The organism is Staphylococcus borealis (assembly GCF_001224225.1).
Taxonomy (GTDB): Bacteria; Bacillota; Bacilli; order Staphylococcales; family Staphylococcaceae; genus Staphylococcus; species Staphylococcus borealis.
Genome location: NZ_CUEE01000007.1, coordinates 57,672 through 107,984, shown reverse-complemented (window position 1 = coordinate 107,984; position 50,313 = coordinate 57,672). Strand labels below are relative to the sequence as shown.

Below are 50,313 nucleotides of genomic sequence, written 5' to 3'. Positions count from 1 at the left end.
GTTAAGCTCCTTAGCGCCGATGGTAGTTGGATTTACGTTCCGCTAGAGTAGGACGTTGTCAGGCAAAGTAATGAGACCGTAAGGTCTCTTTTTTTATGCTAAAAAAATCAAACCGAAGGTTTAATGATATAAATGTATATCGGCTTTACGAAGAGAAAGCGTTTGAAGCTGATGAGTTGAGAAAATTGAGAAGCGAGTTTAGTAGAGCTAAAAGAGCAAACAATTTTAGAAAAAGAAGAAAGATGCGAACGCTTGCCTCGAAGTAAAGTAAGGTTCTTAGCGCCGATGGTAGCTGATTTACGTTCCGCTAGAGTAGGACGTTGCCAGGCAAAGTAATGAGACCGTAAGGTCTCTTTTTTTATGCTTAAAAAATCAAACCGAAGGTTTAATGATATAAATGTATACGGCTTTACGAAGAGAAAGCGTTTGAAGCTGATGAGTTGAGAAAATTGAGAAGCGAGTTTAGTAGAGCTAAAAGAGCAAGCAATTTTAGAAAAGGAAGAAAGATGCGAACGCTTGTGTTGAACTAAATGTACACAAATAACACTCCCATACAGATCAATGGGAGTGTTATATCATTAAATTAAAAGTGAATACAGCATCTTGTTTTCATTAATATAAATATTTGATGGATCAAAATTATGAACATTAGATTTGAGTTGATTAAGGTCATCATGATTTTTAAGCTGAATGCCAATAATAACAGTACCCGTATTTTGAGAAGTTTTCTTTAAGTATTCAAACTTAGTAATATCATCTTGTGGTCCTAAAACATCATTTACAAATTCTTTGAGTGCACCAGGACGTTGAGGAAAGTTAAGTATAAAGTAATGTTTCATTTCCTCATAAAGTAATGAACGCTCTTCGATTTCTTTCATACGATTAATATCGTTATTACCACCACTAATGACGCATACTACGGTCTTACCTCGAATTTCTTTTTTATAATTCTCTAATGCTGCTACACTTAATGCACCTGCTGGTTCTGCAACGATGGCTTGTTTTGAGTACATATCTAAGATAGTTGAACAGACTGCTCCTTCATCTACTTGAATAAAGTCGTCAACATATTGCTTAGCAATATTAAACGTGATATCACCTACACGTGCTACAGAAGCACCATCTACAAATTTATCAATATGGTCGAGTGTAACAACTTTATTTTGTACAACTACTGATTCATACATGCTGCTAGCGCCAGTAGGTTCAACACCAATTATTTTAGTTTGTGGGCTATATTGATTTAAATACGTACTTATACCTGAAATCAAACCGCCACCACCAATTGCAGCGAATAAATAGTCAAAAGTGATAGCATCATGATTTGACTGATTCAAAATTTCTTTTGCAAGGGTGCCTTGACCAGCGATTGTGTTGACGTTATTAAAAGGATCAATGAAGGTCATATGATTTTGTTTAGTATATGCTAAAGCTTCTTTTAAACAATCATCAAAGGTGTCTCCAGTTAGCACGATTTTAACATTTTTTGAACCAAAAAATTTAACTTGATTAACTTTTTGAAGAGGTGTAGTCACTGGCATAAATATGACTGCTTGTAAATTTAGTGCCTTAGCAGTATATGCCACACCTTGAGCATGATTTCCGGCACTGGCACATGTAATACCTTTTTCTTTAGCCTCATCAGTTAATACCGAAATGGCATTATATGCACCTCTAAGTTTAAATGAACGTACCCACTGTAAATCTTCTCTTTTTAAATAGACGTTACAATCATATTTTTGCGAAAGATAGAGATCATATTGTAGAGGTGTCTCTTTAACAACATCTTTAATTCGTAAATATGCATTATCTACATCTTTAGCATTTACTGTTGTCTTTACAGTCATAGTATCTCAACCTTTATTTTTATTTTCATATTGTTCTATTAAATCTTCATACGCCAATGTAATGGCGATATCATCTAGACCATTTACTAATTTATGTTTCCATGTTTCATCGATTTTAAATTTGAATGATTTATTATTTGCTGAAACTGTCTGTTGTGGTAAATCCACTGTAATTTCTTTCTGAGATGCTAAATATTTTCTTTCATCTTCATTCAAAGTTATCGGTAGCATGCCATTTTTTGTACAATTCATATAAAAGATGTCACTAAAACTTCCAGCTATAATAATATTAAATCCATAATCTTTTAAAGCCCATGCAGCATGTTCTCGACTTGAGCCACAACCAAAATTATCTCCAGTTATTAAAATAGAAGCACCTGCATATTCAGGTTTGTTTGGATTAAAATCTGGATTATCTGAACCGTCTGGTAGATATCGCCATTCATCAAACGCAAATGGTCCAAATCCACTTTTAGTAATGCGTTTAAGATGAGCTTTAGGAATAATTTGATCGGTATCTATATTGTCGTTAAATAATGGTACAACTTTACCTGTGTAGGTTGTAATAGGTTGAATATCCATTGTTAAACAACCACCTTTCTAACATCTACAAATTTTCCTTTGATAGCGGCAGCAGCTGCCATAGCAGGGGACACAAGATGCGTTCTCGCACCTTTACCTTGTCTTCCTTCAAAGTTACGATTACTTGTAGAAGCACAATGAATGCCCTCTGGTACTTGGTCAGGATTCATACCTAAACACATTGAGCAACCAGGTTCTCTCCATTGGAATCCAGCCTCTTTGAAGATTTTATCTAAACCTAACGCTTCAGCTTCTTTTTTAACAGATCGAGAGCCTGGTACAACGATTGCAGTAATCTTAGGGTGAACTTGATTACCTTTAACGATGTGACTAGCTTCTATTAAATCCGATAGTCTTGCATTTGTACAAGAACCTAAGAAGACATAACCTAAATCAATATCTTCTGCTTTTTGGCCTGGTTTAAGCCCCATATATTGGTAGGCACGCTCATCATTAATATTTTTAATTTGTGGAAAAGGTGTATTAAAACTAACACCCATTTCTGGATTTGTGCCCCATGTCACTTGAGGTTCGAGATGTGTGACATCAAGTTGAATAACTTTATCAAATTGAGCGTCCTCATCAGTATATAATTTACGCCAATCTTGAATAGAACGTTCAAAATTTTGAGCATACTTTCTACCTTTGACGTAATCGAATGTTGTTTCATCTGGTTGCATTAACCCATATTTAGCGCCAGCTTCTATAGCCATATTGCAAATCGTCATTCTAGCTTCCATGGATAACGCTTTGATTGTTTCACCCGTAAACTCTATAGCATAGCCTGTGCCAAAATCCACCCCATATTTACTAATAAGATACAAAATAATATCTTTGGCGTAGACACCTTTTGGTAGTTGACCTGTGACATCTATTTTTAAGTTTTTAGGTTTCGTTTGCCAAAGCGTTTGAGTAGCAAATACATGTTCTACTTCACTTGTTCCTATGCCAAAGGCGATTGCACCAAAAGCACCATGTGTAGCAGTATGTGAATCACCACAGACAATTGTTTTTCCTGGTTGAGTAAGACCAGTTTCTGGACCAACCATATGAACAATACCTTGTTCGTCTGAACCCATGTCAAAGAGATGAACGCCAAATGCTTTTGCATTTTTTTGAAGAGTTGTGATTTGTTTATTTGCAATTTCATCTTTAATATTAAAAATATCAATGGTAGGAACATTGTGATCTAACGTTGCGAATGTTAAATCAGGACGTCTTAATTTACGGTTCTGTAGTCTCAATCCTTCGAAAGCTTGAGGAGAAGTCACTTCATGAATTAAGTGCAAATCTATATATAATAATTGAGGTTCACCTTCATTACCGGTTAAAACATGTTTATTCCAAACTTTATCGAATAACGTTTGTCCCATAAAAGTACTCCTCCTTATTCATAATTCTTTTTCAGTTCGTTAAAAATATCTGACGTAGTATATTGACCATTTAAATCTGGTGTTGTTTTTCCGTCTTTAATTAACTGATATACCAATTGTTCTAGTTCTGATGCGGCATCTTCAAAGTTAAAGCTTTCACGCAAACACATTGCTAAAGAAAGAACCATACCAAATGGATTAGCTATATTTTGATTTGCAATATCAGGTGCTGAACCATGAATAGGCTCATATAATCTTGGCCCTTCTAAACTAAAACTAGCAGAAGGGGATAAACCTAGAGAACCAGGTATAGTAGAAGCTTCATCACTTAAAATATCTCCAAATAAATTTTCGGTTACAATTACGTCGAAATCGGTAGGTCGCGTAATTAAGTGCATACTACACGCATCAACTAATAAATGGTTTACTTCTACTTCTGGATAATCCAAGCTAACTTCATCGATTGTTTGACGCCAAAGCTTACTCGAAGCTAGTACATTTTCTTTATCAACTGATGTTAATTTTTTCTTTCGATTTAATGCTAATTCAAATGCAACCTTCGCAATACGTTGAATTTCATCTTTAGTGTATGTTAATGAATCTAATGCACTAAGGTCATCAAGATGCCGAGGTTGACCGAAATATAATCCGCTAGTTAACTCTCTTACTATAATAAGATCAGTTCCTTTGACACGTTCTTCTTTAATTGGAGAGAAGTGGCTTGTACCGTCTGTAACTTTAGTAGGACGTATGTTAGCAAATAATCCTAATGATTTCCGTAATGCCAATAAGCCTTGTTCAGGTCTATTATTAGGGTTTATCCATTGTGGACCACCTACAGCTCCCAGTAAAATTGCATCTGCATTTTTACACGCTTCTAAAGTATCATCTGGAAGGGGAACACCCTGCGAATCTATGGCTGCACCACCAAAGTCATACGACTTCAACTGATACTCAAATTGATATTTTTTACTTATTTGTTCTAATAGTTCTAACGTTCCACTTAATATTTCTGGACCTATGCCATCACCGGGTAAAGCTACTATATTAAAAGGCATGATGATTACGCTCCTTATTTTGAATTTCATTCGCATATTTTGCATGCGCTTCTACATATGCTTTGCAAGAGGCATATAATACATCATGGTCAATACCGATACCATTAACGGGATGACCCTCTATATTTAATGACACATGAACTTCAGCTTGAGCATCAGTACCTTCAGTGACTGAATCAATTCGATATTCAATGAGTTCACTCTTATGCTTGAAAATTCGATCGACTGCATTATATATAGCCACAATTGACCCCGTACCAATACTTGAATCTTGATATAACTTACCATGTTTATCTTTGATAACGACGACAGCACTTTGTAAACCGTTTGACACAAATTGTAATTGCAGTGTTTCGACTTGATATATTGCATTTTGTTCATGTTCAGAACCTTGAATCAGTGCGTGTATATCACGATCTGTAACACTTTTCTTTTTATCAGCTATAGCTTTAAATTGTTTAAATAAGTCAACTTGATTTTGAGGTTCAATATCATATCCTAATGATTTTAATTTTTCAGCAAAAGCGTGTTTACCTGATAATTTGCCAAGCGGTAAATCATTTTTACGTATACCAACAAGTTGTGGTGTCATAATTTCATATGTTTCTGGATTTTTTAGAACGCCATCTTGATGAATACCAGATTCATGACTGAAAGCATTTTGACCCACAATGGCTTTATTTCTTGGTACACGTATACCAGCATAGCGTGATATAATGTCGGATGTATTTTTGGTTTCTGATAGATTTAATCGCGTTTCATTACCATAATGGTCTTTTCGTACATATAGCGCTAACGATAATTCTTCTAGCGCAGTATTGCCTGCGCGTTCACCAATGCCGTTAACTGTTCCTTCTATTCGAGTAGCACCATTTTCAATTGCAGCTAAGCTATTTGCAACTGCCATTCCTAAATCGTCATGACAATGTGCACTATAAATAATGTCTTGGTTCGTCTTGATGTGCTCAAATAAGGTTTTAAAAATTTGACCATATTCATTTGGATAACTGTAACCAACAGTGTCTGGAATATTAATTATCGTTGCACCAGAGTCAACTGCCATTTGTACACATTTGATTAAGAAATCTGATTCTGTTCTAGTCGCATCCTCTGGTGAAAATTGAACGACATCGAAGTATTGTTTAGCATACGTGACATGTTCTTTAATTGATTCCAATACTTGTTCTTGAGTCAATTTGAGTTTATGCGTTAAATGAATAGGTGAGGTAGCTATAAACACATGAATAACTGGTTTTACAGCATCTTTCGTAGCCTCATAAACAGCATCAATATCTGATTTCTTACAACGCGCTAATCCACATACAGCTGTTTGAGTTAATGTATTTGAAATTGCTTGAACAGACTTAAAACTACCAGTACTAGAAGCGGGAAACCCAGCTTCTAGTATATCTACACCCCATGTCTCTAACTGTTTAGCTATCTTTAATCTTTCATCAAAAGAGAAATTAACGCCTGGTGTTTGTTCACCATCTCTTAAAGTCGTATCGAAAATTTGAATATGGCTTTCCATCTTTAACAACCCCTTAGCTATTATTTTTGAATGCTTTTAGATTTAATGAATGGCATCATTTTTCTTAATTCACGACCAACAGCTTCAATTTCATGACCGTGTTGTTGTTCGCGTAATTTATAAAATTCTTTAAAGCCATTTTCATTATCTTTAACAAAACTATTTGCAAAATTACCATTTTGAATATCTTTTAATACAGCTTTCATATTATCTTTGACATCCGGTGTAATGATTCTAGGCCCTGAAACATAGTCTCCATATTCTGCAGTGTTTGAGATTGAATAACGTACGTTTTCCATGCCGCCTTCATACATTAAATCAACAATTAATTTCATTTCGTGTAATACTTCGAAATAAGCTAATTCTTTTTGATAACCCGCTTCAACAAGTGTTTCAAAACCACTTTGGATTAATTTATGGATACCACCACAAAGTACAGCTTGCTCACCGAATAAATCAGTTTCTGTTTCTTCTTTAAATGTTGTTTCAATGACACCCGCACGCGTAGCACCAATACCTTTTGCGTAACTTAAAGAAATATCGCGTGCTTGACCAGTAGCATCTTGTTGTACACCGAATAATGCCGGCACTGCAGTTCCTTCAACGAACGTACGTCTTACTAAGTGACCAGGTCCTTTAGGTGCTACTAGGAAGACATCGACATCTTTCGGTGGTTTGATAACTTCAAAGTGAATGTTAAATCCATGTGCAAATGCTAAGGCATTTCCTGCTTCTAAATTAGGTTCAATTTCGTTTTTATATACATTGCCTTGAATTTCATCTGGTAATAACACCATGATGACATCAGCTTGTTTAACGGCTTCTGCGACTGGATACACATCAAATCCGTCTTCTTTAGCTTTGTCAAAAGAATGACCAGGGCGGATACCTACAATAACGTCGTAGCCATTGTCTTTAAGATTTTGTGCATGTGCATGTCCTTGTGAACCGTAACCTACAATTGCGATTTTTTTACCTTGTAATGCATCTTTCTCAACTGATTGATCATAATAAACTTTAGTCATAATACATTCCTCCAAAAATTTAAAATTTCAATATTTTGAATATTCTTAAAATTATAGATATACTAATATCTATAAAATGTGATGTTAGTCATGTTTTGTTTATTTGTACTAGCGCATCAATCTAGAATTTACTTTATTGCTGGTTGATAACTTGAACTTCTAATACACTGACTTGTTTTTGTAATTTGGCTACTAATATTTTAAAAATTGCTTCATCTTCAATATCAGCAATAATTTGCATATCAGAAATGCCGTTTTCTTCTGATGGCTTAACTGTCAGTTCGTTTATATTATATTGTAGTCGAACAAAGGCGCTAGTGATTCTATTTAACGTACTTACTTGGTCTGTGACTTTTAACTGTAAAACGCGTTTCATTCTAATCCCTCCATTTCATGGTTCGCTTTGCCACTTGGAATCATAGGATTAACTGGTTCGGTAGGTGAGATTCTAACTTCAATTAATGCAGGCCCTTGATAATTAAATGCTTCATCAAGTGTCGCTGTTAATTTATCGGGATGATCAATTAAGTAACCTTTGACACCATAAGCTTCCGCCATTTTCATGAAGTCAGGTTGATCATTAAATACGGAATGAGAGAATCGGTGGTTAAAGAATTTGTCTTGCCACTGTTTGACCATACCTAAGGTTCCGTTATTAATAAGAACGATCTTTACATTAAGTCCGTATTCAGGAAGTAATGCCATTTCCTGATTCGTCATTTGGAACCCACCATCACCAACGAAACAGATAACGGTTTTGTCGGGTTCAGCTAATTGAGCACCAATCGCAGAGGGAATACCGAAGCCCATCGTACCTAATCCGCCACTTGTAACCCATTGACCATGATGTTTGAAAGGATAGAATTGAGCCGCCCACATTTGATGTTGTCCAACATCAGTAGTAACGATGGCTTCACCGTGTGTAATTTGCCCAATATATTCAATCGCCTCTTGGGGCTTACAAAATGTGTCATCAGCCACTGTATATTTAAAAGGATGTTTGCTTTTATTTTCAAGGCAATGTTGAACCCATTCATCATGAGAAGTTTCATTTTTAAACTTATGAGACAAAGATTCCAATACCTGTTTACAATCAGCCACAATTCCTAAATCAGTGGCAATCACTTTATTGATTTCCGATTCATCAATATCCACATGAACAACAATAGCATTGGGTGCAAATTCATCCGGTTTGCTTGCAAGTCTATCATCGAATCGACTACCCAAATTAATTAATAAATCACATTCAGTTAAAGCCATATTGCTAGCGTAAGATCCATGCATACCACCCATACCTAGAAATAATGGATTATCGTATGGAATCGCACCTAAGCCTAATAGTGTAGTCACTACTGGAATTTGATGTTTCGTTACAAACTGTGTTAATAAATCGTTGGATTGCGAATGATTTATCCCTGCACCCGCTAAGACTACTGGTTGTTTGGCCTTAGATAAATAATGAACTAATTGATCAATGTCTTCATTTTGTGGTTCTTCAGTAACTTTATAGGCTGGTAAATTCACGTCACTTACCAGTGGTGCAGTTGTTTTTAATACACCCATATCTTTAGGAAAATCTATAACGACTGGGCCTTTACGACCTGAATTAGCTAAGTAAAATGCTTCATGAATAATTCTAGGAATATCGTTTACATTTTTAACTTGGAAATTCGCCTTCGTGATTGGTGTTGTCATAGAAAGTAAATCTGCCTCTTGAAAGGCATCTTTACCAATACCTGGCGTTGCTACTTGTCCTGTGAACACCACCAAGGGGAGGGAATCACAATAAGCATCTGTAATACCGGTAATTGCATTTGTAGCGCCAGGACCACTTGTAACTACGACTACACCAGTTTTGCCAGATACTCTAGCATAGCCTTCAGCAGCATGTGTCGCACCTTGCTCATGTCTTGCCAAAATGTGTTTAATTTTACCATCATAAAACGTGTCGTATAAAGGTAAAACTGCACCACCAGGGTAGCCGAAAATAAAGTCAACATCTTCATGTAATAGTGCTTCAACTAAAAGTTCTGAGCCAGCTCTTAGTGTTTGATTCTCGTTACTATTGACGTCTGCTTTCAGATTAGATTGATTTGAATGTGTCGTAGTTGATGAACTAACGACGTTACTTTCCATTTTATTTGCCATGATGAACAACTCCTCTAGTTAGATAAGATTTTCGGGAACTTGCATTATGCCACCAGTGTTCGCACTCGTAACCAAAGCGGTATATCTCGCTAGATAACCTGATTTTACTTTAGCTTTAAAAGGTTGGAGTGCTTTTTTGCGTTGATCAAGTTCTTCTGCAGTTTGATTAACATCTAAAGTGCGATTGATTAAATCAATCGTGATTTCATCACCGTCTATAATGAGGCCAATAGGACCACCTGATGCGGCTTCTGGTGAAATATGTCCAGCAGCAATACCTCTTGTTGCTCCAGAAAATCTACCATCAGTAATTAATGCAACGTCTTTACCTAATCCTCTACCTACAATTGAAGAGGTAGGTGCTAACATTTCAGGCATTCCTGGTCCTCCTTTAGGTCCTTCGTAACGTATAACAACGACGTGACCTTCACGAACGATTTTGTTATCAATGGCCTCGACTGCTTCATCATGTGAGTTGAAACATATCGCTTTACCAGTGAATGTTTTGATAGAAGGGTCAACACCACCAACTTTAATTACCGCACCTTTAGGCGCAATATTTCCAAATAAGATAGAGAGCCCACCTTGTTTATCATATGGATTGTCGAGTGAGTGAATGACCTCAAAGTTTTTAATCTCTTTACCTTCATTATTTTCACGGAGCGTTTGTCCAGTCACTGTAAGTCTATCTGGGTGTAGAGTGCCTTCTTTTTTCATTAATTCATTTATGATAGCTGGACAACCACCAGCTTCGTGTACATCGTGCATTGAATATGATGAACTTGGTGCAATCTTAGATAAATAAGGCGTTCTCTTAGCAATTTCATTGATACGCTCTAAGTCATAATCAATGCCAGCTTCATTTGCTATCGCTAAAGTATGTAATACCGTGTTAGTGGAACCACCCATTGCCATGTCTAGTGCGAATGCATCGTCAATTGCTTCTCTAGTCACAATATCAAGTGGCTTAATATCCTTTTTAATATTATCAACTAATTTAAAGGCCGCTTCACGAATCATTTCTCTTCTTTGCTCACTAACTGCTAAAGCTGTACCGTTATAAGGTAGTGCTAAACCTAACACTTCCATTAGGCAATTCATTGAATTTGCTGTAAACATGCCTGCGCATGAGCCACAAGTAGGGCAAGCATTTTGTTCCATATCTAGAAATGCTTCTTTCGAAAGTTTCCCTTCTTTAAAAGCACCAACTGCTTCAAACATGGATGATAATGTTAATGCTTTCCCTTGAGCAGATAATCCAGCTTTCATAGGGCCACCTGAACAGAATATTGCTGGTACATTGGTTCTTACGGCAGCTAATATCATACCAGGTGTGATTTTGTCGCAATTAGGAATGTAAAATACACCATCGAACCAGTGCGCATTAATAACAGTTTCAGCAGCATCTGCAATAAGTTCTCGAGAAGGGAGTGAGTATCGCATTCCGATATGTCCCATAGCGATACCGTCATCGACACCAATCGTATTAAATTCAAAAGGAATAGCGCCTGCCTCACGTATTGCTTCTTTCGCGATGTCAGCCAGTTCTCTTAAATGGACATGTCCAGGTACAATATCGATATAAGAATTACAAATCGCTACGAAAGGTTTATTCATATCTGTTGGATTTTTCAGTGCGCCCGTGGCGTGTAAAAGACTTCGAGCAGGTGCTTGTTGATCACCTTTTTTTATCATGTCACTTCTCATAAATAATTCCCCCATAAAACACATTAAGTTTGTTACACATAAAAAGACGTCCCAATTTGTGATTGGGACGTCTACAAGTCCCATTCAATGAGAAATAGGACTTAAACATTTAGTAATTGAAAGATACTAAAGTTCCAGCCCTTGAGAGTATAATAAAATAATTAAATTGTCAGTTGGATTATATGCTTGATGTGTCATTGTAGTCATTTTAATATACTCCTTCCTTGAATGGTTATATTTAAATAGTTAGAATTGTTTAAAAATTCGATAAACTTAATTTACTACACAGTGTTTATTAAGTCAATATAATTTTTAAGAATTTTCTAACATCAATCCTTTTTCAAATTTATGTTCCTTATAGGGAAATTGCTAGTGGAATTTGTTATACTTATTAAGTTAAATTGTTATGGCTTAATTCAATTGTGTTAGGAAAATTAAGCCATTTAAAATCAAAAATATAGCAATAGAAATTAGTTAATAAAATAAGTAGAGAGAGTGGGACTAATGATAACGATTAATAACTTGGATGAATTAGATCAATTCGCTAATGTGTTAGTTCGACACTTAAAGCCTGGTGATGTCATTTTATTAAATGGTGATCTTGGTGCAGGTAAAACAACGCTAACTCAATTTATAGGTAAACATTTAGGTGTTAAACGTAATATTAATTCTCCGACATTTAATATTATAAAATCTTATAGAGGTAGTCATTTAAAGCTACATCATATGGACTGCTATCGTTTGGAAGATTCAGATGAGGACTTAGGTTTTGAAGAATATTTTCAAGATGAAGGCATCACTGTTATTGAGTGGAGTCAATTTATTTATGATTTATTACCTGAAGAACGATTAATCATTAATATAGATACTGTTAACGAAACACAAAGAACGATTGAATTAAATGGCATAGGGACACATTATTTGAACGTTAAGGAGGAAGTTGAAAGTGAATTTATTACTGATTGATACATCAAATCAACCGATGTCAATCGCAATCATGCAAGATCATGCCGTATTGTCTGAAATGACTACCGAAAATAAGAAAGATCATTCTAGTCAACTTATGCCTGGTATTCAACATTTATTTGAAGAAGCGAAAATTGATAAAAGCGAGATTGATGGTATTGTAGTTGCTAAGGGGCCAGGTTCATATACAGGTGTAAGAATTGGTGTTACAACTGCTAAAACGTTAGCATATGCATTAAATGCAAAATTATATGGCGTATCGTCTTTATTAGCATTAGCTGCCACAATGGATGAAAGCGACCAAAGATTATTGGTTCCTATTATTGATGCACGTCGAGAAGCGGTTTATACAGGTGTTTATCAATATGAAGAAGGAAAATTAAAGACAATTTTAGAAGATCAATATTTACCAATTCAAGAATTAAAACAACACTTGACTGATTTCAAACAGCCATTTGTCTATATTGGTAAAGATGCTGATAAATTATCAAACTACCTTGATGGAGAAATACAAAGTCACTTACCACATGCACCTGCAATGAAACCACTTTTAACTGAAAGTGAAGATATTCATACATTTGTTCCAAATTATATTAAATTATCAGAGGCAGAAAGAAATTGGCTAAACCAACAGAATCAGAATTAACAATTAGAGCGATGCAAGTCGATGATGTTCCTAATGTATTTGATATAGAACGTGACAGTTTTAATGATAGTTCATGGACGATAGATGCATTTTATCATGAATTAAATGAAAATAACTTTGCTAAATATTTTGTAATTCTTTTTGAAAATGAAATTATCGGATATCTAGGGCTATGGATTGTTATTGATCAGGCTCAAATAACAACGATAGCTATTCGTAAAGATTACAGAGGATATGGGCTGGGACAATTATTGTTAAAATATGTCATGGATTATGCTAAGCATACATGTGAAGTAATGAGTTTAGAAGTTAGAGTTGATAATGTCATAGCACAACACGTTTATACTAATTTGGGATTTCAATTTGGTGGTAAACGTAAAAATTATTATGGAGAAGGCGAGGATGCAATGGTTATGTGGGTGAACTTAAATGAATAAAGAAACATTAATATTAGCAATTGAAACAAGTTGTGATGAAACAAGTGTAAGTGTCATTAAGGATGGCAACACAATTTTATCCAATATTGTACTTAGTCAAATTGAGAGTCATAAGCGTTTTGGAGGTGTTGTGCCAGAGGTTGCCAGTCGCCATCATGTGGAAGGTATTACAACAACTATTGATGAAGCGCTAATATCTGCAAACAAAACGATGCATGATATAGATGCAATAGCTGTAACTCAAGGGCCAGGTTTAATTGGGGCATTGCTGATTGGTATTAATGCAGCAAAAGCACTAGCCTTTGCTTATGATAAACCGCTTATTCCTGTACACCATATTGCTGGTCATATTTACGCTAATCATTTAGAAGAACCATTAACATTTCCTTTAATCGCGTTAATCGTATCTGGAGGTCACACTGAACTCGTGTATATGAAATCTCATATGCATTTTGAAGTAATTGGGGAGACAAGAGACGATGCAGTGGGTGAAGCCTATGATAAAGTGGCACGAACAATTGATTTACCATATCCGGGTGGACCACAAATTGACAAATTAGCACAACAAGGTCAAGATACGTATGATTTTCCAAGAGTATGGTTAGAAAAAGATAGTTATGATTTCAGTTTTAGTGGTTTGAAAAGTGCTGTAATCAACAAACTGCATAATTTAAGACAAAAAAATGAAACGATTGTTAAAGAAAATGTGGCAACTAGTTTTCAAAATAGTGTCGTAGACGTATTAAGCACTAAAGCGATGAATGCATGTAAGGCATATAATGTGAATAGACTTATCGTTGCTGGAGGCGTTGCAAGTAACAAAGGACTTCGTCAACGTTTACAACATTTATGTGAAGCAAATAATATCCATTTATCTATTCCAAGTCCTAAATTATGTACGGATAATGCAGCAATGATCGGCGCAGCGGCATACTACTATTATCAAGCAGGCGTTACAGCTCATTTAGATTTAAATGGTGAAAATAACATGGACATAGAAGAAGCAACAATAGATGCTTAAATGATTTTAAAATTTATTTTACGATAAGAATCCTCTTATGAACGTTAGCATTGTAATGCTTATGTTATAAGAGGTTTTATTTTTGATGAAACATCATTTGATAAAGGTCAATAGGGAACATTTGTACTTATCAACATTAAGTGCATAAGTTGTGGATAAAAGGTTCTTAACAATGTGGATAGCAGATTAATTTTGTGTAAAAAAATGGTAAATGAATCAAAAATACCTTGTGGATAAGTAGGATAACTTTGTGGATAGTTGGTATTATCGCATTTTAACTGTTTATAACTTTTTATTAAAATTGATTCAAAAAAATAGCTAAAAAGTTATAAAATACTTTCTAGCTATTTTAAGATTAATGCGTTTTAAATATTTTCTTGTAAATTTTCCCATTCGGTCATAACTTGTTCTAATTTCTGTTCGGTTTCTTGTTTTTGATTCGCTAATGATGAAGCTTTTTCAGGATTATTAAATACATCAGGTTGCGTCAGTTGTTCATCAATTTGAGTGATTTCATTTTCATAGGATTCAATTTTAGATTCACATTCTTCAATGAGTCGTTCTAATTTACGTTGCTCACGGCGTTGTTGTTTTTGTGAATCATACGTATTGATGGTGTTATTGTTTACGTTTTGATTGGAAACATCATTCTTGCTATCATCATTACGTTCATTTTCAAATGCCTCTAATGCAGCTGCTTCTTCTGTTTTCTCAATATAATATTGATAATCTCCAAGATACATCTGACCGCCATCTATATTTAAATCAAAGACTTTATTAGCTAATTGATTAATAAAGTATCGATCATGTGAAACGAATAGAATCGTTCCTTCAAAATCTTTTAATGCTTGTTCAAGCATTTCTTTAGAATCAATATCTAAATGGTTTGTAGGTTCATCAAGGATTAAGACGTTATCTCGTTGTAACATTAGGAGTGCTAATTGTAATCGTGCTTTTTCGCCACCAGATAAATCGTTAATAATTTTTTTAACATCATCTTGTACAAATAAGAAACGTCCTAATACAGCGCGTATGTCTTTTTCATTCATAGTTGGATATTGATCCCAAACATAGTCGAGAATTGTTTTGTTGGATTTAAATTCTGCTTGCTTTTGATCATAGTAACCAATTTGTAGATTAGCACCAAAGGTAATATTGCCGTCTAATTGATCTTGTCGTTGTGCGATTGTTTTAATTAGCGTCGTTTTACCTACACCATTAGGACCTATGATTGCGATATGATCGCCTTTCGTGACTTCTATGTTAATTGGAGATGTTATAGGCGCATCATAACCAATTTCAAGATTGCGAATGTGCATCACGTCATTTCCTGTATTTCGATCGAAACCAAATTGAATATTGGCACTTCTTGCGTCTAACATTGGTTTGTCGATACGTTCCATTTTTTCTAATGTTTTGCGACGACTTTTCGCCATACCACTTGTTGAGGCGCGTGTAATATTCTTTTCTACAAAGGTTTCCAATCGCTTAATTTCATCTTGTTGACGTTCATATTCTTGCATGCGACTTTCATAATACTTATCACGTTGCTCGATAAATTGCTCGTAATTGCCTACATATCGTTTAACATCACCAAGTGATACATCATAGATTTGCGTGACAATCTTGTCTAAGAAGTATCTATCGTGACTGATGATGACGATGGCACCTTTGAAGTATTTTAAATAATCTTCTAACCACTTTGTTGTTTCTAAATCTAAATGGTTTGTAGGTTCGTCTAATAGTAATAAATCTGGCTCATTCAATAACATTTGCGCTAATGATAATCGTGTTTTTTGACCACCACTAAAATCGTTAATAGGTTTATCAAAATCATCTTCGTTAAAATTTAGACCATGTAGAACTGTTTTGATTTTACTTTCATATTGATAACCATCGAGTTGTTCAAATTGATTGGTTAATGATTCATAACGTTCCATATGTTGTTGATAGGCATCAGAATCATAGTCAGATGCATGATCAGCGAGCCAGTTCGTTTCTTCTTTAATTAAGCGTTCCATCTTTTTGAGATGTTCAAATGGTTTAGACATTTCTTCAAACACTGAAGCGGATGAATTAAGCGTCATTTGTTGGGTCAGGTAACCCATTCGTAAATTTTTAATTTTAGAAATATGGCCGCTGTCGTAATCTTCAACACCGGCAATAATTTTCATTAAGGTTGATTTTCCAGCACCGTTACGACCTACGACTCCGATTCGTTCGCCTGTCTTTACTTCGAAATTCACACGTGTGAAAATATCATCACCATCAAATGATTTCGAAATGTCATTTAATTGCAAGAGTATCATTCAGGTTTCACCTTTCTATTTGTAAGTTTATTACTCGAAATTAAGTTGTATATTACTCTATATTTTACCGTATTACTTAGTTTCTTGAAACTAAGTTATTTATTTTTAAAATGCGTTAAGGTATAATATTCCAGTATTCATAATAGGACATAAGAAAATTTAAAAAAATTTAAAACGTATAGCACTCAAAATAGTTTGGATACATAGATTATAAAATTCAAACGAAAGGGGGGCATTTTAAATGGCTCAAAATAAATCTAAAATTCCACGGGCAACTTTGAAACGATTACCTTTATATTACAGATTCGTTAACACGTTAAAATCAAAAGGCATAGACAGAGTGAATTCAAAAGCGATTAGCGAGGCATTAAATATTGAATCAGCAACCATTCGTAGAGATTTCTCATATTTTGGAGAATTAGGGAAAAAAGGTTACGGTTACAATATAGATAGTTTATTAGAATTCTTTAAAACGACACTTAGTGATAGCGATAATATACACATTGCATTGGTAGGTGTTGGTAATTTAGGTAGAGCACTTTTAACGTATAACTTTTCAATTCACGATGAAATGACCATTACAGAGGCTTTTGATGTTGATGAGCACATTGTCGGAAATAAGATTGGTGATGTGACTGTTCATCATATGAACGACTTAAAACAAGTTCTTGCTGACAAAGATATTAATGTTGTTATTTTAACGACGCCAGAAAGTGTAGCGCAACGTGTGGCAAATGAGTTAATTGAAGCAAATATTAATGGTATTTTAAATTTCACACCAAGTAGAATAGAAGTACCTAATACTGTACAAGTTCATCATATTGACTTAGGTATAGAATTGCAATCATTGCTATTCTTCATGAAAAATTATTCCAATTAAATAATGTCACTTTTATTACAGCACTCTGGGACATAAATAATATAATAATGCTATTTAGCAAATTCACAGTAGCTGACTGAACTGATAAGGCGCTTAAATCAAGCTATTCTCAGTTCTAGTCAGGGGCCCCAACAAAGAGAATTTCACTTAGAAATTCTACAAGCAAAGCAAGTTGGGAGTCGGGGCCCCAACAAAGAGAATTTCACTTAGAAATTCTACAAGCAAAGCAAGCTGGGAGTGGACCACGAATTCAAAAGAATTCTGTTCCACTCCCGTTTTTATTTTGCCAACATTGAGTGAATCAAATGCAATAATTTATAGGTCATGTGAAAAATCGCTAGAAGCATTTTATTTTAAGAAGTTGCCAAATTTAGTACAATTGATTATAATACCTTAGTAAAAAAATCGGGAAAGGATGAATTAATAGTGATATGGATGATTATTAGTGGTCTTATCGTTGGAATATTATTAGGGTTTGTTATGCAACGTACACGTTTTTGCCTAGCTGGTGGCTTTAGAGACATGTATGTTCAAAAAAATAACAAAATGTTTTATGCTTTATTAGTAGCTATTACAGTCCAAAGTATAGGACTACTGATCTTAACTGGGTTAAATCTTATTTCAATACCTGATAGTACATTTCCAATTATTGGTACCATCATTGGTGCGTTTATATTTGGAATAGGTATTGTATTAGCAGGAGGCTGTGCTACAGGTACATGGTATCGTGCTGGAGAAGGTTTAATTGGAAGTTGGGTAGCACTCGTGTTATATGCAGTAACTGCGGCAATTACTAAAACAGGTGTGCTACTTCCAGTGATGACGTGGATAAATCAACCTACAAATATCAATGCCAATATGTCTCAGACAACGGGTATTCCAATGTGGGTATTTACTTTAATATTAACGATCATCACGATTATTTTTGTAACTAAAACGTTACGCAAACCTAAACCCAAATTTGCGGTTCCAAAGCTTAAGCAAAAATATAGTGGCTTGAGACATTATTTATTTGAAAAACGATACCACCCATTTGTAGCTGGTATAGCAGTTGGTTTGATAGCATTAATTGCTTGGCCGATGAGTATGTCAACTGGTAGAGATTATGGTTTAGGCATCACAACACCATCAGCAAACTTAATTACGTTTTTAATTACAGGAGATACTCAGTTAATAGATTGGGGTGTACTATTAATATTAGGTATCTTTTTAGGGTCATATATCGCTGCTAGAGGATCACGTGAATTCAAATGGCGATTACCTGATAAGAAGACGATTCGTAATAGTGCTATTGGTGGTATTTGCATGGGATTCGGTGCCTCAGTAGCAGGTGGTTGTTCAATTGGTAATGGCTTAGTAGAAACAGCTATTATGTCTTGGAAAGGCTGGATTGCACTAGGTTCTATGATTTTAGGTGTATGGTTTATGAGTTACTTTATTTTCATTAGACCAATGAAAAAGTTAGAAAAACAAACATCACAATCTCAAACTACTGCAGTTCCAAAACAAACACAAACAACATAATTAATTGGAGGAATAACAATGTTATATGAATTAGGTACAGTAGGTATGGTATGTCCATTTCCACTTATTGAAGCACAAAAGAAAATGCAAACATTAGATAATGGTGATGAACTTAAAATAGATTTCGATTGTACGCAAGCAACAGAAGCTATTCCAAATTGGGCGGCTGAACAAGGTTATCCAGTTACGAATTATGAACAATTAGATGATGCATCTTGGACAATTACAATTCAAAAAGCTTAAAATTAAATAAGTGATTAAAACACTGTTATATTATGTAACATATTGTGTCATTTTATCTTACGTATTTTTGCTATTTCTTTGAAGTATCATTATGATATTTTCAAAGGAAGTGGTAATTATGAAGATGGATGACACAATTTTTTTATTTCTTTGCACTTTACTTGTTTGGGTTATGACCCCTGGGCTTAGCTTGTTTTATGGTGGGCTAGTTCAATCAAAGAATGTCCTAAACACAGTTATGCAAAGTATGGCAGCAATGATTATCGTGACGTTTACATGGGTTACATTAGGTTTTTCATCAAGTTTTGGAACAGGCAATGCTTTTATAGGTAATTTCGATTTGATCGGGTTACAACATGTTGGTTTTGCAGTCAATGACCAATTAAGTCCACACATCCCGTTTGCATTATTTATGTTGTTCCAAATGATGTTTTGCACAATAGCAGTTTCAATACTTTCAGGTTCAATTGCTGAACGTATGAAATTCTTTCCGTTTATTATTTTTATATTCTTATGGGTGATTTTGATATATAGCCCAGTTGCGCATTGGGTATGGGGCGGAGGATGGATACAACAACTTGGTGCTTTAGATTACGCTGGTGGTACAGTTGTACATATCACATCTGGTCTCTCAGGCCTTATTTTAGCGATTATGATAGGTAATGGTAAAAAAATTGAAAAAATACAGCCACATAATCTTTTAATCACTTTAATTGGTGGTATTTTAGTTTGGATTGGTTGGTATGGTTTTAACACAGGAAGTGCATATACGTTAAATGATGTTGCACTTACATCATTTGTAAATACAATTATCGCGGCAAGTGGTGGTGCGTTTAGTTGGTTAATCATTGAGTACCTTATGACTAAGAAAATTAGCCTACTAGGCTTATTATCAGGTGTCTTAGCTGGCTTAGTCGCTATTACACCTGCAGCAGGCTATGTGAATTATTTCAATGCATTTGTTATTGCATTTGCGGGGGGCATCGTTTGTTATTTCGTTATTAATGTGATTAAAGTGAAGTATAAATATAACGATACACTTGATGCTTTTGGTATTCATGGTGCAGGAGGTATCGTTGGTGCTATTCTAACTGGCGTGTTTCAATCACAACATGTTAATCATGATATATCAAACGGATTTATCTATAACGGAGATATTCACTCAGTGTTGATTCAAGTTATAGCTGTGCTCGTGGTTTTATGTTACACGGTGGTTTTAACTTGGATTATAGGTAAGATTTTACAAAGTATCATGCCTATTGCAACCACTGAAGAAGAAGATAAGACAGGATTAGATCAACTTGTTCATGGTGAGAAAGCGTATTTTTATGGCGAATTAAACAAACTGAATAAAAGATATTGATAGTTTTATTAGTGATTCATATACTAAACAGTATTTTATAAGAATAGTTATGTGATAAAATAATGCTTAAATGACAGTTAATTTAGGTGATTAATCTAATGAAAAATATATCAGATATCGCAAAATTAGCGGGAGTATCTAAAAGCACGGTCTCCCGCTTTTTAAATGACGGCTCAGTTAGCCCGCATACGAAGGAAAAGTTAAGTCGTATCATAGCTGAGCATGATTACCAACCAAATCAATTTGCGCAAAGTTTAAGAGCCAAGCATACACATATGATTGGTGCTATTATACCAAGAATGAATTCACATGCAGTGGATGAAACAGTTAAAGGCATTGTATCGGTATGCCATCAACATCAATATCAATTATTACTTAATTATACTGGTTTAGATGTTCATGCTGAGATTGAAGCACTTGAGACCTTTTCAAGAAGTAAAGTAGATGGCATCATATTAATGGCTACTACTTTAACAAATAAACATTTAGAAGTGATTCAGAAATTAGATGTACCAGTTATTCTAGTCGGTCAGTCGCATCCTGAGTTACATAGTATTATCCATGATGATTATCAAGCAGGATACATCGTAGGTGAACAAATAGGGCATCAACAATTTCGAAATGTCGTATTCTTTGGAGTTAGTGAAGAAGATGTTGCTGTGGGTATACAACGAAAGCAAGGTATTATTGATGCTTTAAAAAAATATGATATTCATCCCCAAATTTATGTAACTTCTTTTAAATATGAAGAGGCTAAAAATGATGTTGCTGAAAAGTTAAATCATACATGTAATATTGACGTATTAATTGGGGCAACAGATCCTATAGCATTAGCAATTCATAAGTTTTATTCTCAACAACCCAATACATCTGAGAACTATCAAATTTATGGTTTTGGAGGAGACCCAATGACGCAACTCGTCACGCCTGCGATTACGACTGTTAAATTTAATTATTATAAAGCTGGGACGCATGCTATGAAACAATTAAATGAATTAATTTTTTCTAAAAATGTCGTGTTAAAAACCACAATCCCAGTTGAAATATAGAAATTTTAATTTACATAAAACTATGGAACCGATACCATAGTCGATGATAGAATAATAATAAACTTAGATTTAATTTATCAATGATGGAGGAATAATATGGCTGAATGGTCAAGAGAAGAACGTTATCGTCGCGTTGAAGACGTAGATAAAAAGTACCTAGAGCATCTTAAACAGCAAGTCGAAGCGTCAAGATTTCGTCAGACATTTCATATCCAACCTGAAACAGGTTTGCTCAATGATCCTAACGGTTTAATTTATCATAATGGCAAATATTATGTTTCACATCAATGGTTCCCACTTGGTGCTGTACATGGATTGAAGTATTGGTTTAATTATACGAGTGACGATTTAGTGACGTTCGAACCACAAGGTGCTGTATTAAAACCAGATACATATTATGATAGTCACGGTGTTTATAGTGGCAGTGCTTTTGAACATGAAGGCGACTTATATTACATATACACAGGTAATCGACGTGATGCTCAATGGGAACGTTATGCTAGTCAGATGATTGCGAAAGTAGAAAATGACGGTACGATTACAAAATTTGATAAACCCGTTATCGCTTCACAACCAGAGGGATATACAAGTCATTTTAGAGATCCTAAAGTGTTTGAATTGAATGGTGAATATTTTGTGATAATTGGTGCCCAAACAAATGATGAACAAGGTCGTTGTTTAATTTACAAGACGAAAGATAAACAATTAAAGCAATGGTCTTTTTGTGGGGAACTTGAAACACATTTAAAAAACTTTGGCTATATGTGGGAATGTCCTGACTATTTTAATTTGAATTCTAAAGATATCATACTTTTCAGTCCCCAAGGAATTGAAGCACAGGGTGATCGCTTTAGAAATATATATCAATCTGGATATTTGATAGGGGATATAGATTTTGACACATTATCATTTGAACATGGGGACTTTATAGAGCTAGATAATGGCTTTGATTTTTACGCGCCTCAAACATTTTTAGATGAAAATGGTAATAGAATATTAATTGGATGGATGGGGTTACCTGAAATCAATTATCCTACCGATGATGAAGGATGGGCACATTGTTTAACAATACCTAGGGTGCTGACAATTGAGGATAATCAACTGCGACAACGTCCGTTTAAAGGGCTTGAAAAGTTACGTAAAAATAAAGAAACTGCACTAGGTTATGCTAATAAATTTAATCGAAAATTACATCCATATGAAGGTACACAGTATGAACTGATTATTGATATTCTTGAAAATGATGCGTCAGAAATTTATTTTGAATTACGTACATCAAAGTTAAATAACACCAAAATTATCTATAATACAAGCGAACAAAAGCTTACATTGGATCGCACGGAAAGTGGATTATTGCCAGACAATGTTCAAGATTTAACAAGAAGTACAATTTTAAAGTCTCCATTGAGCCAATTACAAATATTTGTTGATACATCAAGTATTGAGATATTTTGCAATGACGGCGAACGTGTTTTAACTTCAAGAATATTTCCAGATGAAAATGCTACAGGTATAGAAACATCAACAGAAACAGGACAAGTTTATTTAAAATTCACTAAATATGAACTTAAGGATGATTAAAAAATGAGAAAGTTATACGGAATAGGTGAAGCATTAATAGATTTTATACCAAATGTGAAGAACTCTGAACTTAAAGATGTTGAACAATTTAGTCGACAAGTTGGGGGTGCACCTGCAAATGTAGTAAGTGTAGCACGTAAAATGGGAGCATCTACTGAAATGGTGACGCAATTAGGTAATGATGCATTTGGTGATATTATAGTTGAAACTTTAAGCAATCTAGGTGTAGGTACTCAATTTATAAGAAGAACAGATGTAGCAAATACGGCATTAGCATTTGTAAGCTTAAAAGAAGATGGACAAAGAGATTTTTCATTTTATCGTAAACCTTCTGCTGATATGCTTTATAAAGCGGACTATTTAGACGAAATTTCAATTAATCCGAATGATATCCTACATTTCTGTTCTGTTGATTTAGTTGAAAGTGATATGAAAGAAGCGCATCAAGCTATGATTGATAAATTTAAATCAGCTAATGGAACCATCGTTTTTGATCCTAATGTACGTTTACCGCTATGGCATAGTGCTGAAGCATGTAAAGAAACGATACAGGCGTTCATTCCTAAAGCGAATATCATAAAAGTTTCAGATGAGGAACTTGAATTTATTACAGGCGAAGCGGATGAAGAAAGTGCAATTCAGTCGTTATTCCAAGGATCGGTCGTAGCAGTTATTTATACACAAGGTCCAAATGGCGCTAGTATTATTTTAAAAGATGGAACTAAGATATATCATGAAGGATTTAAAGTAAAAGCCGTTGATACGACAGGCGCAGGAGATGCCTTTATTGGCGCAGCAATTAGCAGAATATTATTAAGTGATGAAGTGAATATGACTAAATTGCTTAAGGAAGAAGGGCAAGCCATATTGCAATTCAGTAACTTCGTAGCAGCAAAAGTTACAACAAAATATGGTGCCATTGAGAGTATTCCAACACTTGAAGAAGTTACATCAGAATTAAAATAATGAGAAAAGAGCGGGACAGTGATAAATTCATTGTCCCGCTTCTAAATTAATCTACTTATAGAGTATTTTGATTGTGCATATTCAACTATATTTTTTTTACATTACGAACAGATGCAAAACAGTGCTCGCCATTTTTAAAGTTAACAATACGTTCTTTTGAATCAATAGATTCAATATTATGACGGTTAACAACGAAACTGTTATGACATCTAAAGAAACGATCATCCAATTGTGCGAGTTCTTTTAAGTTACCATAAAACTCTATTTGACGATTATCTAGGTGTGCAATCAAACGATGTGATTTTGTAGATGATTCGAAAAACATGACGTCATCATATTGAACATAGATAGAATTACTACCTCGTTTTAATTCTATCGTCTCAACATTACTTTCTTTAGACAATAATTTTAAGCGTGTATGCGCTGTTTCTAAACAATCAATAATTCTCGATTGCAACTGACTAGGATCATCTTTAAAGATAAAATCCATTGCTGAAACTTTATATACAAACGTTAAGTATGTTAACTCGCTATGACTTGTAACAAAAATGATGTTTCCAATAGGGTCATATTTACGAATTTCACTACCTAATTTTATCCCGTTGATATCAGCCTCTAGTTGAATGTCTAAAAAGTAGCATCCAACATCATTCATTTCTTTAGATTTTTCAATGACTTCATAAGGATCATCTGTTGCCAGCGCAATTTCCATTGGTTTTTCTTCAATCATTATATAATTGTTAATAATTGAAACCATATTTTCGCGTTGTTTTACATCATCTTCACAAATGAATATTTTCATGATTACACATCCTTATGACTAATTATTTATGATTTCTACTTTTTGCACAAAGTAGCCATTTTCTATCGTCGTATCGAGTAACACATTGTCAGTAGAATCAGTGATTTCTTTCAACGTGCTTAATCCTAGACCTCTGTTTTCTCCTTTAGTTGAAAAGCGTTCTTGGAATAATTCGTGAATACGAGGCATATCTTCTTGGCACTTATTCATAACAATAAACATAACAGACGTCTCAGTATTAATAAATGCAATACGAATCAATGCATCTTCAAGCGTCTCTGATGCTTCAATCGCATTATCCGTAATGATTCCAATGATACGACTAAGATCAATCGTGTTCATTTCTATATGTTCTACTAACTCAGGCACCTCTATACTAATAGGAATGTTCTTCTCTTGAGCTTGTAAAATCTTAGTGGTAACTAAGCCTTTAATCGCACGTACTTTTAAATTCTCAGTACCATTAATTTTAATTGATTTCATTTGAAGATTATCTTTCATTGGTACAATATTTTCATTGAAGTATTGTCTTAGCCCAGGCATGTCATCTTCACGAATATACTCAGACATCGTAGTTAAAATATTTACATAATCATGTCTAAACTTACGCATTTCATTGTTAATTGATTCAATTTGTAAAGTATATTCATAATATGTTTCAATTTCTTCCATATTACGTTTATAACGAAGTTCTTTAATCATATAGTTTGATATGAAAACTATAAGAACAGTGAAGAAAAGAATAATCCCCATAAAAATTAAGCCGTACATTTTTAGAGAAGAATTGTTTATATTAGGCATTTGAGAATATACATATAGGATAATGAAAGATAGAACCAACACTATTGAAATGATAGTTAAATATGTTCTATTTATAGACAAGTACGATTGCATCAATTTTTTTAATAAAAATTGAACTGAAAAAGCTAGTAACAATGAAATAGCAAAAAAGATTATTATGTATGATGATGTTATAATTACATAGTTCTGAGTGTGATTTTCTACTAACACAACTAATAAAAAGCCTATAAAATTACTTAAAAACATTAAAATAGCACTACTAAGTACTGCTATCAGTGAATACAACTTAACCTTTGTATACAAGATCAAGCCACAACCAATTAATAAATATAATACTGATATGCTTCCTAAATAAATATATAAAAAGGCAGAAGGGATTATAACCACCAAAATGGCTAAATAATCCCTTTTAGTATAATGTATGTCTAAAATAATTTTAGCGATTAAAAATAAGAGAAATCCTTGAAAAAAAGCTAATGGCACATTTGATAATATATCCATACTTCTCTCACACTTTCTAACAGAAATTATCTTTTTAAGTTAGTTAATTCTTCAGGTACTTCAGGTTCATCAAAATACGTAGCACATGGAGTATAAGATGCTAAAGTACCAACAGATTCTAATAAAAATGAGAAAAATTTAATAAATAAGTCAAATAATACTGTCATAGTTAATAATCCTCCCTAGGAAAAAAGATTGGTAATAATGTAATACTTTCTAGCGTAATCCCTAATAATATCAATTGCTTAAATGGTTCTGGTGCAATAGTTGAAATTATTAAAAGCACTAATACTATAGTTATTGATAATAATTTCTTTTTCTTTTTTAAATGATTAGGTATTGGTTGTTTCTTGGTAGCTGCAGGAGCAAAATAAATTATAATTATCATCCCAATAGCCACAACAGAATACATTATACCCGAATTCAACTTAAAATATACTATCAACCAAGGTAATGCTACGAATAAAGCTAAATTTTGAACATGACATAACAATGATGATTTTGCATGTGCCCCATGTGCATAACGTCTAACTAAAAAATAACTAACATGTGTAAATAAAGTGTATAGAAATGTATGGAAGATAAGTGCAACACCATAGGTCACAATTGTTTTAGCAAGATTGCTTACAACGACTTGTAATCCCAATTTCACTTTTAAAAATTGAATATGATCTAGGTTGTTTTTACGTTGCAAGTATAATGCGAATTGCTCAATCTTTTTATCAATTGCTTTCAATAGCGTGCCACTCTCCTTATATTGATTATACAATTTAGCGCAATTGGTCTGGGGGGTTATGCGTAACTGTTCAAAATAAATACTTAACTGTTATATTGAAATTACAAGTAATATTTTAACATATAAAATATTACAGTTATGTATAAAAACATGCGATTTAAGAAATAATTAAAAATAAATTGGAAGGTTATGTTTAAATAGACTCATATCACTTACGAGTGATAAAAACTTAATAATCTTAGTCTTTAAATTTAATAGTTATTGTTTTGGTAATCGAGGTAAATGGTTTTGTTTGTAGTTGCAAAATCATTAATCCTTTTACCATATGTTGTAAGTGTTTTGAATGGTATTGGTTAACCATTTCAATATTAGTAATGTCCCATCGAACATTATTAATAAAGAAGCTTCTAATTTATTTAGAAGTTATCTTAATTTGTTTTCTTCGTGTAGTTAAACGTATTCATTAATAAGCCATCCCAACTTATTAATGAAACAAGCAAAGTTACTGAAGTTGAAACTCAGTGGAAGGTATTTAACTTAGCTATTGTATGATATAGAAGTTAAATATTTTCAGGATGTAAGCTATTGTAAAATTTTCATAATTAATAACATCCCCAAAGATTGAAATAACTGTAAAAAACATTCCCTTAATATGAAAGTCGCGAGTTCCTCCCAAGCTCGCGACTTTTGTCGTTAATAAAAACTGTACCCAAACGATTGGATACAGTATGTTGCACTATTTATATAAATTTGGTTTTAAATTTTTAAATACAGGGATAGTCTCGCGTTGAATATCGACTTCTTTAAGATCGATATTATGAGCAATAGTATCTTCTTCGTTACCCAGTTCAGCTAAAATCTCACCATTTGGATTGATAATCATAGAATGACCAGCATAGTCTGTATTACCATCGTTTCCCGTTCCATTACATGCAACAATAAACATATCATTTTCAATTGCACGAGCTTGAAGCAAGGATTTCCAATGATTTAACCTTGGTGTAGGCCATTGTGCAACATAAAATGCAACTTGTGCACCATTGCGCGCTGGATATCTCAATAATTCAGGGAAACGCAAATCGTAACAAATAATTTGTGTTGCTAGCGTACCTGATGAAAGTGAAAATGGTTCTGGGACTGCTTTACCATCTTCTAAATATGTCGGTTCATCCAACATAGGGACTAAATGAACTTTATCGTACTTATTAATTCGATGTCCTTCTCTAGACACAGTAAATGCAGTATTATAAACTTTACCATTTCTAATATTAGAAACGGAACCAGCGACAATATCGACATGATATTGTTGTGCTAATGATTGAATGAACGGGAAACTACGACTAAGTTCTCTATCAGCTTTTTGGTTCAACTCATTTAATGCATAACCGTTATTCCACATTTCCGGCAGAACAACGACCTCTGTATTTGCTTCTAATTTATTTTCAAACCAACTTTTAATTTTATTTTCATTTTTTTCAACGTTACCGTATTCAACATAAAATTGAAATATTTGTACTTTCATTTTAAAATCTCCTCATCCCAAGATTAACTCTAATTTACTAAATTAAAAAAAGAAAATCAAAAATTGAGCGAGTTTCTTAATCTATGCAGATGCTATAGAAAAATACGTTAAAAAAGACTCAACTTCAAATAGAACAAAGTGTCTAAGTAGAAATTGAGTCTTTAATGATTGATTTAACTAAATAAGTTATAGATAAATTATTTTTTAACGATGAATCTGTTGTCAGTAGGTTGAATTTCTTTCTCGCCAGCTTGTTCACGGATATCTCCGAACGGCATTTGAGCTACAAGTTTCCATGAAGCTGGGATATCAAATGATTGTGTAGTAATTTGATCAACTAATGGATTGTAGTGTTGTAAAGAAGCGCCAATACCTTTTGAACTTAAAGCAGTCCAGATAGCAAATTGGTGCATTGCATTCGTTTGAACTGACCAGTTTGCAAAGTTATCAGCATAATTTGGCATTTGTTCTTGCAAACCTTTAATAACATCTTCATCTTCAAAATAAAGAATTGTACCATAAGCATGTTTGAAGCCATCAATGCGTTGCTCAGTTGGAGCGAAATCACGATCAGGACCCATAACATCTTTTAATACAGTTTTAGTATTATCCCAGAATTTGTGATGTTGATCATTTAATAATAATACAATTCTTGTTGATTGAGAGTTGAAAGCTGAAGGTGTGTATTTAATGATATGTTCAATCATATCTTCGAGTTCTTTGTCACTAATTGAAATGGTAGTTTCAGTACTATAAATTGTACGTCTATCTTCAATCTCTTGTAAAAATGGTTTTGTTTTTGATTTGCTAAATAAACCCATGTAAAATCTCCTTTGTTTATATAAGTTATATCCTAAGTATAAATATTATACTAAGGTTTGTAAAATGTTTTTTTACAAAAAATGTCAAAAGTATTAATATTTTTTATCATTAATCATATATCCATGCATAATAGATAAATATTCTTTATACTGAAAGTGTTATAAAACACAAGGAGGTGGAAGATTGATGAAAAAGAAATTAGCCCAAACTAGCCTGATTTTAGCATTGAGTACATCTGTGATAGGTCATGAGCACGAGGTGAAAGCTGCAGATAAAAATCAACCGGCTACAGATGAGGTTAATCAGAATGCGGTTACTACAGATACACGTACACAAAATGATTTAAGTAATCAGAATGACTATTATGACAATCATCAATCTGATACCCAAGATACTGCTGTTTCAGAAAAAAACTCAGATAGTCAAAACCATGGAGAGATGAAACCAACTACTGAGAATAATGATGATACGCAGTTAGATCATGACAATACTATGAATCATGATAATTCAACTGATAACAGTCAACCGGAGAACGATGATGACAATGATACCGAGGAAAATTCAAGTAAACCAGGAAATAGTCATCCAGGTAACCAAGAAGGAGAAATCAATCCCGAAAATCAAGATGTAGACAAGCCAAATGAAGAACACAAAGCCGGTGAAAACGAAACGGATAAACCAGATGAAGGAAGCAACTCTGATGAGAGCGATACAGCGCATCCTGGTGATAAAGATCAATCTGGGGAAAATAACTCAGGTAATCAAGAAGGAGAAGGCCAGCCCGGGGATAGTGATACAGACAAACCAGACGAAGGCAACAAGCCAGGTGAGGGCGAATCCAATCAACCAGGCGATCAAGAAACGGATAAACCAGGTGATGAAGACAAACCTGGAGCGTCTGGAAAGGATCAACCTGGTGAAGGAAGTAAGCCAGGGAATGATGATTCAGGTCAACATAATGGAGGAAGCAAGCCAGGCAATCAAGGAACAGATAAACCAAGTGAAGGACACAAACCTGGAGCGTCTGGAACAGATAAACCAGATGAAGGAAATAAGCCAGGAGAAAGTGGTAATCCTCAGCAACCACCAAACCATGATGGCAATACACATTCTGGCTCTAATCAAGGTGAACACAATACAGGTTCCGGACAAAACGGTTCAAACAATGGTTCGCAAAACCATTCCAATGGTAGTTCTAACAATCATAATTTAAATAATCATGGAAAACACCAGGATGAACACTCAGGACATTCAGATCCAAATGATATGACAAATCATAATCCACAAGAAAATAATCATGGAACTAATCAAGGACAACAACCGACTTGGTCACATCACGATCATAATGTGTCTGATTCAATGATTCATCATATATATCCGAATAAGCGCCAAAATCAATCAGAAATGAATGGTTCAACTACGACTAATCAATGGTATTATGGTGGACGTTTACAACATAATCATAACCAAAATGATACGGAAGTCTATACAAATAATGATCATAGACAAAATCAATTGCCATTCTATAGTCAATCTGCACTTTTAAACAGATTAAATGATTTGGCTAATGGTTCATATAAATATAATCCATATATCATTAATCAGGTTAATAGGTTAGGCAATAATAATGAGTACATTTCAAATCAAGATTTTTATAGACTTTTTCGCAAACAATCATTTAATAATCAATACTTAGATTACTTGCAAAAAGGCTCAAATTACTTTAGATTTGAGTATTTTAATCCATTAAACTCAAAAAAATATTACAAAAATTTAGATGAGCAAGTATTGGCACTCATCACGGGTGAAATTGGCTCAATGCCAGACTTGAAAAAACCAAGTGATAGGGATAAAGAAGAAGAGGCTGATATTCAGAGTCACGATGAAGATAAAATTATAGATAGCAAAGAAGAGAGTAAAGAAGCGGAAAATAATGATAAATATAAAAACATTAATATAGCTTTAATCACATCTATAATTGTGATTTTCGTAGGTGTCACTGGTAGATTTATTTATAGAAAAATTAAAAACTAAAAGAAAAACAGGAGTGGGACAGAATTCTGTCCCACTCCCGTTAACTTTTACATAAATAAATGAACAATAAAATTACTTTGTTCTTGTAACTGCTTAACCGTATCACCAAAGAAAAATTGGACTGCAACTACAAAACCATTTTGTAGCATGTGGATAATGATTGGAACTGCAATGCGTTTAGTTAAGACATAAGCAAGCGAGAATAACATGCCCATTCCAAAGTATATGAAGAAAAATTTAACATCATTATGTGCGATTGCAAATAAAATTGAACTTACAATAGAAGCAATTAAAAATGCAACAATTCGGTTTCCTTTAATTTTATTATAAATTTCACCGAATATAACCTTTCTGAATATATATTCTTCTAGTATTGGACCGACAATTGAGATTAATAATATGAATACTGGAAGCTGTTTAGCAATTGCCATTATTCTCTCAGTATTAGGACTTTGCTGTGGTTGACCAACTAACCACATAGTGATTAGACTAGCTACCATTTGATATATCATAACTACTACAAATCCTAGTAATGCCCATGGTAAAATGTAGCGTTTAGGTTCTTTATATCCTTGCTCTAATCTAGTTGGATTTTTAATGATACTGTTTAACCAAATAATTAATAAAGTTGCGATTACAAATAAAATCACTTGAGTATAAACGCCAGCTTTTGCAAGTTCCATCCCTCTTAAATTACTAAAGAAAGGTAAATGCTGTATTAATAAGGGTAAGAACTGTGCTAAAGCATAAATAACAATGGTAAGAAATGCTACCCAAATTCTCTTCATTCTATTCCTCCAAAAATAATAATCAACATTAGTTAGTTTATCGTAAATTTGTATGTTATACAAAATATAGATAATCCTTTCGCTTGAAAAATTGACCAAATTTGATTAATATAAGATGTAGATTAGCACTCAATTATTTCGAGTGCTAAAAAGGAACCTGTTAAGGAGGAACGATCATGCTTAAACCATTAGGAAATCGTGTGATTATTGAACGCAAAGAACAAGAACAAACAACAAAAAGTGGCATTGTACTTACTGACAGTGCGAAAGAAAAGTCTAACGAAGGTGTAGTAGTAGCTGTTGGAACTGGACGAGTTCTAGACAATGGTGAAAGGGTTGCTCCAGAGGTTAAAGAAGGAGACCGAGTAGTATTCCAAGAATACGCTGGTTCAGAAGTTAAACGTGGAGATGAAACATACTTAATTTTAAATGTTGAAGATCTACTTGCTATTATTGAAGACTAAATTTTTATAAATAATCAACATTAAATTTATTGACATAATGGAGGTACACTAAATGGCTAAAGACTTAAAATTTTCTGAAGATGCAAGACAAGCAATGTTACGTGGTGTAGATAAATTAGCCAATGCCGTTAAAGTTACAATTGGACCTAAAGGACGTAATGTAGTTTTAGATAAAGAGTATGTCGCACCATTAATTACAAATGATGGTGTCACAATTGCCAAAGAAATTGAACTAGAAGATCCTTACGAAAATATGGGTGCGAAATTAGTTCAAGAAGTAGCGAATAAAACAAACGAAATTGCTGGTGATGGCACTACAACAGCAACTGTATTAGCTCAAGCTATGATTCAAGAGGGGTTAAAAAACGTCACAAGTGGTGCGAACCCAGTTGGACTGCGTGAAGGTATCGATAAAGCTGTAAGAGTAGCGGTACAAGCACTACACGATATCTCTCAAAAAGTAGAAAATAAAAATGAAATTGCGCAAGTTGGTGCTATTTCAGCAGCAGATGAAGAAATTGGTAAATATATTTCTGAAGCAATGGATAAAGTGGGTAATGACGGTGTTATTACAATTGAAGAATCAAATGGACTAGATACAGAATTAGAAGTTGTTGAAGGTATGCAGTTTGATAGAGGATATCAATCACCATACATGGTTACAGATTCAGATAAAATGATTGCTGAATTAGAAAGACCATATATTTTAGTGACAGATAAAAAAATCTCTTCTTTCCAAGATATCTTACCTTTATTAGAACAAGTCGTGCAATCAAGTCGTCCAATTTTAATTGTAGCTGACGAAGTTGAAGGTGATGCTTTAACTAATATCGTATTAAACCGTATGCGTGGTACATTTACTGCAGTTGCAGTTAAAGCACCTGGTTTTGGTGATCGTCGTAAAGCGATGTTAGAAGACTTAGCAATCCTAACTGGCGCTACAGTTATTACGGATGATCTAGGTTTAGAATTAAAAGACGCATCCATTGATATGCTAGGTAGTGCCAACAAAGTTGAAGTAACTAAAGATAATACTACAGTTGTCGATGGCGACGGAGATGACAATAGTATTGATGCACGTGTCAGTCAAATCAAAGCACAAATTGATGAAACGGATTCTGATTTTGATAGAGAGAAATTACAAGAACGTTTAGCTAAATTAGCTGGTGGTGTTGCAGTAATTAAAGTCGGAGCTGCATCTGAAACTGAATTGAAAGAACGTAAATTACGTATTGAAGATGCCTTAAACTCTACACGTGCTGCAGTTGAAGAAGGCATCGTTGCCGGTGGTGGTACAGCATTAGTAAACATCTATAATAAAGTAGAAGAAATAGAAGCGGAAGGTGATGTGGCAACAGGCGTGAATATCGTACTTAAAGCGTTATCTGCACCTGTACGTCAAATTGCTGAGAATGCTGGCCTTGAAGGTTCGGTAATTGTTGAGAGATTAAAACATGCAGATGCAGGTGTTGGATTCAATGCCGCAACGAATGAATGGGTAAATATGCTTGAAGAAGGCATCGTTGACCCTACAAAAGTAACGCGTTCTGCATTACAACATGCTGCAAGTGTTGCTGCGATGTTCTTAACTACAGAAGCAGTAGTTGCAACTATCCCTGAACCAGATAATAATGACAATCCAGGTATGGGTGGCATGCCAGGCATGATGTAATCCACGTCATAAGCTAATTAGATTTAGTAACATAAGCGCTTTTCAAAAGATGACTTCTTTTGAAAAGCGTTTTTTGATTGAAAAATTATTTTAATAATAAAGATATGAAATTTAGGTTTAAATTATAGTTGATAAATACATATTTTAATTGGATGAAATATTATATACTAAACATATAAATAATTGGTGGTGATGAGATGCAAACGTATGCGGATAAAGATGCTTTAATAATTGAAATTAGGAAAAGAGCCGATTTATTTATTCACGAATTTAGTGATGTATCAGAAGCAGAAAAGGATATATATAAAACTGGTATTGATAGGACACCAGCGCAAATGATTGCATATCAGTTAGGATGGTTAAATTTAATTCAATCTTGGGAAAGGGATAATAAAAATAATATATCCGTTGTAACACCTAGCCCGAATTATAAGTGGAATAATTTAGGGGGATTATATCAAGAATTTTATCAAACATACTCAAACTACACATTAGAGCAACTTATTAATCAGTTTAATAAAGAAGTAGATAGCATGATTGAATTAATTAAAAGTTTAGATGATAAAACATTATTTGAGAGTGATAAAAGGCAATGGGCGTCATCAACGCCTTCCAAATGGCCGGTTTGGAAGTGGATTCATATTAACACAGTAGCACCATTTAAGACATTTAGAACCAAAATTAGAAAGTGGAAGAAAACAGAATTAGATAGATAACTTTATAAAAACGAGTCTAGGACATAAATAATATAATGGAGCTATTTTGCAAATCCGCAGTAGCTGACTGAACTGAGAAGGCGCTTAATTCAAGCTTTTCTCAGTTTTAGTCATCCTTGCGGGCGGGGCCCCAACAAAGAGAATTTCATCAAGAAATCCTACAAGCAAAGCAAGTTGGGAGAGGGACGACGAATTTTAAAAGAATTCTGTCCCACTCCCGTTTTTTACATTATTTAAGAATGATAATAGAAAAATTTATAATAAATCTAGTAACCATGCTCCAAATAGAATGAATAGGGTGAGTAATCCTATGAAAAAATATAAATTTTTGGGTACATGTCCGGTTGACGTAAATGCGTAAAGATACAAATGATATGACGTTAAGATAAAATTAATAATAAGCAATATTAAAAAAATAGTTACCATTAAGATCACAACTTTCGAGTTATTTTGTCGTTCAGAATGATGGACTTATTCGAATACGAGAACTTTTTCTTAACATCATAATTATATTACTTCATTATATCGATTGTTTACTTTAAATCATCTATTGCTTTTGCGATTGATTCAAACACATGTGGAATATCATCTTTTTCAATACAACTAAACGCAATTCGGATATCAGAGTCATTTAAAGCAATGATTCCAATTGAATATTCATTGATTAAATGCGTACGAAGTTCTTCAGGATTTACGCCATTGACTTTGACTGCCATGAAATAACCTGAGTTAAAATCATATGCTTGCCAATGATTTTTGTATTTATCATCATATACAACTGACTTAGTTACTTCATATCGTTGTTGTAAAGTATCAATATTTTGTTGGATTTCTTTATCAAATTGGTCATGATGTTCTAAGACGTATTTAATAGCACTTTGTGAAGGCATTGGTCCACTTGAAATATTACTTCGTATTAAACCTTTAACTTTCGCCTCTAATACTTCTTTAGCTGTATGATTGCTTAGACCAAATGTAAGGAAACCAACACGTAGTCCCCAAGCAAAGAATTCTTTAGTAGCGCCATCTAAACGAATCGGTAATATATTATTTGATTCAATTTGATTTAACGCAGTAAATATAGATTGGCGATACACATCTTCATAAAATAAGCCGTAGTAAGCATCGTCAACAACAGCTATCACTTTTGTGCCCTTTTCAGCAAGTGAACGAATAGCTGATACTATAGTTGTAACTTCATCTTTATTCGGTGTATAACCAGTAGGATTGTTAGGGTAATTCAGAATGAGTACGACTTTATCTTGATTGTAGTTGTCTAAAGTAGTCACTAAATCATTTGTTGTATAGTGACCTTCATGATTAAATATTGAATATGTTTCAATATTTGCTGAATGACGTGTTTCATATATTAATTTATAGTTACCCCAATTGTGAGTAGGTACTAAGATCGTATCGCCACTCTCTACAAATAAATCAGCAATAAGAGATAAACCATGAGTCAACGCATTAGTGACAATTGGTCTACTAATCGTTTCTTTTGATAAATCAGGATTTTCTTTGAGCATTTTATCTTGCCATAAATCTCTTAAAGCTTCTAATCCTTGTGGTGGTGCATACGGAAATACGTCATCAGGTGATAGATGATTATAGACATCAAATAACGTATCAGCATACATTTTTCCATCTTTATTTGTAGCCATACCAATAGTCGCATTGTATTTTGTTTTTTTAGCATCGGCCGATTGAGATAATATACCTTTTGGATAGTACATAGATTGGCCTAGCGTTGAAAGCATACTTAAAATTTCAGGACAATCATCAACAAGTTGATTATTTAAGTTTTGAGCTAATGGGTTCATTTATTTAACCTCACTTTTTTTAGTGTTTAATAATATATTATCTTTAAATGTCATAAAGATAAAGTGTTCCTATTATGATTACATAGAATTGATAGTTAAGATTCTTATAAATCGAACATTTGTTCGCTTTTTATGTTAAAATGATGACAGGTCATCATAAGATATGACACTTTTCATTTGGAGGTGTAGTGTAATGTCGTGGCTATTAGAGGGTATGGTGACACTGATTACGGGTGGTATACTCGTCATATTTCGTGTTTGGTTAGAATCTAAGTGGAAAGATAAGTAGATGACCATACACAAAAGCCCCTAACTTGCCGTCACAAGTTAGGGGCTGTGTAATGTAATTCGTGGATACACTTAAATTTTAACATATGGAAGCATATTTTCAATTTTAAATATCCATTGAAACCGTAATATGTCTTGATGTTTGTTATAATACGGTTATTGAGGTGTTAATTATGATGAAACATTTAACTAAGATTTTCGTGACCTTGGCAATTGTATTATTTGTTATTGGTTATTACTTACAAGCTTCAGGACATGAAGATCAAGGCGTTAAATTATTATTAGCTGCAATCATGTTTATGATATGTGCTTTTATTAATCGTAGTAATGATAGAAAGAAAAATAAAAAATAGCACTTTAAGAATCTCAGACATAAATAATATAATCATGCTATTTTGCAGATTCGCACTAGCTGACTGATTTGAAAAAGCGTTTAAGTCAAACGTTTCTCAGTTTTAGTCAACCTTGCGGGCGGGGCCCCAACAAAGAGAATTTCACTAAGAAATTCTACAAGCCAAGCAAGCTGGGTGTGGGCGAGAATTTTAATAATTCTCGCCCACTTTCTTATTGTATCTAGTAAATATATACAATTTTTCTTAATAACGTGTTTTATGGGGATATTTACGTATATGACTTTACAAACGTGTATATAGTGTGTATATTATGTATATACAGTCATTAAAGGGGGACATCAATGAAAATTATTCTAAAAAACACCAGTGAACAACCCATTTATGAACAAATCAAGCAACAAATCAAAGAAAATATTTTAAAAGGCTATGTTGAAGCTGGTAGCCACTTACCTTCGATGCGTGAGCTGGCAAAAGATTTGCAAGTGAGTCTAATCACGACTAAGAGAGCTTACGAAGATTTAGAAAAAGATGGATTTGTTACAACTGTTCGAGGAAAAGGCACCTTTGTTAAAGAACAAGATAGTTCAATATTAAAAGAAAAGCAATTCTTTGTAATAGAAAATCTTGCTCGATTAATGATCAAAGAAGCTAAAACAATCGATATGCCTCTGAAAGAATTAAAAGAAATATTAACTTTAATTTATGAGGAGGAAGAAGAATGAATGTCATTGAAGTAAAAAATGTATCGTATCAAAATAGAGCATTTTCAATTAACAATCTTTCATTCAATATTCCTCAAGGATTTGTAACTGGGTTCATTGGGGCTAACGGCGCAGGAAAGACGACAATGATTCGGTTGATAATGGATATATTAGAACCTAGTAATGGTGATATTTTCATTTTCGGTGAACGAATTACAAATAAACCGAAATGGATTAAAAATAAAATAGGTTTTGTTTATTCTGAAATTTACTTTAATCAACAATGGACTCCAAAAAAACTTGAAAAAATGGTATCACCATTTTATAGTGATTGGGATTCAGAAACGTTCAAATATTACTTAGAGAAATTTAAACTACCTTTTAATAATAAAATTAAGCATTTCTCAACAGGTATGAAAATGAAATTGTCACTAGCGCTTGCTTTGAGTCACCATGCAGAATTATTCATTTTGGATGAGCCAACTGCAGGTTTAGACCCAATCGTTCGCAATGAAGTGTTAGAAATATTACAAAGTGAACTACTCGATGAAAATAAGACATTATTTATTTCAACGCATATCATTTCAGACCTAGAAAAAATTGCTGACTATCTTGTACACATAAAAAATGGAGAAATTATCATGCAAGGATTCCGCCATCAATTACAAGAACAATACGCAATAGTACAAGGTGATAATGAAGATTTAGACGAAGAATTAAATCGTTTATTTCTATATAAAGAAGTGAAATCGACTGGATTTAAAGGATTTACGCAACATGCTCAAGTGTTTAAAGAATTGTTTGGAAACAACGTTAATATTCAACAACCTACAATAGAAGAACTGATGATTTATATCGAAAAATCTCATCTGCGTGACAATCAACAAGAATTTCAGCAAAGTAGGTTGGTAAAATGAAGCAATTATTAATTAGAAATTTTAAATGTCGAAGTGTAACAATAGTCATTTATCTTGCGTTATTGCTCTTTAATCCACTATATGCATTGGTACTTTCTAAAACCGAACTTTATTTTCTGTTCTATGCACCCATTGCTATCACATTAATGGTTGTCAGCATTTTAGATTCTGGACATTTATTTAGACTGCATAGAAGGTTAGGTGGGAAAAGTTCGTATTTATTTTACGAAAGCTTACCTGTTTCTAAGAAAGATATGCTCAACGCAAATTATATTACATGTATTGTGTTAACGTTATTTGGTGGATGTATCATCGCATTATATAATTTTCAATCGTCCAATATAGATTTTGGAGATTTAAGGTATTCAACTGCAATAGCTTTTATATTCGTGAATTTTTTCAGCATTCCAATTGCATTTAGTAGGAACACTGAAAGAAAGCGTGAAGGCATAGCTTATGCACCATATATTATGATTATGATGTTGGCTATACCATTTGCAATAACAACGGTATTCGCAGTTATTAATGTACTCGTGTTCCAACACTACTATACCTATAATGTGTTAGGCGTCTATTACAATTACGGTTTATTGATTTTAAGTATTATTTGGATGATTATAAACTATTTGATTCAATTAAAACGTATCAATCAGCGTGAAAATAAAGGAGGGCTTACATGAAATTAGAAAACATTACAAAAACATATGGAGATAATGATGTTTTAGATAATATCAATTTTGATTTTGGAGATAGTCAGATTGTAGGTTTAATTGGTAAAAATGGTGTTGGTAAAACAACATTAATGAAAGTAATGAATGGCAATATTATTAATTTCAAAGGAAAGGTTCAACTAAACGATAACGAGAACGTAGGTTATCTTATTGAACATCCAAAGCTCTATGATAATAAAACAGGTTTAAATAACTTGAGATTATTTGCTCAGGTTCTAGGAAAAGGTTTCGACAAAGATTATACAGATAAAATTATAGACGCATTTGGTATGAGACCATACATTAAGAAAAAGGTAAAAAAATATTCAATGGGTATGAAACAAAAACTAGCGATTGCTGTTTCATTAATGAATAAACCGAAATATTTAATACTAGATGAACCAACCAATGGTATGGATCCAGATGGCTCGATTGATGTCTTAGAAACGATTCAATCATTAGTGAATGATTTAGGAATGAAAATATTAATTTCAAGCCATAAATTAGAAGATATAGAATTGATTTGTGATAGAGCTGTCTTCTTACGTGACGGTAACTTTGTACAAGACGTTAATATGAAAGACGGTAGCGCTCAAGATCATACATCACTTAAATTTGAAGTTGAAGAATTTAACGCAGCGCTTGACTATTTAACAGCACATTTCAACGTACTTCAATCTCATAAAGATAGTGGCGAAATCATGATTAAGGCACAAAAAGATTATAAACAAATACTCAAATCTTTAGCACAAAAAGATTTATATCCTAAGTATATTGAAACAAGAAAAAGTTCGCTTCGTGATACGTACTTTAATATTAATCAAAGAGGTGACAAATAAATGAGAAGTTTACAATTAGTTAAATATGATATATTGAGTTTTTGTAAAAGTTATCTAACTTACATTGCATTACTATTAATCTGGTTAGTTTTAGGATTAATAACATTCTTAATGGCACGAAATACTGATCAAGTAAATTATTCGTCAATTCTATCTATGGCAAATTGGATGTTTTTATTCTTTGGCTTGCTAGTAGTGATTAAGACGATTACTCGTGATTATTCTCAAGGTACGATTCAACTGTATATGAACAAAGTGAAGAATAGAATTGGTTATATCATTGCTAAAACAATTTCAATTGTGTTAATTTCTTTTATTTTTGCACTTATCACATATATTACTTTAATGTTAGTACAAGCATTTACTGATGGAAAAAATTTAGACGGAGATAAGTTCTTAACGAACATATGGTTCTATCTTATCTTCTTACTATTCTTTGGTTTACTATTATTCTTAGTGACATTAATAGTTCAAAAACCAGCAGTTATTTTCACGTTAGGCATCTTCTTAGTATTTATCGTACCGTTTATTCAACCTTTTATTGGTTTGATTCCTGATTGGGGCGAAAAAATTCAAAAATCACTAAAATATATTCCTTTCAGTTATTTAACTGAGAAATCTCAAACGGATAGCATTAAATTTTCAAATTGGCAATGGTTTATCTCATTAGCATCAATTGTTGTTTTATTCATTGCGAATATTGCTTATGCAGCTAAAAGAGATATTTAAGACAAGCATAGGAAGTTGTTCCTAAATAAAGAGGGTAGTGGAGCAGAAATAAAATAATATCTGCTTCACTACCCATTTTGTTTTTATTTGCGTTTATAGCATTAATTTACTGATAATGGAATCATAAACTTGATTCCATAATTCAGAATCTGATTTATATTTAGTAGCGATTTCGTGGTGAACCTCTTTCTCCTTGTCATTATAATCAGGCGCTTCTTTATTAGGTAATTTCTCAGCTCTTAGTTGCGTAACATAGTCTTGAGCTTCACGCGCTCTTGGTCCCCAAACACTAACTTGTTCAAATTGATCATTCATAAAGATAAAGATTGGAATCGAACGTGCTGTACCATTTGTTAAATACTGGTCAATTAGATCTGTATCTTCATCTCTATGGAATACACGAACTTCTAACTGAAGTGACTCACTAATATGCTTTAGTATAGGCAAGTTCATCATAGCGTCGCCACACCAATCTTCACTTATAACTAACACTTTCGAATAGGGACGGTCTTTAAGTTGACCGATTCTGTCGTCAGTTGAAGGTGGCGTGAATGCATTGTAAATCGATAATACGTTGTCTTTATTTACAGTCATGTTTTCGATATAGTCATCTAGTGGTTGACTCTTTTTAAAATACGTTTCTAAATTAGCCATAAGAAATACCTCCCCATTAAATTTATATCATTATAACAATTTTCACTGAAAATGGATAATTATAAAACTCAAAATATATTAGTATGACTGTGTTTCTTATAATGGTAAATTAACGTTACAATTGTGTAAGAAACGATTCTTGGTGGATAGATGTTTCTTAGTAAGCGGTTATGATATATTTAAGTTATTAAGAATAGAAGTGGTGGTACATTTGCGTATACAAAATAGATGGGTAATTTTTATTATCTTTACAATCATAGCTTTGATAGTCGTTACTTGTCTTACAATCTATAAAAATCAAAAAACGATTGATCTTACAGAAGTGAAAATTAATGGCATTCAAATGAATCAACAATTTAATGATGATAATTACGAGATTAATCGTAATATTAAGTTGGACAGATATAAATTTTACAATGATAAAAATCATAAAAATCTAACGGTGAAAGTCAAAAATAAACACAAGAAGGTAAAAGGAATAGTGCTCATTAATGATCAGGACGTGACAACTAATTTTGGCATTAAAATTGGAGACAACGTTGATCATGCCATTAACTACTTGGGTGAGAACTATCGTAAAGACAAAGTTGGTAGGGGGTATGATGCATTAATCTATGTTGATAAAGATCATCATATGAAACTATCCATTTTGTATAAAGATAATGTGGTTAAACGAATTGAATTTTTTAGTCGTTAACAGTGATCCGCGTATAATTCAATTTTAAGCAAGCTACTTTTTCACTGAAATAGAGATAATTCAATTAAGAAAGTATGTGAAAAAATGGATAAGATTACCTTTTTAAATGAACTTGAATTGGAACTAGATCAATTGCCAAGAGAAGAAAAAGACAAACTTATGGATGATTATGAAAATCATTTCTATGAACAAGAAACAAAAGGAAAATCAGAAAAGGACATCATATCAGACTTGCGTGAACCACATGATATTGGTAAGGAAGTCAAAGCGAAAGAAGCGATTTCTTATGCCAAAGTTACCCCTAACCTTCAAAATATTGTTAGAGCAATAATGGCGTCATTGAGTCTTGGTGTACTTTCATTTTTCTTTATTATTATTCCTATAGTGATATTTTTAGTGATATTATTTGGTGTGTTTTTATTCTCAGTCTTTTTAATTTGTCTTCCATTAATCATTATTTCGATGAGTATTGTCAAGGGGATTGTTGATTCGTTTAGCAATTTCTTATTTAGCATTTCTTATGCGGGGATTGGTATCGTTTTATTTGTACTCACAATGAAAATCACTCAAAATATATATCGACTTGTATTAAAATATTTAACTTGGTATATCCAAACAGTTAAAGGAAGAATTAAACAATGAAAAAGGCAATGATAGCTGGCATAGTAATATTTATAGGTTTTTTCTTTGCAACTTTAGTCTGGTTTGTACACGACAAAGATGAATTTAAAAAGCTCAAATATGATAAAGCTTACAATCATATGAAAATGACTAATTTAAATGTTGAGAGTTACAATTCAGAAGTCACAATTAAACAAGGTAACCATTGTGGTGTTAAATATTATGGTGATAATGATGTTAAGGTGTATCACACAAATGATACCTTAAATGTAAAAGAGCATAGATCTAACAAAAGAGGCTATAGCATCAATATTAACCCTTTTAATCAGAGCGAATCTAAAATCGAAATTATAATCCCTAATAAAAATATAAACAATTTAGATATACATTCAAATTTTGAAAGTATAAGTTTAGATGGGATTAATATTAAGAATGGTTTGATTTACCAAAGTACTAAACATTTAAAAGTTAACAACTCTAAATTAAATAACCTTATTTTTGAGAGCGATACTGGTAGTGTAAACATTAAAAATAGTGAAATCCACAACAGTAAATTTAAGACGCGTTTAGGTGCCATGAACGTAAACAAGACAATACTTCAAAACGCCCTGTTTGTGACTGAAGAAGGGCATTTAAATTTCACAGATATGTATAGTGAAACGGATGTTAGAGGTTCAAGTAAACATGATTCTATTCATTTGGATTATAAAGATAAACCGAAAAATACGTTATTAAAATTACATCCAGGTACTGGTGAAGCTAAAGTTGAGAATAAAGCTTTTAATAACGGTAAGGTAGGAAATAGTGATAATGTGGTTGAGTTTTACACTGTTAAAAAAGATATTAAAATAAAATGATTGCCTACATAATAAAAGGCAATCATTTGTCATGTCGGGAGTGGGACAGAATTCTTTTAAATTCGTCGTCTCTCTCCCAACTTGCCTTGCTTGTAGAATTTCTTAGTGAAATTCTCTTTGTTGGGGCCCCGACTCCCAGCTTGCTTTGCTTGTAGAATTTCTTTATGAAATTCTCTTTGCTGGGGCCCCGAACCCCAACTTGCTTAGCTTGTAAAATCACTTTCGTGATTTTTTGTGTTGTGGCCCCGCCCACCCCCGCAAGGGTGACTAGAACTGAGAAAAGCTTGACTTAAGCGCCTTCTCAGTTCAGTCAGCTACTGCGAATTTGCAAAATAGCTTCGTTATATTATTTATCTCCCAACCTCTTTTTTAATAATTTGCGAAAGTTAAATCGGTATCAATTTGACCTTTAAATTGCTGAATCTCCAGTTCATGTCCATCAAGCCATGATTGAAAATTAATTGAAGTCGGGACTTGATTTTCACCTAACGTCATCCAAGCGGTTAAGTTTTGTGGTTCATACATTGAAGTATGTATTGTACCTGACCAACTTCTAAATAATTTGCTGTAAATTTCGAACTTTGGATCATTAAATAATTTAAAGGCTGTATGTTTATCTAGGGATTGTGAAGTTTGAGAAATAGTACGTTCTAATCGTTCACGTGATTCTTTCGTGTAATTTCGATTCTCATGTGTTAAGACTTCGAAATGATTTGTACATACTTTATCATATCTAACATCAAATGAACGTGGTGTCACTTCAACGATGGCATGATTAAGCTTTTTATCCATTAAAATATAACTAAATGAGCTTCTATGTGGAAGTTCGTTTAAGAATTTAACAGCATCATCTACATCTCTGCAATATTCTAAAACAAGGCGTCCAATCATATAACATACAAAGCCATTTGCAGGATGTTTACGATGCATAAAGTTATAGCCCATCGTCAAACCAGCTTCATTCATACCATCCATACGACCTGTCACTCTAGACGTAGGTCCAATTTGCGCTAGCCCTCCGTCATTAGGTTGGAATAATAAGTATCTTCCATCATATGTGGCAGGATGATAATCATAATTACGGACCATAAAATCCTTACCTTGAAATACAGTACATCCACTTTCTTTTAAATCTGTGAAACGATAATGTGCAAAATTTAATATCATTTGTTTTGTAGGTAGATTCAGTACTTCTTGCATTCCCATAATTTCTTCCCAAATTTGGGGTGCATATGTTTGAAAAACTGAATAAGTTTCATTAACATTTATATCAAAACGAGGCATACGTTTTTTCCATTCACGCTCACGATTTTCTAGTAAAGGCGTTTGTTTAAGCCATTGAGCTGTTTTAACCCCTAAATCAAAATGTGATCCTCTAAACGTCATTATATCTGATTTCACTTGTTGCATGAGAAGGCCTCCTGAAAATTCTAAATATTGTAAAATAGCATTAATTGAAAACTAATATAATTATTATTATACTGAACATGATAGCAAGAAAAATTTAAAAAACAAGGAGGGGTACTATGTTTCAGGACGCTTATTTAAAAGTATATAACAAAGTAAAAGCATGGTGGATGTATTAAACTAATGTACAATTGAAAACTTATGAAGTTTTTGAAATTCATTTTTTAATGATTATTATAAGACAAAAAAGGTATCTATTTAATGATAACAGTAAGTATGATAATATATAATATTGTAAACATACTTATTTCTATTTAGAGGTGAAACATACATGTGGGATTTAATTAAAGGTTTATTCAAATTCTTATTAAGCTTAGTAGTTATTACATCAGTAGTCGTTGGTGTAGGTGTTGTAGCATTTGCTTACATCTTCAAAAAAGACTTTGAAGATATCGAAAGAAAAACGAAAGAAATCGTTTCAGATATTGAAAGTAATAACGCGTAATTTGCGTAATAGTACCAGTAACTTCAATGTTGAGGTTACTGGTTTTTCTTTTTAATTAATGGTTTAGAGCGATTAAGAATAATTGTCATAGTGCCCCTTCTTTTAATAAAATAAAGATAACTAGAACTTAGGAGGTATACTGATGACAACTAAGGGTTATATCGGTTCATATACGAAAAAAGAGGGTAAAGGGATTTATTTATTCGAATTAAATGAAGATAATGGTCACATTAGTGCTGTTAATACGGGTTATGAAATTGAAGCATCAACCTACCTTGCACAAACCGACGATTATTTATATGCCATTACGAAAGAGGGGACACATTGTGGAGTAGCAGCATTTAAAAAAGACCATTCAGGTGCACTAACATTAATCAATAAATGCTTAGCTTCTGAAGCGGGTACAGGCTGTTATATTTCAGTATCCACAGATCATAATTTCTTGTTTGAAGCGGTGTACGGCGCTGGTATCGCTAGAATATATCAATTAAATAAAGAGACAGGTGAAATTGTTAAGTTAATTCAAGAATTGCACCACGACTATCCACTTGGTAGTCACGAACGCCAAGAGCATTCACATGTCCATTATTTAAATGAAACACCTGACGGTAAATACGTTGTAGCTACGGATTTAGGTACTGATCGTGTTGTCACGTATGAATATAGTAGTGAAGGCTTAAAAGAGTATAAAGTGTCTCAATTTAAAGACCAAGATGGTCCTAGACACATTGCTTTTCATAAGAATGGCGAATATGCATATATTGTTCATGAATTATCTAATTATGTAAGTGTTGCTAAGTATGAGGATGGCGAATTTAAAGAAATAGAACGTCATTTAACGATTCCAGAAGATTTTAATGAAGATACTAAACTAGCTGCTGTCCGATTATCTCATGATCAACAATCGCTATATATTAGTAATCGCGGTCATGATAGTATTGCTGTTTTCACGATTACAGATGATGGTGCTGGACTAAACCCAGTAGAAATTGTTAAAAGTGGGGACCAATTTCCTAGAGATTTTAATATAACTGAATCAGATGACTACTTAGTATGTGCCCATCAAGAAGGAAATTATGACATTACCGTATTCAATAGAGATACACATACAGGTAAATTAACGCCAACAGATAATCAATACAATGCACCTGAGGGTGTACATGTTAGCTTTATTTAATAAACTATATAAATAGCGCCACGACAGTATTAAAATTGTCGTGGCTTCTTTTCGAATTAATTTATAAATTTTTAAAAAAGGTTCTAATATATTTAAATTTACCTTTATAGGGTGGATACATTACACTTGAATCTAATCGTGTAGATTTAAAGATATATGACTTGCTGTGGCTAAAAGTTTCAAAAGTATATTTACCGTGATATTGACCGATACCAGACATGCCTACACCACCAAATGGTAGTTTAGGATTTGCTAAATGCATTAATGTATCATTGATTGCGCCACCGCCGAATGATAATTCATTTAACACACGGTGTGTACTATTCTCATCTTCACTAAATAAATAGAGACTCAATGGTTTAGCTTTACTTTGCACAATATCGATTGCTTCATTGAAATCATCGTAAGTAATGATAGGCAAGAGTGGACCAAAAATTTCTTCCTGCATAATTTTAGAGTTAGGTGTGATGCCATCTAATAAAGTTGGTTCTATATAGCGCGTTGATGCATTTGTATGGCCACCGAAAATAATATGTTGTTGATGTACGTTAAGTAATTCATTTAAGCGATTAAAATGTTTATCATTGACGATGCGACCGAAGTCAGGGCTTTCCTCAATCGTATGACCATAAAATTCTTGAATACTTTGTTTAAGCGCCTCAATCAATTCGTTTTTAACTTTCTTATTTACTAATATATAGTCTGGTGCTACGCATGTTTGACCAGCATTTGTAAATTTACCAAAACTAATACGATCACTTGCAACCTTGATATTGGCTGTGTCATCTACAATAACAGGAGACTTTCCACCTAATTCAAGCGTAACAGGGACTAAATTTTTACTAGCAGCTTCATATACAATTTGACCAACTTTGTCACTACCTGTAAAGAAGATATAGTCGAAAGGTAGTTGAATTAATGTTTGTGTCTCAGAAATACCTCCTTCAACAACAGCTATATAATCTGGTGTAAACACGTCCTCAATAATTTGACGAATGACTGTGGCAACATGAGGTGTTAATTCAGATGGCTTAACAAGCGCTGTATTTCCAGCTGCGATAGCGCCAATTAAGGGTTCAAATACCAATTGAACTGGATAGTTAAATGGACCAATGATTAATACTGTGCCATAAGGTTCCTGCTTAATATAACTTTTTGCAGGAAACATAAATAGAGGGGTGTCAACTTGTTTTGTTTTAGCCCAATTTTTCAATTCTTTACGTGCTGTTTTAATACTTTTTAAAGTGAATCCAATTTCTGTAGCATAGGCTTCAACAGGACTTTTTCCTAAATCTGTTTTAAGCGCATCAAGTAAATCATTTTCATGATTTTTAATGCTTTTACTTAACTGTTTTAACTGATGCTTTCGAAATTTCAAATCTTTTGTTTTATGTGTTTTAAAAAAAGCTTTACTCTCTTCGAATTGTTGCTCGATGGTCGGCAATATATGATACCTCCTAATGATTCCTTTTTAAATTAAAAAACTTTATTAAAATGTATGATGTTATTCATCATATCTATACCCTAAATTTATTTCAATAAAAATGAAGCGGGACTGAATTTTTTTAAATTCGGCACCCGCTCCCAGCTTGCTTTGCTTGTTGAATTTCTTGATGAAATGCGCTTTGTTGGGGTCTAGCCCGCAAAGATAACTAAAACCGAGAAAAGCTTACGCCCTCTCGGTTCAGTTAGCTACTGCGCATTTGCAAAGTAGTATTGTTTAATTAATAATGTCCTAGCCTTACATATATAGGCGGTTAATTAAATACCTAAATGTCTTATTTAGTTAAAGCTTCTGTAATTTGAGGTACCACTTGTTTTTTACGAGAGACAACGCCTGATAAGAATGCCATGCCATCGTCTAGTTGAACTTTAAATGCTTCGCCAACTTTGTCTTTTTCAGCACCTACGACTAAAATTTTAGAGTCACTATTAATAATATCAGTTACGACTAATACAAATAAGTCGTATTTTTCATTTGCACTTGTTTCTAACATTGCTTTTTCAAGATCTTCTTTGCGATCTAAGACTTCGTCAATGTCAACCGTGTTAACTTGTGCAATACGTGTAACATAGTCACCCATATTGAATGATTTAGCGTCCATATCTAATAATTCTTCAGCAGATTTATCCGTTGTAGATGCACCAGCTTTTAACATATCTAAGCCATATTCATCTAAATCAACATTTGCAATGTCTTTTAAATCTTTAGCAGCATTTACATCTTCATCTGTACAAGTAGGTGATTTAAATAATAAGCTATCAGAAATGATTGCTGAAATCATTAATCCAGCAATGTGTGGTTTAATTTCAAATCCACGTTCTTTATACATTTTATAAAGAATTGTAGCTGTACAACCAACTGGTTCTGCTCGATACCAAAGTGGTGAAGCAGTTTCAAAGTTTGCGATTCTGTGATGGTCTACAACGTGTTTGATCTCAGCATCAGAAATTGTTTCAGCACTTTGTTGGAATTCGTTATGATCGACTAAGATAACCTCTTGACCATCTAGGTTATCACTTAATAATTCTGGTGCTTTAACTTCAAAGTGATCTAAAGCATATTGAGTTTCAGGATTAATATCTCCTAAGCGATATGGCGTCGCTTCAGAGTTACCAGTTAATTGTTCAAAATCAGCCATGATTATAGCTGATGCGATTGCATCTGTATCTGGATTTTGATGTCCAAAAATATAAGTTTTTGCCATTGTTATTATCCACCCTTATCATTTGATTTTTCATCTTATTTTATCATGTTTTATTTAGGAACATCTACCTCTGCGCCTAATGAGTTTACAAAATGTCCCAAAGCCCACACATGACCATTTTCATTGAAAGAAGCAACACCATCTTTAGGAATAGTGATGTGATATCCTAAATTATATGCTGATACGGCAGTATGGAGAATGCAAATATCTGTACAT

50 protein-coding genes (1 of these 50 cut by a window edge) are annotated in these 50,313 nt (G+C 33.4%); 27 read left to right on the top strand and 23 right to left on the bottom strand.

What is annotated here, in order from left to right; translation table 11 throughout:
• Window positions 1-578: 578 nt before the first annotated feature.
• The 9 genes from ilvA to ilvD all read right to left on the bottom strand — a co-directional run bounded on the left by ilvA (window position 579) and on the right by ilvD (window position 11,271).
• A complete protein-coding gene (gene ilvA / locus AK212_RS09510) occupies window positions 579-1,847 on the bottom strand; it encodes a threonine ammonia-lyase IlvA (protein ID WP_053030465.1) in 1,269 nt (422 codons plus the stop codon).
• 6 nt (window positions 1,848-1,853) lie between these two features.
• Window positions 1,854-2,429: a 3-isopropylmalate dehydratase small subunit gene (gene leuD / locus AK212_RS09505; RefSeq protein WP_053030463.1), complete on the bottom strand. Its 576-nt coding sequence runs from the start codon at window positions 2,427-2,429 to the stop codon at window positions 1,854-1,856.
• A 2-nt stretch (window positions 2,430-2,431) separates the two neighbouring features.
• A complete protein-coding gene (gene leuC / locus AK212_RS09500) occupies window positions 2,432-3,802 on the bottom strand; it encodes a 3-isopropylmalate dehydratase large subunit (protein ID WP_053030461.1) in 1,371 nt (456 codons plus the stop codon).
• A gap of 14 nt (window positions 3,803-3,816) precedes the next feature.
• Complete coding sequence (gene leuB / locus AK212_RS09495; RefSeq protein ID WP_053030459.1) at window positions 3,817-4,860, bottom strand: 3-isopropylmalate dehydrogenase; 1,044 nt, start codon at window positions 4,858-4,860, stop codon at window positions 3,817-3,819.
• Window positions 4,850-6,391 (bottom strand): 2-isopropylmalate synthase, encoded by a 1,542-nt coding sequence (locus AK212_RS09490; protein WP_053030456.1) that lies wholly within the window; start codon window positions 6,389-6,391, stop codon window positions 4,850-4,852. The genes leuB and AK212_RS09490 overlap by 11 nt, the downstream gene beginning before the upstream one ends.
• 20 nt (window positions 6,392-6,411) lie before the next feature.
• Window positions 6,412-7,416 carry a ketol-acid reductoisomerase gene (ilvC, locus tag AK212_RS09485; RefSeq protein WP_053030454.1) on the bottom strand — a complete coding sequence of 335 codons (1,005 nt, stop codon included), beginning with the start codon at window positions 7,414-7,416 and terminating at the stop codon, window positions 6,412-6,414.
• 133 nt (window positions 7,417-7,549) lie between these two features.
• Window positions 7,550-7,792 (bottom strand): ACT domain-containing protein, encoded by a 243-nt coding sequence (locus AK212_RS09480; protein WP_053030452.1) that lies wholly within the window; start codon window positions 7,790-7,792, stop codon window positions 7,550-7,552.
• Window positions 7,789-9,564: a biosynthetic-type acetolactate synthase large subunit gene (gene ilvB / locus AK212_RS09475; protein WP_053030450.1), complete on the bottom strand. Its 1,776-nt coding sequence runs from the start codon at window positions 9,562-9,564 to the stop codon at window positions 7,789-7,791. Before ilvB ends, AK212_RS09480 begins: the two co-directional genes overlap by 4 nt.
• Window positions 9,565-9,582: 18 nt before the next feature.
• Window positions 9,583-11,271: a dihydroxy-acid dehydratase gene (gene ilvD, locus AK212_RS09470; RefSeq protein ID WP_053030445.1), complete on the bottom strand. Its 1,689-nt coding sequence runs from the start codon at window positions 11,269-11,271 to the stop codon at window positions 9,583-9,585.
• A gap of 504 nt (window positions 11,272-11,775) precedes the next feature.
• Here ilvD and tsaE point away from each other — a divergent pair.
• Genes tsaE through tsaD form a run of 4 tightly spaced genes read left to right on the top strand, consistent with a single transcriptional unit; the run spans window position 11,776 to window position 14,341 of the window.
• The gene (gene tsaE, locus AK212_RS09465; RefSeq protein WP_053030443.1) at window positions 11,776-12,237 is read left to right on the top strand and encodes a tRNA (adenosine(37)-N6)-threonylcarbamoyltransferase complex ATPase subunit type 1 TsaE; all 462 of its coding nucleotides are present in this window, start codon (window positions 11,776-11,778) and stop codon (window positions 12,235-12,237) included.
• The gene (gene tsaB / locus AK212_RS09460) at window positions 12,218-12,883 is read left to right on the top strand and encodes a tRNA (adenosine(37)-N6)-threonylcarbamoyltransferase complex dimerization subunit type 1 TsaB (protein WP_053030441.1); all 666 of its coding nucleotides are present in this window, start codon (window positions 12,218-12,220) and stop codon (window positions 12,881-12,883) included. The genes tsaE and tsaB overlap by 20 nt, the downstream gene beginning before the upstream one ends.
• On the top strand, window positions 12,856-13,320 hold the full coding sequence (gene rimI, locus AK212_RS09455; RefSeq protein WP_053030439.1) for a ribosomal protein S18-alanine N-acetyltransferase: 465 nt from the start codon (window positions 12,856-12,858) through the stop codon (window positions 13,318-13,320). The genes tsaB and rimI overlap by 28 nt, the downstream gene beginning before the upstream one ends.
• Window positions 13,313-14,341: a tRNA (adenosine(37)-N6)-threonylcarbamoyltransferase complex transferase subunit TsaD gene (gene tsaD / locus AK212_RS09450; RefSeq protein WP_053030437.1), complete on the top strand. Its 1,029-nt coding sequence runs from the start codon at window positions 13,313-13,315 to the stop codon at window positions 14,339-14,341. Before rimI ends, tsaD begins: the two co-directional genes overlap by 8 nt.
• Window positions 14,342-14,706: 365 nt before the next feature.
• Here tsaD and AK212_RS09445 read toward each other — a convergent pair whose 3' ends face one another.
• A complete protein-coding gene (locus tag AK212_RS09445) occupies window positions 14,707-16,650 on the bottom strand; it encodes an ABC-F family ATP-binding cassette domain-containing protein (protein ID WP_053030435.1) in 1,944 nt (647 codons plus the stop codon).
• Between the two features lie 241 nt (window positions 16,651-16,891).
• On the opposite strand from AK212_RS09445, the gene AK212_RS09440 reads away from it, so the two are divergent.
• From AK212_RS09440 to AK212_RS09410, 7 genes are all read left to right on the top strand, one after another.
• The gene (locus tag AK212_RS09440; RefSeq protein ID WP_053030433.1) at window positions 16,892-17,530 is read left to right on the top strand and encodes a redox-sensing transcriptional repressor Rex; all 639 of its coding nucleotides are present in this window, start codon (window positions 16,892-16,894) and stop codon (window positions 17,528-17,530) included.
• 426 nt (window positions 17,531-17,956) lie between these two features.
• A complete protein-coding gene (locus AK212_RS09435) occupies window positions 17,957-19,054 on the top strand; it encodes a YeeE/YedE family protein (protein ID WP_053030430.1) in 1,098 nt (365 codons plus the stop codon).
• An 18-nt stretch (window positions 19,055-19,072) separates the two neighbouring features.
• Window positions 19,073-19,297: a sulfurtransferase TusA family protein gene (locus AK212_RS09430; RefSeq protein ID WP_011275296.1), complete on the top strand. Its 225-nt coding sequence runs from the start codon at window positions 19,073-19,075 to the stop codon at window positions 19,295-19,297.
• A 118-nt stretch (window positions 19,298-19,415) separates the two neighbouring features.
• Window positions 19,416-20,660, top strand: coding sequence for an ammonium transporter (locus AK212_RS09425; protein WP_053030428.1), 1,245 nt, complete (start codon window positions 19,416-19,418; stop codon window positions 20,658-20,660).
• Window positions 20,661-20,758: 98 nt separating this feature from the next.
• On the top strand, window positions 20,759-21,709 hold the full coding sequence (locus AK212_RS09420) for a LacI family DNA-binding transcriptional regulator (RefSeq protein WP_053030426.1): 951 nt from the start codon (window positions 20,759-20,761) through the stop codon (window positions 21,707-21,709).
• Window positions 21,710-21,805: 96 nt separating this feature from the next.
• The gene (locus tag AK212_RS09415) at window positions 21,806-23,290 is read left to right on the top strand and encodes a sucrose-6-phosphate hydrolase (protein ID WP_053030424.1); all 1,485 of its coding nucleotides are present in this window, start codon (window positions 21,806-21,808) and stop codon (window positions 23,288-23,290) included.
• A 3-nt stretch (window positions 23,291-23,293) separates the two neighbouring features.
• On the top strand, window positions 23,294-24,256 hold the full coding sequence (locus AK212_RS09410) for a carbohydrate kinase family protein (protein ID WP_053030423.1): 963 nt from the start codon (window positions 23,294-23,296) through the stop codon (window positions 24,254-24,256).
• A gap of 85 nt (window positions 24,257-24,341) precedes the next feature.
• On the opposite strand, the gene agrA is transcribed toward AK212_RS09410, so the two are convergent.
• The 6 genes from agrA to AK212_RS09380 all read right to left on the bottom strand — a co-directional run bounded on the left by agrA (window position 24,342) and on the right by AK212_RS09380 (window position 29,439).
• A complete protein-coding gene (gene agrA, locus AK212_RS09405; RefSeq protein ID WP_053030422.1) occupies window positions 24,342-25,058 on the bottom strand; it encodes a quorum-sensing response regulator AgrA in 717 nt (238 codons plus the stop codon).
• Window positions 25,059-25,076: 18 nt separating this feature from the next.
• Window positions 25,077-26,360 carry a quorum-sensing sensor histidine kinase AgrC gene (gene agrC / locus AK212_RS09400; RefSeq protein ID WP_053030421.1) on the bottom strand — a complete coding sequence of 428 codons (1,284 nt, stop codon included), beginning with the start codon at window positions 26,358-26,360 and terminating at the stop codon, window positions 25,077-25,079.
• Between the two features lie 26 nt (window positions 26,361-26,386).
• A complete protein-coding gene (gene agrD / locus AK212_RS09395) occupies window positions 26,387-26,527 on the bottom strand; it encodes a cyclic lactone autoinducer peptide AgrD (RefSeq protein WP_033079904.1) in 141 nt (46 codons plus the stop codon).
• A gap of 2 nt (window positions 26,528-26,529) precedes the next feature.
• A complete protein-coding gene (locus tag AK212_RS09390; RefSeq protein ID WP_053030420.1) occupies window positions 26,530-27,096 on the bottom strand; it encodes an accessory gene regulator AgrB in 567 nt (188 codons plus the stop codon).
• Window positions 27,097-27,832: 736 nt separating this feature from the next.
• Window positions 27,833-28,618 (bottom strand): carbon-nitrogen family hydrolase, encoded by a 786-nt coding sequence (locus AK212_RS09385; protein WP_053030419.1) that lies wholly within the window; start codon window positions 28,616-28,618, stop codon window positions 27,833-27,835.
• A 197-nt stretch (window positions 28,619-28,815) separates the two neighbouring features.
• A complete protein-coding gene (locus AK212_RS09380; RefSeq protein ID WP_053030418.1) occupies window positions 28,816-29,439 on the bottom strand; it encodes a nitroreductase family protein in 624 nt (207 codons plus the stop codon).
• A 187-nt stretch (window positions 29,440-29,626) separates the two neighbouring features.
• Between AK212_RS09380 and AK212_RS09375 the strand changes: the two genes are divergently transcribed.
• Window positions 29,627-31,474, top strand: a complete 1,848-nt coding sequence (locus AK212_RS09375; protein WP_053030417.1) for an SdrH family protein — start codon at window positions 29,627-29,629, stop codon at window positions 31,472-31,474.
• A 47-nt stretch (window positions 31,475-31,521) separates the two neighbouring features.
• On the opposite strand, the gene mroQ is transcribed toward AK212_RS09375, so the two are convergent.
• A complete protein-coding gene (gene mroQ / locus AK212_RS09370; RefSeq protein WP_053030416.1) occupies window positions 31,522-32,262 on the bottom strand; it encodes an intramembrane glutamic endopeptidase MroQ in 741 nt (246 codons plus the stop codon).
• A gap of 176 nt (window positions 32,263-32,438) precedes the next feature.
• On the opposite strand from mroQ, the gene groES reads away from it, so the two are divergent.
• The 3 genes from groES (at window position 32,439) to AK212_RS09355 (ending at window position 35,114) form a co-directional block, all read left to right on the top strand.
• Window positions 32,439-32,726: a co-chaperone GroES gene (gene groES / locus AK212_RS09365; protein ID WP_053030415.1), complete on the top strand. Its 288-nt coding sequence runs from the start codon at window positions 32,439-32,441 to the stop codon at window positions 32,724-32,726.
• A 52-nt stretch (window positions 32,727-32,778) separates the two neighbouring features.
• On the top strand, window positions 32,779-34,398 hold the full coding sequence (gene groL / locus AK212_RS09360) for a chaperonin GroEL (RefSeq protein ID WP_053030414.1): 1,620 nt from the start codon (window positions 32,779-32,781) through the stop codon (window positions 34,396-34,398).
• A 197-nt stretch (window positions 34,399-34,595) separates the two neighbouring features.
• Complete coding sequence (locus AK212_RS09355; RefSeq protein WP_053030413.1) at window positions 34,596-35,114, top strand: ClbS/DfsB family four-helix bundle protein; 519 nt, start codon at window positions 34,596-34,598, stop codon at window positions 35,112-35,114.
• Between the two features lie 533 nt (window positions 35,115-35,647).
• On the opposite strand, the gene AK212_RS09350 is transcribed toward AK212_RS09355, so the two are convergent.
• Window positions 35,648-36,934, bottom strand: a complete 1,287-nt coding sequence (locus tag AK212_RS09350) for an aminotransferase class I/II-fold pyridoxal phosphate-dependent enzyme (RefSeq protein ID WP_053030412.1) — start codon at window positions 36,932-36,934, stop codon at window positions 35,648-35,650.
• Between the two features lie 193 nt (window positions 36,935-37,127).
• Between AK212_RS09350 and AK212_RS13855 the strand changes: the two genes are divergently transcribed.
• The 7 genes from AK212_RS13855 (at window position 37,128) to pmtD (ending at window position 41,471) form a co-directional block, all read left to right on the top strand.
• Window positions 37,128-37,223, top strand: a complete 96-nt coding sequence (locus AK212_RS13855; protein WP_228480641.1) for a Trp-rich small protein — start codon at window positions 37,128-37,130, stop codon at window positions 37,221-37,223.
• Between the two features lie 175 nt (window positions 37,224-37,398).
• Window positions 37,399-37,575 carry an SE1626 family protein gene (locus tag AK212_RS09345; protein ID WP_107629928.1) on the top strand — a complete coding sequence of 59 codons (177 nt, stop codon included), beginning with the start codon at window positions 37,399-37,401 and terminating at the stop codon, window positions 37,573-37,575.
• A 341-nt stretch (window positions 37,576-37,916) separates the two neighbouring features.
• Window positions 37,917-38,297: a PSM export ABC transporter transcriptional regulator PmtR gene (pmtR, locus tag AK212_RS09340; protein WP_053030410.1), complete on the top strand. Its 381-nt coding sequence runs from the start codon at window positions 37,917-37,919 to the stop codon at window positions 38,295-38,297.
• Window positions 38,294-39,193 carry a phenol-soluble modulin export ABC transporter ATP-binding protein PmtA gene (gene pmtA, locus AK212_RS09335; RefSeq protein ID WP_053030409.1) on the top strand — a complete coding sequence of 300 codons (900 nt, stop codon included), beginning with the start codon at window positions 38,294-38,296 and terminating at the stop codon, window positions 39,191-39,193. The genes pmtR and pmtA overlap by 4 nt, the downstream gene beginning before the upstream one ends.
• On the top strand, window positions 39,190-39,873 hold the full coding sequence (pmtB, locus tag AK212_RS09330) for a phenol-soluble modulin export ABC transporter permease subunit PmtB (protein ID WP_053030408.1): 684 nt from the start codon (window positions 39,190-39,192) through the stop codon (window positions 39,871-39,873). The genes pmtA and pmtB overlap by 4 nt, the downstream gene beginning before the upstream one ends.
• Window positions 39,870-40,742, top strand: coding sequence for a phenol-soluble modulin export ABC transporter ATP-binding protein PmtC (gene pmtC, locus AK212_RS09325; protein WP_053030407.1), 873 nt, complete (start codon window positions 39,870-39,872; stop codon window positions 40,740-40,742). Before pmtB ends, pmtC begins: the two co-directional genes overlap by 4 nt.
• A complete protein-coding gene (pmtD, locus tag AK212_RS09320) occupies window positions 40,743-41,471 on the top strand; it encodes a phenol-soluble modulin export ABC transporter permease subunit PmtD (protein ID WP_053030406.1) in 729 nt (242 codons plus the stop codon).
• A gap of 93 nt (window positions 41,472-41,564) precedes the next feature.
• On the opposite strand, the gene AK212_RS09315 is transcribed toward pmtD, so the two are convergent.
• Window positions 41,565-42,125, bottom strand: a complete 561-nt coding sequence (locus AK212_RS09315) for a thioredoxin family protein (RefSeq protein WP_053030405.1) — start codon at window positions 42,123-42,125, stop codon at window positions 41,565-41,567.
• Between the two features lie 211 nt (window positions 42,126-42,336).
• On the opposite strand from AK212_RS09315, the gene AK212_RS09310 reads away from it, so the two are divergent.
• The 3 genes from AK212_RS09310 (at window position 42,337) to AK212_RS09300 (ending at window position 44,300) form a co-directional block, all read left to right on the top strand.
• Window positions 42,337-42,822: a hypothetical protein gene (locus AK212_RS09310; RefSeq protein WP_053030404.1), complete on the top strand. Its 486-nt coding sequence runs from the start codon at window positions 42,337-42,339 to the stop codon at window positions 42,820-42,822.
• A gap of 84 nt (window positions 42,823-42,906) precedes the next feature.
• Window positions 42,907-43,464: an HAAS signaling domain-containing protein gene (locus AK212_RS09305; protein WP_053030403.1), complete on the top strand. Its 558-nt coding sequence runs from the start codon at window positions 42,907-42,909 to the stop codon at window positions 43,462-43,464.
• The gene (locus AK212_RS09300) at window positions 43,461-44,300 is read left to right on the top strand and encodes a DUF4097 family beta strand repeat-containing protein (RefSeq protein ID WP_053030402.1); all 840 of its coding nucleotides are present in this window, start codon (window positions 43,461-43,463) and stop codon (window positions 44,298-44,300) included. The genes AK212_RS09305 and AK212_RS09300 overlap by 4 nt, the downstream gene beginning before the upstream one ends.
• Before the next feature lie 369 nt (window positions 44,301-44,669).
• Here AK212_RS09300 and AK212_RS09295 read toward each other — a convergent pair whose 3' ends face one another.
• A complete protein-coding gene (locus AK212_RS09295) occupies window positions 44,670-45,710 on the bottom strand; it encodes a C45 family autoproteolytic acyltransferase/hydrolase (protein WP_053030401.1) in 1,041 nt (346 codons plus the stop codon).
• Between the two features lie 328 nt (window positions 45,711-46,038).
• Between AK212_RS09295 and AK212_RS13410 the strand changes: the two genes are divergently transcribed.
• Both AK212_RS13410 and pglS read left to right on the top strand, forming a co-directional pair.
• Window positions 46,039-46,212, top strand: a complete 174-nt coding sequence (locus AK212_RS13410) for a hypothetical protein (protein ID WP_011275337.1) — start codon at window positions 46,039-46,041, stop codon at window positions 46,210-46,212.
• Between the two features lie 142 nt (window positions 46,213-46,354).
• The gene (gene pglS / locus AK212_RS09290) at window positions 46,355-47,389 is read left to right on the top strand and encodes a 6-phosphogluconolactonase (RefSeq protein ID WP_053030400.1); all 1,035 of its coding nucleotides are present in this window, start codon (window positions 46,355-46,357) and stop codon (window positions 47,387-47,389) included.
• A gap of 61 nt (window positions 47,390-47,450) precedes the next feature.
• Here pglS and AK212_RS09285 read toward each other — a convergent pair whose 3' ends face one another.
• From AK212_RS09285 to AK212_RS09275, 3 genes are all read right to left on the bottom strand, one after another.
• Window positions 47,451-48,833 carry an aldehyde dehydrogenase gene (locus AK212_RS09285; protein WP_053030399.1) on the bottom strand — a complete coding sequence of 461 codons (1,383 nt, stop codon included), beginning with the start codon at window positions 48,831-48,833 and terminating at the stop codon, window positions 47,451-47,453.
• 334 nt (window positions 48,834-49,167) lie between these two features.
• On the bottom strand, window positions 49,168-50,097 hold the full coding sequence (locus tag AK212_RS09280) for a manganese-dependent inorganic pyrophosphatase (RefSeq protein WP_053030398.1): 930 nt from the start codon (window positions 50,095-50,097) through the stop codon (window positions 49,168-49,170).
• Between the two features lie 50 nt (window positions 50,098-50,147).
• Window positions 50,148-50,313, bottom strand: the end of a protein-coding gene (locus AK212_RS09275; protein ID WP_053030397.1) for a cysteine hydrolase family protein. The gene runs 395 nt beyond the window's last position; 166 of the gene's 561 nt are visible here — the last part of the coding sequence; its start codon lies off the right edge, out of view — the gene reads right to left on this strand; it ends in the stop codon at window positions 50,148-50,150.

Coding starts and splice junctions, on each gene's coding strand:
- groL (WP_053030414.1), top strand. CDS start 32,779: ATGGCTAAAGACTTAAAATTTTCTGAAGATGCAAGACAAGCAATGTTA.
- AK212_RS09305 (WP_053030403.1), top strand. CDS start 42,907: ATGGATAAGATTACCTTTTTAAATGAACTTGAATTGGAACTAGATCAA.
- leuB (WP_053030459.1), bottom strand. CDS start 4,860: ATGCCTTTTAATATAGTAGCTTTACCCGGTGATGGCATAGGTCCAGAA.
- leuD (WP_053030463.1), bottom strand. CDS start 2,429: ATGGATATTCAACCTATTACAACCTACACAGGTAAAGTTGTACCATTA.
- pglS (WP_053030400.1), top strand. CDS start 46,355: ATGACAACTAAGGGTTATATCGGTTCATATACGAAAAAAGAGGGTAAA.
- pmtR (WP_053030410.1), top strand. CDS start 37,917: ATGAAAATTATTCTAAAAAACACCAGTGAACAACCCATTTATGAACAA.
- AK212_RS13855 (WP_228480641.1), top strand. CDS start 37,128: ATGTCGTGGCTATTAGAGGGTATGGTGACACTGATTACGGGTGGTATA.
- mroQ (WP_053030416.1), bottom strand. CDS start 32,262: ATGAAGAGAATTTGGGTAGCATTTCTTACCATTGTTATTTATGCTTTA.
- AK212_RS09355 (WP_053030413.1), top strand. CDS start 34,596: ATGCAAACGTATGCGGATAAAGATGCTTTAATAATTGAAATTAGGAAA.
- leuC (WP_053030461.1), bottom strand. CDS start 3,802: ATGGGACAAACGTTATTCGATAAAGTTTGGAATAAACATGTTTTAACC.
- AK212_RS09415 (WP_053030424.1), top strand. CDS start 21,806: ATGGCTGAATGGTCAAGAGAAGAACGTTATCGTCGCGTTGAAGACGTA.
- ilvC (WP_053030454.1), bottom strand. CDS start 7,416: ATGACTAAAGTTTATTATGATCAATCAGTTGAGAAAGATGCATTACAA.
- AK212_RS09445 (WP_053030435.1), bottom strand. CDS start 16,650: ATGATACTCTTGCAATTAAATGACATTTCGAAATCATTTGATGGTGAT.
- ilvA (WP_053030465.1), bottom strand. CDS start 1,847: ATGACTGTAAAGACAACAGTAAATGCTAAAGATGTAGATAATGCATAT.
- AK212_RS09385 (WP_053030419.1), bottom strand. CDS start 28,618: ATGAAAGTACAAATATTTCAATTTTATGTTGAATACGGTAACGTTGAA.
- tsaD (WP_053030437.1), top strand. CDS start 13,313: ATGAATAAAGAAACATTAATATTAGCAATTGAAACAAGTTGTGATGAA.
- AK212_RS09430 (WP_011275296.1), top strand. CDS start 19,073: ATGTTATATGAATTAGGTACAGTAGGTATGGTATGTCCATTTCCACTT.
- AK212_RS09490 (WP_053030456.1), bottom strand. CDS start 6,391: ATGGAAAGCCATATTCAAATTTTCGATACGACTTTAAGAGATGGTGAA.
- tsaE (WP_053030443.1), top strand. CDS start 11,776: ATGATAACGATTAATAACTTGGATGAATTAGATCAATTCGCTAATGTG.
- AK212_RS09375 (WP_053030417.1), top strand. CDS start 29,627: ATGAAAAAGAAATTAGCCCAAACTAGCCTGATTTTAGCATTGAGTACA.
- AK212_RS13410 (WP_011275337.1), top strand. CDS start 46,039: ATGTGGGATTTAATTAAAGGTTTATTCAAATTCTTATTAAGCTTAGTA.
- pmtA (WP_053030409.1), top strand. CDS start 38,294: ATGAATGTCATTGAAGTAAAAAATGTATCGTATCAAAATAGAGCATTT.
- AK212_RS09315 (WP_053030405.1), bottom strand. CDS start 42,125: ATGGCTAATTTAGAAACGTATTTTAAAAAGAGTCAACCACTAGATGAC.
- ilvD (WP_053030445.1), bottom strand. CDS start 11,271: ATGAGAAGTGACATGATAAAAAAAGGTGATCAACAAGCACCTGCTCGA.
- pmtC (WP_053030407.1), top strand. CDS start 39,870: ATGAAATTAGAAAACATTACAAAAACATATGGAGATAATGATGTTTTA.
- AK212_RS09440 (WP_053030433.1), top strand. CDS start 16,892: ATGGCTCAAAATAAATCTAAAATTCCACGGGCAACTTTGAAACGATTA.
- AK212_RS09280 (WP_053030398.1), bottom strand. CDS start 50,097: ATGGCAAAAACTTATATTTTTGGACATCAAAATCCAGATACAGATGCA.
- AK212_RS09425 (WP_053030428.1), top strand. CDS start 19,416: ATGAAGATGGATGACACAATTTTTTTATTTCTTTGCACTTTACTTGTT.
- agrC (WP_053030421.1), bottom strand. CDS start 26,360: ATGGATATATTATCAAATGTGCCATTAGCTTTTTTTCAAGGATTTCTC.
- AK212_RS09350 (WP_053030412.1), bottom strand. CDS start 36,934: ATGAACCCATTAGCTCAAAACTTAAATAATCAACTTGTTGATGATTGT.
- AK212_RS09295 (WP_053030401.1), bottom strand. CDS start 45,710: ATGCAACAAGTGAAATCAGATATAATGACGTTTAGAGGATCACATTTT.
- AK212_RS09380 (WP_053030418.1), bottom strand. CDS start 29,439: ATGGGTTTATTTAGCAAATCAAAAACAAAACCATTTTTACAAGAGATT.
- groES (WP_053030415.1), top strand. CDS start 32,439: ATGCTTAAACCATTAGGAAATCGTGTGATTATTGAACGCAAAGAACAA.
- AK212_RS09480 (WP_053030452.1), bottom strand. CDS start 7,792: ATGAAACGCGTTTTACAGTTAAAAGTCACAGACCAAGTAAGTACGTTA.
- agrD (WP_033079904.1), bottom strand. CDS start 26,527: ATGACAGTATTATTTGACTTATTTATTAAATTTTTCTCATTTTTATTA.
- agrA (WP_053030422.1), bottom strand. CDS start 25,058: ATGAAAATATTCATTTGTGAAGATGATGTAAAACAACGCGAAAATATG.
- pmtB (WP_053030408.1), top strand. CDS start 39,190: ATGAAGCAATTATTAATTAGAAATTTTAAATGTCGAAGTGTAACAATA.
- AK212_RS09345 (WP_107629928.1), top strand. CDS start 37,399: ATGAAACATTTAACTAAGATTTTCGTGACCTTGGCAATTGTATTATTT.
- AK212_RS09410 (WP_053030423.1), top strand. CDS start 23,294: ATGAGAAAGTTATACGGAATAGGTGAAGCATTAATAGATTTTATACCA.
- AK212_RS09300 (WP_053030402.1), top strand. CDS start 43,461: ATGAAAAAGGCAATGATAGCTGGCATAGTAATATTTATAGGTTTTTTC.
- ilvB (WP_053030450.1), bottom strand. CDS start 9,564: ATGGCAAATAAAATGGAAAGTAACGTCGTTAGTTCATCAACTACGACA.
- AK212_RS09420 (WP_053030426.1), top strand. CDS start 20,759: ATGAAAAATATATCAGATATCGCAAAATTAGCGGGAGTATCTAAAAGC.
- pmtD (WP_053030406.1), top strand. CDS start 40,743: ATGAGAAGTTTACAATTAGTTAAATATGATATATTGAGTTTTTGTAAA.